This is a genomic window from Nocardia sp. NPDC056564 (assembly GCF_042793755.1).
Taxonomy (GTDB): Bacteria; Actinomycetota; Actinomycetes; order Mycobacteriales; family Mycobacteriaceae; genus Nocardia.
In genome coordinates this window covers 1-56,177 of the sequence record NZ_JBHTUR010000003.1, presented here as the reverse complement: position 1 = coordinate 56,177, position 56,177 = coordinate 1, and the positions used below count along the sequence as shown (strand labels likewise).

Here is a 56,177-nt window from a genome sequence, read left to right as displayed (position 1 = left end):
GAACAGCTGATCCAAGACCGGCGGCTCCGGGAATCCGATGTGTTCGTGGCCTTCAACAGTCAAGTCGACGCGATCAGCCGAAACGATGTCCTGGCAGCGGAACTCGTGGATTTCCCGCGCGTACGTCAGCTCATCGACCGGCACGAGCGAATATTCGTCGCACTGCACCCCGAACTTGTCGGCACTCCGCGCGCGACCAGGATCTAGGGGGCAACCTCGGTCCACGGGCATCTGCTGCAGCGAGCCGGTCGCGCTGCCGTGCCCCGGCGGCGTCAGAGGCTGGCCTGGATGGCGCGGATCAGGGCGGCGCTGGCCGGCGGGTCGGGTGGGTCGCCGTAGGTGACCGCGAAGATCTGGCGCGGGTCCTCGGGGAGTTCGGTGGTGTGGATGCCGGGCATCCGGTGTGCGCGCAGCGCGAGACCCGGGAGAGTGGCCACGCCCATGCGCGCGGCGACCAGCGCCTGGGTGACCACCATGTCGTCGCTGATCAACGAGATGCGCGGGGTGAAACCCGCCCGTCGGCAGACGGTGATCAGTTCTTCCTGGCAGCGCGCGCAGCCGCCGATCCAGGTGGAGTCGCGGTGGTCGGCGATGCTCTGGCCGGGCTCGTCGGTGACCAGGTAGATGGGGTCGTCCAGGAGGTGGATCAGCCGGAGGCCGTCGTCCTCGCGCGGGGTGTCGGCGTAGCGGAAGATCAACGCGACGTCGATGTGCCCCGCGCGCAGCAGGCGCAGCGCCTCGACCGGATGTTCGTCGACCAGTCCGAGTTCGATACCGGGATGGGCGCGGGCCAGTGCGGCGGCCGCCCTGGGCACGATGGTGCTCAGGATCGATTGGAATCCGGCCATGCGCACGCGGCCGGCGCGCAACCCGACCTGTGCGGCGAGTTCGATTGCGGCAGCGTCGACTCGGCCGACGATCTCCGCGGCGCGGACGGCCAGGAGCTCGCCTTCCGGGGTGAGCCGGATGCCGCGGCCGACCCGCTGGATCAGCTTCGCGCCGGTGGCGGCCTCCAGGCGCGCGAGGTGGTGACTCACCGCGGGCTGGGTGTAGTGCAGTTGTTTGGCCGCCTCGGTGACCGAACCATGTTGTGCGACAGCGGCTAACACCGTGAGCTGGGTCAGGTTCAGCACATATCCAGAATACTTATGTGTGCGTGGGGATTTTGGCATTGGACGTCATGTGCGGCGCGAGTGACGATGGGAGACACCGCCGAAGGGAGACCGTCATGACCATCGCGACCGACGACCAGGTGACCCGGTCCAGACCCGGCCTGGTCGAGCTGATCGAACGAATCCGCTTGTGCACCAAACACGAATCGGACCCGCACCGCACCGCCGAGCGGGTGGCGGAGGTGCTCGCCGCGCTGCGTCCGACCGCCGGACTGCTCACCCCGGCGGAACGCGAGGGCTCGGCCGACGGATACACCCGGCACACGCTGCACGCCGAATCCGCCTTCTCGATTTCCGCGGTGGTGTGGCGGCCGGGGCAGATCACCGAGATCCACGACCATCTGGTGTGGTGTTCGTTCCTCGTGCTGCAAGGCGCCGAGACGGAGCACATCTTCGCGGTCGACGGTGACCGGCTGACGCGGATCGGGCAGCGGCAGCGTCCGGCCGGCTCGGTCAGCGGGGTCGCGCCGCCGGAAGACATTCACCAGGTGCACAACACCGGCGACACGGTGGCGATCACCTTGCATGTGTACGGCGCCGACCTCAGCCGGGGGACCAGTGTGCGTCGCACGTATCGGGAGGTCTGAGTGCGCGTCTGAATCTCGCTGAGTGCAACGGTGTCCGGCGGTTGTGCGCCTCGCTAACGTTCTCTGGTTGAACGTTGTTGTGGAGGAGTGTGCGGTGACCGCTGAGTCGACTGTCGACGTCATTACCCCGTTGCATCCGCTCGACGATCCGGTGCGGTCGTCGCTGCGGGGCGCGCACCACCGGTTCGCGAGCTGGGTAGGGCGGATCGGTCGTTACGACCCGGAGGTGGCCCGGTTCGTCGGCCATCCGCCCGTGCTCGACGAGCAGGACTGGATCGATCTGGCCGCGGTGCTCGGGCCGGGCGGTAGCACCGGACTGCGCGGCACGGGCCACGTGCTGCCCGCGGGCTGGACGGCGCTGCAGGAGGTCGGATCGGTGCAGATGGACGGCGCCGGGCTGCGGGTCGCCACCGACCCGGAGTTCGAGGTGCTCACCGTCGCCGACGTACCCGAGATGCTGGAGTTGATCGCGCGGACCGAGCCGGGTCCGTTCGCGCCGCGGACCATCGAAATGGGCACGTATCTGGGGCTGCGGGTGGATGGCAAGCTGGTGGCGATGGCGGGGGAGCGCATGCACCCGCCGGGCTGGACGGAGATCAGCGCGGTGTGCACCGACGTCGAATTCCGTGGGCGCGGTATCGCTTCGCGGCTGATCCGGGCGGTCGGCGCGGGCATCCGCGCGCGGGGAGAGACCCCGTTTCTGCACGCCGTCGCGCACAATGTCACGGCGATCAGCCTGTACGAGACGCTCGGATTCACGCTGCGCAAGCGCTCACGGTTGACGATCGTGCAGGCACCGGCGGCCGTTCTGGTCTAGCCCGCGTTGGAATCACGATGATCTGGTTCGTTGTGGCAAACAACCAGTTTCGCGATTGTGGATATCCAACGGGGTTGAGCAGGAGGCGAAGTGTCAGCGGTGGACAGTGCTGTGCCGTTGACCGCAGACCGGCGGGACGCGCAAACCCTGCGCAACGGGCTCGCCATCATGGTGCGCAGTTGTCGCGACCATCCGCGCGCGGCGCTGATCGCTCTGCTGAGCAGCGCGGTCAACGGCGCCTGCATGGTGCTCGGGGCGAAGGCGGTCGGCTGGAGTACCGAGCACGTGGTCGTCGCGGGGTTTGCCCAGGGCCGGTTCCTGGTCGGTGCGGCCGCGGCCGCCGCGGTCTTCGTGCTCGGGGTGTCGCTGCTGCGCATCGCGACGATCATCGTCCGGCTGGTCGCGAGCGGGAAGATCCAGTTCGGCAGCCAGGCGCGCCTGCGGAAATCCCTTGTCGCGCAATACTTGCGGCTGTCGATCCCGTGGCACCGGCGGCGTGCCGCCGGACAGTTGGTGTCGCACGCGATCTCCGACGTCGACACGGCCCTGGCGCCGATGCAGCACTTCCCGTTCGCGGTCGGGATGACGGTGATGCTGCTGCTCGTCCTGGTCGACATCGCCACCATCGACCCGTGGCTCGCGATCGTCGCCGGCGTGCTGATTCCGGCTGTGCTCGGCACGAATCTGATCTACCAGCGGGTGCTCGCGCCGCGGGCCGGGGTCGCGCAGCGGGAGCGGGCGGTGGTCAGCGCCATGGCACACGAGGCGATCGCGGGCGGGCAGGTGATCCGCACGCTCGGCATCGTGGCGCACGAGGTGGACCGGTTCGCCGCGGCGGCGCATGCCGCGCGGTCGGCCAACCGCCGGATGGGCCGGGTCGGCGCGGTGTTCGACCCGGCGATCGAGTTGATGCCGCCGTTCGCGGCGCTGGTGATCCTCGCCATCGGCGCGGTGCGGATCGGGTCCGGGGAATTGAGCGTCGGGCCGTTGGTGGAGGTGATCTATCTGTTGATCACCACCGCCATGCCGCTCAATGTGCTGGGCCGGTTCCTCGGCGGGGTGCCGCTGGCGGTCGCCGGGCACGCCAGGGTTCGTGCGGTGCTGGCCGCTGATCAGACACCGGCGCAAGGGATCTCGCGGTTCACATCGGAGTCCGCGGTGGGGGTGCGGGTGTGTTCGGCGTCGTTCGGCTACGGTGCGGCGGCCGTGCTGCGCGATATCGGACTGCGCGCGGAACCCGGGTCGATCGTCGCGGTGGTCGGCCGGACCGGGGCGGGGAAGAGCACGCTGCTCGGTTTGCTCGCGGATCTGCTTCAGGCCGAACGGGGTTCGGTCCGGCTGGACGGTGTCGACGTCCGGCAGGCCGCGGCGGGCGAGGTGTCGCGCCGGGCCGCGCTGGTCACCCAGACCGCCTTTCTCTTCGGAGATACGGTGCGCGACAACGTGACCCTGGGCGTCGCGGACAGCGATGCCGCGGTGTGGCGGGCGTTGCGGGTGGCCGGAGCGGCGGAGTTCGTCGAGCGGCTGCCGGGCGGGCTCGACACCGAACTGGACGAGGCCGGTCGGTTGTCCGGTGGGCAACGGCAGCGAATCGCATTGGCCCGCGCCGTCTTCCGGCGGCCGGGGCTGTTGCTGCTGGACGACGCGACCTCCGCGCTGGACCCGGTGGTGGAGCGGGCGGTCGTGGACGGGCTGCGCGCGGAGTACGCGACCGACGATCGACGCACCACGGTCGTCCTGGTCGGGCACCGAGCGGCCACCATCACCCTCGCCGACACCGTCGTCCTGCTCGATCGCGGCCGCGTCGCCGCCACCGGAACGCACGCGGATCTGCTCGCCACCGTGCCCGACTATCGCGACCTGCTGGACGCCTACGGAAGTGACTTGGAATGAGCGGCACGACCACGCGGTACCGCACGGCGGGATTGCTCCGCCGGGTGCGGGCCGAGGCCGGCGTCGGCTACCGCACGCTCGCCGCGACGGTACTGCTGGCCGCGGTCGCCGCGTCCGGCCGCATCGTCATCCCGGTGACGATCCAGCACGCGCTCGACCACGCGCTACTGGTGCGGATCGACACGCGCACAAGGACTTCGGTGATCGGCGTCGCGGTCGCCGTCGGGCTGGTCGCCGTGCTGGCGGCGATGATCGGCTCCGCACTGCTGAACCGCTATCTGGTGCACACCGTCGAGAGCGCGGTCTTCGACCTCCGGGTGCGGACCTTCGAGCGGATCCTGCGAACGACGCCGGCCGGCGCGCCCGCCCAGACGCAGGGATCGTTGGTCGCGCGGGTGACCAACGACCTCGATGTGGTCACCCTGTTCGCGCAGTCCGGCGGAATCACCCTGGTGCAGAACATCGCTCAGATGCTGATCGCGCTGGTCGTGATGCTGGTGTACTCCTGGCCGCTCGCGATGATCGTGCTGGCCGTCGGCATCGGAGTGCCGGTGCTCGGCCGGGCGCTGCAGCGGGTGGTGGCCCGGCGCTTCGATGCGGTGCGCGTCGCGGTGGCCGCCGTGTACTCCGGGTTGCTCGAGGTTCTGGTCGGCATCGACACCGTCCGCGGTTACGGTATCGAGGCGCGGATGCGGGCGCGTGTATGGCGGCGCATCGACGCGATGCGGGCCGCGCAGGAACGGACGCTGTGGCCGATGGGATTCAACGTGTCGATCGGCGAGGCGGCCAGCGGATTGATCACCACCGCGGTGCTCGTGCTCGGATTGGCGCTCGGAACCGGTTCGCTGGGTTGGCGTCTCGGGTTGAGTGCCGGCGATCTGGTCGCGTTCCTGTTCCTGGTGACGTTCTTCGTCCGGCCGTTGCAGTTCGCGGTGAGCAGCCTGGCCGACGCGCGCAACTCCGAGGCCGGTCTGCGCCGGGTGATCGAGATCCTCGACCTGCCCGGCGCGGCGGTGGCGGAGTCGGCCGGTCCGGTGCTGCCGCCCGGGCCGCCGACCGTCCGGTTGGCGGGCGTGAGTTTCGCGTACCTGCCGGGGCGGCCGGTGCTGCGCGCGGTCGACCTGGTGCTCGAGCCCGGCGGACAGGTCAGCGTGGTCGGTGAAACCGGCTCGGGGAAAACGACATTCGCCAAACTCGTGACCCTGCAACTGGTTCCGGGTTCGGGCCGGCTCACGCTGTGGGGCGTCGACATCGTCGAACTGCCGGATGCCGCGCTCGCCCGCCGGGTCGCCGTCGTGCCGCAGGAGGCATTCCTGTTCGACCGCACCGTATTCGAGAACATCGCACTCGGACGGGTCGGCGCAGGCCGGGACGACGTGCTCGACGTGCTCGGTGCACTCGACCTGATCGATTGGGTCGAGGGACTGCCCGAGGGGCTGGACACGGTTGTCGGGCAACGGGGCGAGTCGCTGTCGGCCGGTGAACGGCAACTGGTCGCGCTGGCGCGAACCGCGCTGGTGAACCCCGATCTGCTCGTGTTGGACGAGGCGACCAGCGGCGTGGACTCGGGCACGGACGTGCGGGTGCAGCACGCGCTCAGCCGGCTGGCCGCGGGGCGCACGACCATCACCATCGCGCACCGGATGCACAGCGCGCGGACCGCGGATCGCATCCTCGTCTTCCATGACGGGGTCGTCGTGGAAGACGGCTCGCACGCGCAGTTGCTTGCGCTCGATGGTCGCTACGCGCGGCTGCATCGGGTGTGGTCGCAGGATTCGGCGGATCGCGTCCGAGTTCCGTGAGCCGCCGCGCGGGTCATCCCGCCGAGGCGGTCGCCAGTGGGAGGGGCGACGGCGAGAGCCAGGGCATCAACCAGGCGATATCGCCGTCTTCGATGTCGGTCTCGCAGGTGTCGCAATACCGTCGATCCCGGCTGATCTGACCGCACGGCGTGTGCACGGTCTCGGCCATGGTGGCCGGCTGCTCGGGATTGACGAACTCGCACGCCCACTCCGACAGCGCTTCGAAGACCGGGCGCAGGGCGACGCCGGCCGGGGTGATGACGTAGTGCTGGCGGGTTCGGTTGCCGTCGAGGTAGGGCGCTTTCGTCAGCAGTCCGGCATCGATGAGGCGGCCGAGGCGGGCGGACAGGATGTTGTCGGCGATGCCGAGGTTGGCGCGGAACTGGTCGAAGCGGGTGTGGCCGAGGAGCGCGTTGCGCATGATCAGCAGGGACCAGCGGTCGCCGAGGACATCGGCGGCGCGGCCGATCGGGCAGGGGCCGGACGACATGTCTGTGTGGGGCATCTCGCGCCTCCTCCGCTCTATGACTTGCTACTTGCAAGTGACAAGTAGCGATGTTAGCGTGTCGATGCTGGCTTGCAAAGTGCAAGTCTTGTGGCCTGGTCGAATCAGCTGAAAAGGGAAGTGTGGTCATGACGCACAACGTCGACGGTTCCGTCGTTCTCGTCACCGGTGCCAACGGTGGGCTCGGGCAAGAATTCGTCAGTCAGGTGCTGGCGCGCGGGGCGAGCAAGGTTTATGCCAGTGCGCGGAAACCGCGGGAGTGGAACGATTCTCGCGTGGTGCCCCTGGTTCTCGATGTCACCGATCACGCCTCGGTCGCGGCCGCCGCCGAGATCGCGTCGGACGTCACGGTCGTCATCAACAACGCGGGCGCCAGCCGGCCGGGTGCGCTGTCCGCGGCGGCGCTCGGTGACGTCCGCGAACTGTTCGACACCAACTTCTTCGGTGCCCTCGACGTCGCGACGACCTTCGCGCCGGCCCTGCGCCGCAACGGAGGCGGCGTACTGGTGAATGTGCTGTCCGTGCTCAGCTGGATCGGCATCGGCAACGCGTACAGCGCCTCGAAGGCCGCACTGTGGTCGGCGACCAACTCGCTGCGCCTCGAACTCGCCCCGCACGGCACACAGGTCGTCGGACTACACCTCGGATACACCGACACGCCGATGACCGCCCGCCTCGACGTGCCGAAGAACGACCCCGCCGACATCGTCCGCATCGCGCTCGACGGAGTCGAGGCAGGCGAGCTCGAGATCCTCGCCGACGACATCAGCGCCCAGGTCAAACACAACCTCGCGGCCCCGCTCGAAACCATGTACCCCCAACTGATCTCCCGCTGACCTGATCCACGTTCGACCGCTGTCGATCGTCTGGAGGATCACCTCCGCGCCGTTCATCGCGTCCTTTCCGCAGCGCTCAAAGGTATTGTCCGCCGGTGCTTTCGACCTCCGCCGAGCAGGTGGATTCCGGCATTCACCCGGCTGGAATACCGTCGGCAAAGCACCACGCTCGCGCACCCGCACCGGGAAGACTGAGGGGCCGTGGCACCCGGGCCCTCCGACGAAAGGACGTACTCATGACCAGCGGATCGACAACTGGCGCACACGGATTCGCCGACCGGCTGCGATCCGGGCGGCGGACCGTCGGCTACTGGGTGGTCTGCGACAACCCGGTGGCGACGGAGCGGATCGCCATGGCCGGATACGACTACGTGTGTCTCGACGCTCAGCACGGCCTGATCGAATACCGGGGGTTGCTGGCCGGCATCACCGCGATCGACGCCGCGAACAGCGGCACGGCCGCCCTGGTCCGGGTGCAGGCCAACGACCGATTCTGGATCAGTCAGGCACTGGACGCCGGCGCCCGCGGCGTCATCGTGCCCATGGTCGACACGGCGGCCGAGGCCGCGGCGGCGGTCGCGGCGTGCCGCTTCCCACCGGTCGGCTATCGCAGCAACGGCGCCCTGCGCGCGAGCCTGCGCATCGGACCGACCCCGGCCCAGGCCGACGCCGAGGTCGCGTGCATCGTCATGATCGAGACCACCGCAGGGCTCGGCAACGCCGCCGCGATCGCCGCGGTCCCCGGGGTCGACGCGATCTACATCGGCCCCTCCGACCTGCGCCTCGCCCTCGGCGGCGCGACCCCGACCGACCCGGCACTCGACACCGAATTCGCCGCCGCGCTGCGCACCGTGCGGGAGGCGGCGAAGGCCGCCGGAAAGCCGGTCGGCATCCACTGCCCGGACGGTGCCGCCGCCCGCCGCCGCCTGTCCGACGGCTTCGATTTCGTCAGCGTCGCCAACGATTTGGTTCATCTGGACCACGCCGTCCGGAGCCATCTCGCGGACCTGCGCGGCTGAGTGCCGGGAGCGAACCCGGCCTACTCAAAGCAGCCGGTCAGCGGTGATCGGCAGGTCTCGGACGCGGGTGCCGGTGGCGTGGTAGACGGCGTTCGCCACGGCGGCCGCGGCGCCGACGATGCCGATCTCGCCCGCGCCGCGCGCGCCCATGGGGTTGGCGTGCTCGTCGACCTCGTCGAGCCAGATCGCCTCGATCTCGCCGATGTCGGCGTGCGCGCTGAAGTGGTACCCGGCCAGATCCTGGGTCACGATGTGGCCGAAGCGCGGGTCGCGCACGCTGTCCTCGTGCAACGCCATGGACAGCCCCCAGATCATTCCGCCGATGAGCTGGGAACGCAGCGTGCGCGGATTGATGGCGCGGCCGATGGAGAAGACGCCCAGCATTCTGGGCACCCGGATCTCGCCGGTGTCGCGGTGCACGTGCGCTTCGACGAAATGCGCGCCGAAGGAATGCATGGCGAAAGCGTCGGTATCCGGGTTCTCGTCGGCGTCGGCGGTGGTCGCGGCACCGACGGCGGGAGTGTCGCCGTGTTCGGTGCGGAAGGTCCGCGCGGCGGTGACGATCGCGGTGCCCCACGACGCGGTGCCCGAGGAACCACCCGCGACGGAGGCCGACGGCAGGTCGGTGTCGCCGATGTCCAGGCGGACGGATTCGAGCGGGCACCGCAGGGCGTCGGCGGCGATCTGGGTGAGGGTGGTCCACGTGCCCGTGCCGATGTCCGCGGCGGCGATCTGGACGCGGTAGCGGTGGTCCGCGCCGAATTCGATGCGTGCCGCGTTCCCGGGTGATTCGGTGGCGGGATAGGTGGCCGCGGCGACCCCGGTGCCGATCCGCCAATCGCCGTCGCGGCGGCTGTGCGGGACGGGATTCCTTGCGGCCCAGCCGAACTCGTCGGCGCCGCGGCGCAGGCAGTCGATCATGTGGCGGCCGGACCACGGTGCGCCCGACTCCGGATCGGTCTCGGGTTCGTTGCGGATCCGCAGTTCGATCGGATCGATGGCGCAGGCGACGGCGAGCTCGTCCATGGCCACCTCGCCGGCGAACATGCCGGGCGCTTCCCCCGGCGCCCGCATCCAGAACGGCACGGCCACGTCGAGGCGGGCGAGCCGGTGGGTGGTCCGGCGATTGGGCACCCGGTACATCTTTCGCGACGACACCGCGGTCTGCTCGGCGTATTCCTTGATCCTGGAGGTCTGCTGGACGACGTCGTGGCAGAGCGCGGTCAGCGTCCCGTCGGCGGCCGCGCCGAGGCGCACGCGCTGAATGGTCGGGGTCCGGTAACCGACCAGGGCGAACATCTGCTGCCGGGTGAGCGCCAGCTTCACCGGCCTGCCCCCGCTGCGCCGCGCCGCGAGCAGGGCGAGGACGTTGTGCGCATGCGGCGCGCCCTTCGACCCGAAGCCGCCGCCGACGTGCGGCGCGATCACGCGCAGTTGCTCGGGCTCGAGGCCGAACAGCGGTGCCAGGGTCTTGCGGACGGTGTGCACGCCCTGGGTGGAGTCGTAGAGGGTGACCGCGGGGTGCGCGCCCTCCGGATGCCATATCGCGATGCAGGCGTGCGGTTCCATCGGATTGTTGTGCTCGATGGGGGTGGTGTAGGTCTGGTCGATGGTGACCGCCGCGGTGGCCAGCGCCGCGTCGACGTCGCCGGTGGTGGTGTCGGCGGGGAACTCCGAGCCGACCTGCTCCGGGGCGTACAGCTCGTCGCGGTCGCCGGGGAATTCCGTGTCGGCTTGGTGTCGCGCATAGGTGACTTGCACCAAATCGGCCGCGTGCCTGGCGATTTCGGGTGTCTCGGCGATGACGGCGCCGATCAGCTGACCGCGGAAGTGGACGTTGTCGTCTTGCAGGATGGTGAGTTCGCCGTCGGCGGTATCGGCCAGTTCCGGTGCGTCGAAGACGGTGAGCACGGCGATGATCCCAGCCAGCCGGGTGGCTGCGGTGGTGTCCATCGCGGTGACCCGGCCGCGCGCGATGGTGGCTTGCACGGGATGCAGGTAGGTCGGTCGGTCCACCCGGTGCTCGAAGGCGTACGGCGCGGTGCCGCTGACCTTCGCGGCGCCGTCGAGACGCACGGGGGAGGTGCCCATTTCACTGGCTTCGATGAGTGTCATCGCCGCACCTGCTCGGCCGTGTCGGATTCGGTCAGGGAACGCAGCGTCGCGACCACGGTGCGGCGGGCGAGCTCGACCTTGAAATCGTTGCCCGCCAACGGTTGTGCCTCGGCCAGCTCGGCTTCGGCCGCCGCGGTGAAGGTTTCGTCGGTGGCGGGATAGCCGATCAGCCGGGCCTCGGCCAGACGGGCGCGCCAGGGTTTGTGCGCAACGCCACCGAATGCGACACGGGCAGAGGTGATCTCGCCCGAGTCGGAGCAAACCAGTTCGGCCGCAACCGATACCAGCGCGAAGGCGTACGACGCGCGGTCGCGCACCTTCCGGTACGTCGAGCGAGCGCCGTCGGGTGGCGCGGGCAACTCCACCGCGGTGATCAGCTGGCCGTGTTCGAGCACGGTATCGCGGTCGGGCCGGTCGCCGGGCAGCCGGTGGAAATCCACCAGCGGTATGCGTGTCTCGCCGCCCGCGCCGACCACGACCACCCGCGCGTCCAGTGCGGCCATCGCCACCGCCATGTCCGAAGGGTGCACGGCCACACAGTGATCCGAGGCGCCGAGGATCGCGTGATAACGAACGTAGCCGCCGATCGCGGAGCAGCCCGAGCCCGGCTCGCGTTTGTTGCAGGGTGTGCTGATGTCCTGGAAATAGACGCATCTGGTTCGCTGCAACAGATTTCCACCGGTCGTCGCCAGATTCCGCAGCTGGCCCGATGCCCCGGACAGCAGCGCCCGCGCGAGCGCGGGGTACCGGGAGCGGACCAGGGGATGGACGGCCACGTCGGTGTTGCTGACGCCGGCCTCTATCCGCAGGCCGCCCTCGGGCAGTTCGGTGATCCGGTCGAGCGGCAGGTGCCCGACGTCGACCAGCAGCGTCGGACCGGCCAGGCCGAGCTTCATGTGATCGACGAGGTTCGTCCCGCCCGCGAGGTAGGCCGCATCGGGCCGGCCCGACACCGCCGTGATCGCGTCCTCGATGGTGTCCGCCCGGAGGTACTCGAACGGAATCATGCCGACGCCTGCCGAATCGCCGCGAGAATGTTGGGATACGCGGCACAGCGGCACAGATTCCCGCTCATGCGCTCCCGGATCTCGGCGTCGGTCAGCGTCGGCGTCGCGTCGAGATCCTCGGTGACGAAGCTGGGTTGCCCGGCCGCCACCTCGTCGAGCATGCCGACCGCCGAACACACCTGCCCCGGCGTGCAGTAGCCGCATTGGAAGCCGTCCTGCGCCACGAAGGCTCGCTGCATCGGGTGCGGCTCGTCGCCGGTACCGAGGCCCGCCGCGGTGACAACGGCGGCGCCGTCCTGTGCGACCGCGAAGGTCAGGCAGGTGACGGCGCGCCGCCCGTCCAGCAGAACGGTGCACGACCCGCACTGCCCGTGGTCGCACCCCTTCTTCGGGGCGGTCACGCCGAGCCGTTCGCGCAAGGCGTCCAGCAGCGTGGTGCGATTGTCGACCCGCAGCGTACGGCGCACGCCATCGACCTCGAGGCTGATCTCGGTATGACTCCGGGCAGGTTCCATGAGCGCCGGATACCCCGCAGGGCGCATTCAATCACCGCGACAGTCCGCCCTCGCGGGGCAGAATCGATCGGCGTTGTCGGATCCGGGCCGTGTCGTTCGTAGCCATAGCGAACGGCCGCCCAGGAGGCGCTGCCACGACCACAGGAGATGCCGACCCATGTCGCACACACACGCCGAGATCCACCGCATGTTCGAGCTCGTCGAGCCGATCGCCGCCGTCACCTTCTCCGCGGCGGTGAACGACGCGTTCCTTGCCCTCGGCATGCGCAACTACTGGGACGGATACTTCGCGGGCCGGGCCGCGCCCTTGGGGCTCGCCCCGGCCGCCGTGGTGCACGCGGTCTTCTACAACTTCGCCGACGGTGAGGTGGCGCGCCACATTCCCTGGGTCTGGGGCAAGATCACCCCGCAGGAGGCGATAGCGGTGCGGGAGCGGGCCAGTGTCGCCGCGCTGCGGCAGCGGATCGGGGCGCTCGCCGAGTCTCCCGATCTGGTGCGGGCCGCCGACCTCGCCGCCGAGGCTGCGGTCAGCGCACCGACCGAGGGCCGCGCGCTGTACGCCGGGCTGCGCGCGCTCGATATGCCGGAGGAGCCGGTGGCCAAGCTCTGGCATGCGGCCACCCTGTTGCGGGAGTTCCGCGGCGACGGCCACAACGCCGCGCTGCTCGCGCACGGCATCGGCGGCACCGAGGCCCACGTCCTCATGGCGCTCGCCCTCGGCATGCGCGCGGAGCAGTTCGGCCGGATCCATCACCTGCCCCCCGCTCAGCTCGCCGCCGTCGTCGACGGGCTGCGCGAGCGCGGCCTCGTGGACGCCGACGGCGGTTTCACCGACGCGGGTCGCGAGATCAAGCAGCGGATCGAAACCCGCACCGACGAGTCGGCGGCACCGGCCTACGACGTCCTCACCCCCGACGAACTCGACGAACTGATCACGAAGCTCGAGCCGATCGCCGCCGCCGCGGACAAGGCCGTCGACCACTGAGACGTAGTGCGCCGTGCTGATCGGTTCGAGTGGGTGCTCATTCACCATGCCCGGCTGTGGCCAACACTGTTCGCCGTGCATTCGACCCTCGTTTTCGAGTGCCGGCGAATCCGATCGCCGCTGGTCGCGGAGTTAACGTCGTCACAATCAGCGATCCGGGCGCGGTGGCCGGGTATTGAATAGCGATGCATGAGCGATTGCACGGTGGTGTCCAGCAGTGGATTGGAGATCATGCCCAGCACAATTGATGTGTATGCGGAAATGCGCTGTGCCGGCCGCATGCGGGTCGAGTAGGCGGCGTGGGTCGCCTTCGCATCGGGCGTGCTGCCGAACCGGTCGATCGGTCCGGGCGCGGCGAGCGCGGCCGGGCTCGGGTGAGCGTATCGAAGCGGCGGCCGCGCTCGCCGGTCGCCGCGGCGGGGGATAGCGCCCGGGGTCCCGTTCGGCAGCGCCGGCCACGGGTGATGACGGCCGAGCAGCGGCGCGATATCGCCTTACTGCTGCGCGGCAGCATCTACGCGGGCGTCACGCCGTCGCCGACGGCGACCGGCGAAGAATACTCACCCCGTCAGGTCATCGACTTCTGTCTGGATCTGGGCGAGGTGATGCTGTCGTCCGGAGCCGACGCGCGCAGCGTCGAGGTGGCCATCGTCGCCGTCTCGGCGACCTGGAATCTGGCGGCCGTTGAACTCGACTTTCCCGGCTCGTCGATCCACATGGTGTACGCCGTGCCGGACGAACCGACCGTCGCCGGGTTGCGGGCGGTCCGGGACACGGGCGCCGACCTGCACCGGCTCAACAACGTGTACGGCGTGGTCGACGACATCGTCGGCCACCAGACCGACATGACTCAGGCGAGCAGACGGCTGGTCGAGGAGATGCGGTCGGATCCGCGCTGGCCCTATCGCGTCGTCGCGGGCGCGATGGGGGTGCTCGGCGTGGTCGTCGCGCTGCAGGCGGGCGGGTCCTACCGGTCGGCAGCCGGGGCGTTCGTGCTGATGTTCGTGCTGATGTATCTCGGCAGGGTGCTCGGGAGACGTTATCTTCCCGCGTTTTTCGTCGCCGTCGCGCAGATGGTGCTGGCCACGGCGGTCGGCAGCGTGGCGATCGCCTACCGCCCGATCGATCCGGGGGAGGCGGCCAGCATGGTCGCCGCGTGCGTGGTGCTGCTGCTGCCGCACCCGTCGATCGTCGCGACGGCGCAGGACGCGATATCCGGATTCCGGAGCCTGGCGCTGGTGCGCGGCCTCGGCATCGGCCTGGTGGTGCTCGGGATGGTCACCGGGATTCAGGCCGGCCTGATGGCGACGCGGTGGGTCGATCTCGAGGTCGATCCGTCGGCGATCCAGCTGACCGGTCTGACGACGTTCTGGGCCCTGTTCGCGTCGGCGATCGCGGCCGCGGCCAACGCCTTCGCGCAGGGCGCGACCGCGCGGGTGGTGCCCATCTCCATGGCGGTCGCGGTATTCACCCAGCTGATCGTGCAGCTGTGTGCCCGTGCGCATATCGGCCTGCAATTGTCGCTGATGCTCGGCGCGGCGATACTCGGCGCGCTCAGCACCTGGACGGCCGCCCGTCTGCGCATTTCCCCGGCATCGATCGTTGTGCCCGCATTCTGCGGAGCACTATTGCCCTCACTGACGGTGGCTCACTCGTTACTCCAGTTCATCAGCCACGCGCCGGGATCCGGTGTGGCGTTCGCCTTTTCCGTGCTCACCACGTTGGCCATCGGCGCGGGGCTGGTGCTGGGCAACATCGTGGCCACGGGCGGGGCGCGCCGGATGGTCAGTACCCGGACCCGGATCCGCTCGGCGAGCCTGGACACCGAACCGCGACCGACCGCCGCGGAGACCGACGCGCAACCGGATTCGTAAGGCATCGCCGGTCTGCCGTGTCCGCGTGCCCGTTCGCCGGTGTCGGTACGCTGATCGGTCGAACGGCTGGCGAGCCCTGCACAGTCGGGCATTTGCGGGAGGTACTTGCCAACAATGGGTGACTATTTCGAGCGGATCGTGGACGTGGAGGTGCCCGCCGCCGAGGCGGGAGCGCTGGCCGAGCGCGTGGTGGATTGGCTGGTTTCGCGCCGCCTGCTGTCGCGGGAGATGTCGGCCGAGGGGATGTACAGCCTCGACGTGGCCGAGGGCCACCTGCCGGGAGCCGAGTGGCGGCAGATCACGCGGGAGTGGGGTGACTGGATTCCCGGGCCGGTGGCGGTAATCATCGGGCGCGCCGACCATTTCGGCGGCCAGGGTGCGATCGAGCCGGACTCGGCGGGGTGCCCACGCTGCGGGGCCAGGACGGTGATCATCGACTACCCGCAGCAGTGGGAGGCCGACCCCGAGGTGTGGCGGCCGTTCCGGGACGCGGTGGCCGCATGGAAGCGCACCGGCACCGGAGTGGTGAAATGCGCCAGCTGTGACACCGAAAGCCCGGTGACCGAATGGCAGTGGCCCGCGGAGTTCGCCCTCGGCGCCCTCGCCTTCGACTTCTGGGGCTGGCCCCCGCTCACCGACGAATTCATCGCAGACCTCGCAAAGCAGTTGGGGCACAACATCGATCATCAATCAGGCAAGTTCTGATCGACCGCCGTCGGGTCGAGGGGACGGAGAACCTACTTCACGCAGTGTCCGGCGTCCACCGGCAGCGTGACGCCGGTGATGAAACGCGCCTCGTCCGAGGCGAGGAACAGGCTGGCGTTGGCGACGTCCTCCGGTTCGACGGATTCGACCGGCAACAGGTGCATCGCCTTCCCGAAGCGACGTGGTGTCGGGTGCACCGTGTTCACGCGCACATGGTGCGGCGCCAACTCGTTCGCCAGCGACTTCATCAGCCCGACCACGCCGTGTTCGGCGGTTGTGGCCGGGCCGGTGTCGGTCACGCCGCGTAACCCGGCGACCGAGCCCATCAGCACGATCGAGCCACCCCGCCCGCTGTCCACCAGGTGCGGGATGGCCGCCTTGCAGATTCGCCACACACCGGTGAGGCCGGCATCCAGCGCGAGGCGCCAGTCCGCCGCCGCAACGTCGAGCGCGGGGCCGGCCGAGTCGACATCGACAGTGACACAGAGGATATCGAGCCGACCCAGCGCATCGACACCGGCGCGGACCGCCGCGTCGAGCGCCCCCTGCTCGCCGAGATCGGCGTCGAACGCACGAATCCGGCGATGCGCCGCCCCCACCCGGCCGACCGTGTCGGCGAGATCCCACGACGACGTGTCGATCGCGATGATATCCGCGCCCTCCCGGGCGAAACGCAGTGCCTGCGCGCGCCCCACCGGATGCGCCGCACCGGCGATCAGCGCGACCTTGCCGGCCAACCGTCCCGCCATCACGCCACCTGCTGCGCCAGGCCGGCGTCCACGACCAGCTGTAGTCCGGTGACGTACCGGGATTCGTCGGACGCCAGGAACAGCACCGCGTTGCTGACATCGACCGGATCCACCCAGGGGACGGGCAGCAGCGTCCGGCCCGCCAGAACCTGCGCCACGTCCTCGGCCGACGGATCTTCCAGGTCCGGCCGTAGTCGCGCGAAGGTAGTGGGATTGAGGATCATCGGCGTGGCCACCGAGCCCGGATGCACCGAGTTCACCCGAATGTTCTGCCGCCCCAGCTCATTCGCGAGTGTCATGGCCAGGCCGGTGATGGCGTTCTTGGCCGCCGAGTAGTGCGATGACCCCGCGTGCGACTTGACCGTCGCCGTGGAACTCATGACGATCACCGATCCGCCAACCGGATTCAGTTGCGCGACTGCGGCTTTGACGGTGTTCCAGGTGCCGGTCACGTTCACGTCGATCGACCGGAGCCACACCTGCTCATCGATCTCCCAAGACGGTCCTGGTGCGTCGAAGATCCCGGCATTGGCGACGACGACGTCGAGCGGTCCGAGCTTGTCCACGCCCGCCCGCACCGCCGTCGCGACCGCATCGAGGTCACGGATGTCGGCCGTCGCGACGACCGCCGCCCGCCCGAGCGCACGCACCGAAGTCGCCAGCGCGCTTAGTGCGTCGTCCGATTCCGGCCCCGGCTGATCCAGCGCGACGATGTCCGCGCCCTGCTCCGCGAGTCGTATCGCGCACGAGCGCCCCACGCCCTGGCGCGCGCCGGTGATCAGTACCACCTTGCCTGTCATCCGCGTCATCTCATCTCCTTCCACGGGCACATCCTCACGTGCGCGCCGTCTCGTGCGCCGTCGTCTTGGTGGCGGACAGCGAAGTGAAAACCATTGCGGCCCCCGCGATTCCGATTGCCGTGGCGGTCCAGAACGCGACCGGAATGCCGGTCCGGAAGCCACCGGCGACCAGCGCGGCGCCCAGTTGGCTGCCTACCGCGCCGCCGACCGTGCGCATCACGGTATTGATGCCATTGGCCGTGGCCGCCTGCTCCGGTTCGACGACCCGATGCAACTGAGCGGGCAGCGCCGTCATCACCAGGCCGGTGCCGAGGCCGATCGGAATCGCACAGACGGCCAACTGCCACGGCTGTGCGTGGAACAGCGCCAGCAGCGTGGTACCGGCCGCGGTGACCAGCAGCCCGCCCGCCAGCGGGATGCGCGGCCCGACCAGGGCGATGATCCGCGCGGCGATTCCGCCGGTCGGCAGGATCACCAGCGTGTGCGGCACCATCACCAGCCCGGCCATGGTCACCGACCGGCCGAATCCGCCTGCGTCGACAGACAATACGGTCAGTTTGGGTACCAGCACGTAGTACAGGAACTGCATCAGCCCGAGGACGAACGCCGCGAGGTGCGCGACGCCGACCCGTCGATGCAGCACGAGATCCATGTCCAGCAACGGATATCGCAGTGCGCGCTCGACCCGGACGAACACCACGAGCAACGCCAGCCCGCCCCCGGCCAGGGCGAGCGTCGGGGCCGACGACCACCCGCTGCTCGGACCGATGGTAAGCGCCAGCAGGATTCCGCTCAGCGCGGCCGTCAGCAACAGCGCGCCGACCGGGTCCAGCCGCCCTGCCCTGTGCGAACGCCCTTCCGGGACGAACAGATAGCTCGAAACCAGCGCGGTGCCTGCCAGCCCGGTGCCGACCACGAAAAGCCAACGCCACGAGGCATGGTCGACGATCAGCCCGCCGCCGATCAGCCCGACGCCCGCGGTGCCGCCGATCATGCCGGACAGCAGCGCGAGCCCGGTAGGCACGCGCTCGGGTCGCAGAATGTCCGGTACCGCGCCGAAGGCGAGGGGGAGCACGGACAAACTGATGCCCTGCACCGCACGTGCCGCGATCAGCCAACCGATCCCGGGGGCGACCAGCGCCACCAGCATCGCGGCGAGCGCCAGGCTCAACACGATCAGCAGTACGCGCCGTCGTCCGTAGCGGTCACCGAGCCGGGCGGCCAGCGGTGTGACGATCGCGCCCGCCAGCAATGGGGCGCTGAGCACCGCCCAGGTCGCGCCGGCGGCGCTGGTGTGCAGCGCCCGCTGCAGCACGCCGATGGCCGGGACCATCATGGTCTGGGTCAGGCTGTACGACAGCACGCCGAAGGCCAGTGCCGTCATGGCGCCGATCGGGTGGATCGTGGATGTCCGAGTCTGCACCGCACCTCCTCGCTGGATGACGATCTCGTTTGCCGGCTACTTGCCTCGAACGGGATTCGCTTCCCGAATGGCCCCGGTCGGACAATTACTCGTGGCGATCTCGAGTTCGGACAACGCCGCGGAATCGCGACGAACCCGCGCCTGATTGGGCGCCACCGGCTCGAACGAATTCGGGTAGGCGCCGAAGCACAGTCCGGTGCCCATACACGACTTCCGGTCGACGTAGAAACGACGCTCTTCCATGGGATTACGCCGCTCCATTCGCAATGCCCTTGTTCACCCGAAGCTTTCGGGGACTACGGGTCACCATGCCGATGATCCAGGTGAGCTCGTCGATATCGTCAGCCAGCGTCAGATCGGGGAAAGCGCGCGCGAGCCCACGCAGCGCGAGCCCCAATTCCCAGCGCGCCAGCCAGGCGCCGATGCACAGGTGCGGCCCGGAGCTGAAGGTCAGATGCGGTACCTCGAGATCGGCTTCGGTGTCGATCTTCGAAACCGGGCAATGGAATTCCGGATCATGGTTGGAAGCCACCACATCGATGGCGACCACATCGCCCTTGCGGAACTGCACTCCGCCGACGACGATATCCGCCTTGGTATACCGCAGTGGTCCCGGCCGGTGTTTCCGATCGCCAAGGGGAGTTATGCGCAGCAGATCCTCGACGATCCGCTCCATCTTGTCGTCGTCCGCCGTGCGCAACGCCGCCCAGGCTTCCCGGTCGTACGCGAGCAGATAGACGAGGAAATTCCCGAGCATCGACATCGTCGTCTCGTGACCCGCCATGATCAAGACACAGACCAGTGTGGTCAGTTGCCCCTCTGGAATCGTCCCGTCGTCGCGTTGTACCAGGTAACTGATGAGATCCTCACCGGGTTCGGCCCGCCGGGCCGCCATGAGTTCCCTGGCCCAGTCCTTGAATTCCTCGTTGCTCTTCTGGATGTCGTCGAGCGTGACACCCTCGGTGGTGAGCGAGATCTCGCTCCAGCGCAGCATGTCGGCCTCGCGGGCGACGGGCAGCCCCATCAGTCTGGTGATCACCGAGACCGGCAGCGTGTGGGTGAATTCCGCGATCAGGTCGAAGCCGTCGGGCAATTCGTGCAACGCCGATACGTACTTCGCTACGACCGATTCGATCCACGGCCGCCACAGCGCGATGGCCGACGGCGTGAACGTTCGCTGGAGCAAACCGCGGAGGCGCCGGTGGTCGGCGCCGTCGAGATTGGTCAGGTTGTCCGGATCCTCGATCATGTTCGGCGAGGGAACGAGATCGGGCAGTTCGCCGGAGAACAGATCGGCCCGGCCGAAGCTGGGGTCCGCGAATACCTTCCTGGCGTCCGCATAACTGGTGACCAACCAGCATTCCGGCCCGGCGGGTAGCTTGAATTTCGTCGGCGGTGCGTTCTTCCGCTTGGTAGACAAATGTGTCGGCTGCACGTTTCTCCTCTTCTCTGGATGGATATGTAATCCGCCCGGCGTGCTAGCGCTCGATCGAGCTGCGTGTGATTCGACATCACGACGGGTCTGGCATCTATGGCAAATCAAGACATCGTCGAAACCCCCGCCTGCATCTTCCGTCAGCTGTAACCATGCGATATGCGAAGGGGCACAATAAGATTCGGAGTGATGTTGCTATCTTGTCGCCCCTTCTTCGGACATTACGTCACCTGAATACCCACCGCAACGGATGCGGCGGAGGCTGTGATTCAAGTCACCGAAGATCATCGGCGGCCTGTTTCGGGTGCTTCTGCGCCAGCGAGCAGAAGTGCCAAACTGGTTCCGCCAGAACGTAGTTCGGCCATGAACGACGCGGTCGCAGTTGCCCCAAACAAGCGCTTGGTTGTACTCTGTGCGGGTAACTGCTGACAACGTGGGGAAGGTGGCGGTTTGCGAACCCTCGAATGTGACGTCGATGCGGACTGGATCGATATCAACGACCACATGAACGCCCAGTACTACGGGATCGTGGTCTACCGTGCGCATGCCGCGTTCACCGATGCCCTCGGCCTCGGCGACGATTACGTCCGGACCACCGGCTTCGGGAAGGTCGTCGTGCAGACCGCCATGACCTACGAACGAGAGGTGCTGCAAGGGTCACGGCTGGCCGTCGATTCCTGGTTGCTGGGAGTGGATGCCAAGCGGCTGCACTTCTTTCACGAGGTGCGCAATCTCGGCGACCGGACGCGGGTGGCCGTATCCGAACAGTTGGACCTGCACGTCGATCTCGGCACGAGAAAGACCGCCCCGCTGCCCGCCGACGTCCTGACCCGCCTCACCCGGTTCGCCGCCGAACAGCGCGAAGCCGGTCATCCCGACGGCGTGGGGCGCACGATCAGGTTCCCGCGGAATTGACGATCACCGAGCCCGGCCCACCCCGTGCAATACGATCTCGAAGTACTTGTGCGACAACTCTTGTGCCGACCTTCCGCAGCCCGGTCGGTACCACCGGACCGCCGACCAGACGGCATCGCGCAGATACCTGTAGGTCAGATCCACATCGAGTTCCGCCCGCAGCCGCCCGAGCGCGACACCGGCCCGTAGCAGTTCGGTCCAGTTCCGCTGGAACTCGAGGTGGTAGTCGTCGAGATAGGCGAATCGCGCCGAGCGCGCGCTCAGCCGGGCCGATTCGGCCTGATAGATGACGACGGCGTCGTGATGGATGAAGATCGACTCGAACGAGGCCTCGAGGATCAGCCGGAGGGTTTCCACCGGGTCGAAGCCACCGAGCTTGATGTCGCCGTATCGGCCGAACAGGTCCTCCAGGAACTCGCGCAGAATCTCGTCCACCATCGCGTCTTTCGAGTCGAAGTGGTAGTAGATGCTGTCGGCGAAAGTACCTGCTTCCTCGCCGATGTCGCGCACCGTGGTGGCGGCGAATCCGCGCTGCGCGAACGTCCGCGCTGCGGTACGCAGCAGCTCCGCACGCCGTTCGGGAGCTGAAATGTCGATCGCGACAAGGGGATCGCAATGCAGTGCTTCGAAAACGTCGGACATGATTCCCCTTCACTGGTCCGCGACGGTTGGTGCGCAGACTGAACCCGATGCTCGTAATACGAAGGGCAACAACATATTCGAGCACGCCCACCCCACCTGGAACGGTGGTTGTATCGAACCTCCCATATGTGCGGCGGGTCGATCAAGGCGTGATCGGGACACGATCATGAAGGTGAACTGAACAATGGGGGGTACCGATGATCGAACGGCAGGAAGTCGAGATCTTTCTCACCCTGGCCGAAGAGTTGCATTTCGGGCGCACGGCGAAGCGGTTACATCTGTCGCCGTCCTCGGTGAGCCAGACCGTGGGAAAGCTGGAGCGGCGCATCGGAACTCCGCTGTTCCATCGGACGAGCAGGCAGGTGAAGCTGTCCGAGATCGGTGCGCAGCTGTATCAGGATCTGCTGCCGGCCTGGTCGCAAGCACAGGCCGCGATGGCGCGGGCCATCCGAGCGGGGCAGGGCGGCGAGCACGCGCTGGACATCCTGTTCATCAGCATCGGTGGTGGGCATCTGCTGACCACCGCCGCCGACGAGTTCCGGCGCCGGTCGCCGCACTGTCAGGTGCGTATCCGCGAGGCCCAGTTGGCCGACGTGATGCAGCGGCTGCGCGCCGACACCGCGGACGCGGCGTTCATGCCGTACCCGGTGACGGATCCGGATATCGTCGCGGGACCGGTGCTGATCACCGAACCTCGGTTGCTGGCCGTCTCGGCGACGCACCGCTTGGCCGGGAAGCCGGAGATCTCGCTCGAGGAACTCGCCGACGAGCAACTGCTCCGGATGCCCGAATCGATGCCGGAATCGGTTCGGGTGGACCGCAATCCGGCCTACACCCCGGCGGGCCGACGGATCCCCCAGGGCGCCGTCTCGGAGACCTTCCTGGAGCTGATGATGCTCGCGGCGGCGGGCAAGGGGGTGGTCATCGTCTCCGCGCACACCGCGCTGTTCCACGTCCGCCCCGACCTGGCCTATGTGCCGATCCGCGACGCCGGGCCGCTGCAGTGGGGCCTGGTGTGGCGCGCCGATCGAGACACCGCACTCCTGCAGGCCTTCAACGAGGTGTGTGCCACCGTAGCCGCCGAGGATCCATTGGGGCAGTGATGTTTTCCAGGGCTTCCCGCCACGTCACGCGTACTCAGGGGTGGATGCGGGCCGCGACTGCCAATCGAAGATTGGCGCGTTGCAGGGCGGCTCGGGCGTCGGTGTCCTCGCGGTTGTTCGTCAGCCGCTGTGCCGCGTCGGACTGTGCGGCCCTGGCTCTGGTCACATCGATGCGGTCCGCGAACTCCAGGGCATGGGCTTGCAGGCGGACCTCGTCGTCGCGCACCCGAACGGTGCCACCGTGCAGGGCGGCCAGCCACTGGCGGCCGCGGGCGCGCACGGTGAGCACACCGATGTCCAGGGCGGTCTCGAGTTCCTGATGGCCGGGCTCGATCACGTACTCACCGTCGAGCGCGGGTAGGTGAACGGCCTGCGCGCCGAAGACGAATTCACGATAACCAGGCACCGACAGCGCGACCGCCAAGGTTTTCGCGGAGCGCGACCGCACGCCCGGACCGGCATCTCGCTGCATCGCGGCACCTTCTTCCACTGGTCGACAGCACTGTTGACGGCTGGGCGCGACGGTCGCCGACCGTCCGGCCCCGACGGCGAGTACCCACGCCCGGATCCGTAAAACCAGACCGAAACCCCGACGCCGCCACGCGGTCCTCGCTCTGGTCACGGTGCTGATCCGGCATACTTGCCGGGTGGGGGTGCAGTCGGCGGGCGGCGGCGGGCCGCGGGCGTTCCGGTTGCTGTGGATCGGGATTCTGGTCAATCGGCTGGGTATGCCGACTCCGCCGTTCGTGGTGTTGTACGCGAGCGCCACTCATCTGGGGGACGTGGGGATCGTGGCCGTGGTGGCGGCGAGCGGGGTGGGCCAGACGGTGGCGTCGCTGGCCGGCGGCGTGCTCTCCGACCGGTACGGGCCGCGAAGGACGATCATGTATTCGCAGGCTGTCGGCGTCGTGGCCGGCGCCGCACTGCCGGCTGTGCACGGCGTGGTCTCCGTGGTGGCGCTGGTCCTGCTCGGTACCGCGTGCGCCTCCGCGCCGCGGCCCGCGGCCAACGCGCTGGTGCCCGCCCTGATGGCGCCCGCGGCACGGGTCGCCGGTTACGGGCGGCTCTACTGGTCGCGCAACATCGGCAGCTCCCTTTCCCCATTGGTCGCCGGGCCTCTGGTGCAGTTCTGGCCGCCCGGCATCTTCGTGCTCGGCGCGCTCACGTCGGCGCTGTTCGCCGTGCTCGCCACGGTTCTGCCGGTGGCGCCGGGCCCGGCGGGACCGAATGGCGCGGGGATCGTCCGCGGCCTCCGCGCGCCCTATGCCCAGCCGGTCGTGGCCTGGTTCTTGGTGGCGACCCTGATCCTTTCGTGTCTCTACATGCAGAAGCAGGGTGCGTTACCGCTGGACATGACCGCGCGGGGATTGACGCCGACGGAACTGGGCCTGGTGCTTTCGCTCAGTGGGGTGCTGGTGGTCGTGCTCCAGCCGGTCATCACGCCCGCGGTGGCCAGGATACCGTTCGGAGCGGCGGCTGCGTCGTCCGCCGCATTGATCGGAATCGGCTTGGGGACAACAGTTTTCGCTACCGACGCGGGGTGGTACGCGGCCACGGTGGCGACGTGGACGGTGGGCGAGATCATGCAGGTGCCGCTGGCCGCGGATTTCATGAGCACGCGTGCACCCGATGGCGAAGCCGGTGCCTACCAAGGGGCTTACGGGTTCATGTGGAACCTCGGCCTGGCCGCGGGCGCGCCGGTCGGGCAGCTGATCTTCGTCTCGGCCGGGCCGACGGTGCTATGGACCGGTGTCGCGGCACTGGGCATGGCGGTCGCCCTGGGGCACCTGCTCGTTTTCACACGATGACGATATCCGCGAAATTGCGACCGATGTCGATATGCGGCGCGGAAAAGGCGCCGACGCAGTGCGGGGCGTTACCCCGCGGGAAATGTGCACCGCAGCGGATTCCGGCCGTTGCGGATATTGCAATTCATACTTCCAAGTTTATTGTTCCCCCTCGCGGATCTGTCCCGGACAATCGGTGCGCGGGTAGAGATCATTTCCGGCACCGTGCGGCCCGAGGCGACAACAGATGTTCTACCACGCATGGCCGCGCGACGGTATCCCCAGTTGCCGCCACGGCGGTGATGTCTCGAATTGGACTGGTGCTCAACGGAATATATATTCCGCTTCGCTCGGGCTTCGGCGGTAGATCGGTTCGAAGCGCGGATGTGGTTGCGTACCAACACAATCGACGGTACAACCGCATCGGCAACGCGGTGGCTGTCCTGCCCCATTTCTCGGGGGCCGCCCCGACGTGTTTGTTCGCGTAACCGTCCGTGACGGCAAGCGGGTGTGGCGCATGTTCGGCAATTGTCTTAAGCAGGTTGACATTTGGATGAATTGGAGGATGCTGGTGTGAACGCAAGGTTACGCGGTGGGGATTGATCATCGCCGAGCGATGATCACGTTGTCCCGCGCCTGACCGCCGTATCGGGGGATGCATAAGCTGACCTCACATCTGGGGATATGGATGTGTGATGGAGAAACTTCGTGCTCTGCAGAGCCTGTTCGACAGTGCCGAGCTTGGCTTTCTGATGGGCGCACACGACGCGGTTTCCGCGAAAATCGCCCAGGACGCGGGCTTTCCGGGCGTATGGGTCTCCGGGCTCGGCCTTTCGGCGATCAATGGGTTGCGCGACTCCAACGAGTTGTCGTGGACCCAGGTCATGGAGCGCATCGAAATGCTCTCGGACCGAATTGCCGTGCCTGCGCTGGTGGACATGGACACCGGGTACGGCGACTTCAACAATGTGCGGCTCGCGGTGCGCAGACTGCAGCGGATCGGCGCCGGCGGCGCCTGCATCGAGGACAAGCTGTTCCCGAAGGCCAACTCCTTTCTGGCTGCCGGTCAGGTCCTGGCCGAGCCGGGAGAGTTCTGTGGCCGCTTGAAAGCGGCGAAGGACACGGCCGCCGACGTCTTTCTGGTCGCGCGCTGTGAGGCGCTGGTCGCCGGGCAGTCGCTGTCCGAGGCGATCGACCGTTGCGGGCTGTACGCCGCGTCCGGCGCCGACGCGGTGCTGATCCACTCGAAAAAGACCGTCCCCGACGAGGTCCTCGCCTTCATGGCCGAATGGGACGGGCGGGTGCCGGTCGCCGTCGTGCCGACCAAGTATTCCGACGTCGAACCCGCGGTGCTCGAACAGGCGGGGGTATCGGTCGCCATCTGGGCGAATCAGAGCCTGCGCGCGGCGATCGTCGCCATGCAGCGGTTGTGCGGCGATCTGGCGGAGCGGAAGACCATGCGGGGGCTGGAGGGCGGTATCGCCGATCTGTCCCGGGTGTTCGAGCTGGCGAACAACGCGGAGCTGGATCGGGCCAAGGCGCAGTACGGACGCTACCTGCCGCCGGGCCGAGAACCGCTGGCGGCCAACGGATCCCTGAGCCGGGCCGCGGAGACGGTCGAGGACGTCATCCGTTTGCGCCGCGCGTGGTCGGCCGTGCGACCGCTGGCCGACGACGCCGAGGCGAACCTGCTCGAGCACGCCGGCGCCACGGTGCCCTTCTATCAAGGCGTTGGCGCACAGAAGCTTTCGGAACTGCCGATCGTGCATCGCCGGGCCTATGAGCACGGAATCGCCGACTTCACCTCCCTGGCGCCGACCGGGGAGAACCACCTGAACTCCAGTGGTACCACCGGCAACCCGCTCACGATCGCCATGGACGACGCGTCCTGGTACGCCGTCAACTATCACTTCTTCACCCAGATCAGCGAGCTGGCCGGGTTGCCGCCGGATGGCTTCGCCGCGGGTGAGCTCGCGGTGCTGTTCGTCAGCAACAAGCCCGGCCGCGACAGCTTCGTCCGACCGCTGCCCGCCCTGAATTACGGTCTGTACGCCCGGCTCCAGCTGGACCTCTCGGCCAAGGCCGCGCACACCTTCACCCGGCTGCCCGCGCAGATTCTCTACGGCAAAGCGACCTATCTGCTCGATCTCCGCGCCGCGCTGCTCGCGCAGGGCATCGCGAGTCCGCCCTGGTCGCCGCGGCTGGTGCTGGTCAGCGGTGAACCGCTGCACACCGACGACCGCGCCCGGCTCACCGAGTACTACGGCGCGCCGGTGGTGGACGCGCTGGCGTCCACCGAAGGCGGGCTGATCGCGGCTACCCGGCCGGGCGAGGACGACTATCAGGTGTTCGCCTCGAACGTCCGGCTCGAGGTGCTGACCGACGACGGCGCCGTGCGCGATGCGGGCGTGGGTGAGCTCGTGCTGACCAACCTGATCTACCGCGACACCGTTTTCCTGCGCTACCGCACCGGCGACCGGGCCGAGCTGGAGACCGGCCCCGGCGGCGGCCAGCGGCTGTTGCGCCTGTGGGGCCGGGAGCCACGGACCCTGCGTTTCGGCACGCGCAGGCTCGAGACGCGGGAGCTGACCGAGCGGTTCGGCTCGCTGCCCGGCATGGGCGACTTCCAGATCGTCTCCCGGCGCGACGGAGCGTTGCTGCGCTGGATGCCCGACGCCGGGTGGCCGGAGCCGGAAGCCTTGCGCCGCAGCCTGCGGGCTGCCGTCGACGAGCTGCTTGCGGACCAGGAGGTCGAGTTCGAGCTGTGCTCGCGGATCACTCCGCCGGGTGGCAAGAAGCGGAGGTTCCGGTGACGGTGGATCTCACCTGGACCGGCAGCCAGTTCCTCGACCCGGTCGTGCACACGGCGGAGATCGTGGCGGCGACGAGCACGGTCGATCTGACGACCAAGGACGAGACCTGGTGCACGTCCGTGGCCGCGGCCTGTGCGCGGTATTTCGGGTTGCCCGCCGGTTCGGTTCGGGTGGCGGCCGGCGCCACTCAGCTGATCGATGTGTTGTTGCGCAAGCACTTTCGCGGGCTGGTGGTCGACATCGTGCCCGGGTTCCACCTGACCGCGACCATCTGCGCGCAGGCGGGCCGGCCACGGGTAGCGGTCGCGGTGCGCGAGCCGGAGGAACTGCTGCCCGCACTCGCGCCCTACCTGGACCGGCCGGAGGCGGTGTTTTCGCTGTCGTCGCCACGGAATCCGCTCGGCTACCAGTTCCCGCTCGCCACGATCACGGCGCTGCTCGAACGGGCGCGCGGCGTGGTCCTGCTCGATGAGGTGTATGCGGATTTCGCCGACAGCTCGGCGCTGAGCCTGGTCCCGGAGTATCCGAATCTATATGTGGTGCGGACGTTCTCGAAGGCGTGGGGGCTGGCGAATCTACGGATCGGGTTCGCCGCCTCCGCCGCGTTCGAAGCGGGGGCGACCATCCCGCTGATCCCGAACGCCGTCGCCGGGATCGCGCAGCGCGCGGTCGGCCACCTGCTCGCGCACCCGGAGCGGGTCGTCGAAAGCATCGCCGCCGCAAAGGAATCCCGGGATCGGATGATCGGCGCGTTGCGCGAGATGCCGAGTCTTCGAGCGTGGCCGTCACAGTCGAACTACCTGTGCGTCGAGACGCCGCTGGCCGGCGAGCTGGCGGCTCGCCTCGCCGAGATCGGCTACCCGGTCCGGCTGTTGCACGACCTCTCCGGCTATCCCGCCGAATTCCCGGTGGGCATCCGGCTGACCGTGCCGCGTCCGCCGCATCTCGACGCGGTGCTGCGCATGATCGCCGCGATACATGACCGGGCGGTCACGCGATGAACACGGGGGAGTTGAACGGGCCGCCGACCATGAGCCCGGACGGGCGCCGGATCGCGTGGTTGTCCAGCGGTGACGCCGCGCCGCGGCTGGTGCTGTTCGACGTCGCTCGCCGCCGCGTCGAGTCCGGCGGCACCGGTGCTCCGGACCGCGTGCGCGCGTTCAGCTGGACCCACCTGCCCGGAACCGGGCTGGCTCTGGCCGACGCCACCGGCCGCGAAGAGTGGTCGCTGCACCGCGTGCGGGGCGCGGAATGGACTGTGCTGGCGCAGGATTCGGGCGCGCAACTGCGCATCGCGGGGATCGGCCAGCGGCGCCCCGCCGAGGTACTCATCGCCACGAACGGGAGAGACCCGGAGCACCACGACTACGACGTCCTCGATCTGCGCACCGGCGTGCGCACCCGCGTGCTGCGCAACACCGGTTACGCGGCGTGCTATTTCGATGCCGACTTCCGGCCGCGGCTGCTGGAGACGGTGAATCCGGACGGCTCACGCGACCTCTGGCACGACCTGGCGGCCCGGCGGCTGTTCCTGCACATTTCGCACGAGGCCGCGCTGGTCACCCGGTTCAGCCATTTCTCCGCGACCGGTGAGCTCGTGTATTTCGTGCTGCCCGAAGGCGATACGGGAACCCGCCTGGTCGCGCTGCACTGCCGTCCGGGCGAGCGGGCCACGGAGGCGAACACCCTCTTCTCCGTCCAGCGTGCCGATGTCGTGCGAGTGCTCGCCGAGCCCGCGTCCGGGCGACCGGAGTATCTCGAGGTGGAACGGTTCCGCCGGCGCATGGTCGCGCTCACCCCGTCGCTGGAATCGCCGTTGCGCGTGCTGCGGCGTCGGCTCGGCTCGGCGCCGTTGATCCTGGAACGCCGACTGGGCGACCGGTATTGGCTGATCGCCCAGCATCGGACCGATGCGGACGCGAGCTATTTCGGCTACCAGCCGGCCCTGGACGAACTGTGGCCGCTCGCGCAAGCGCGACCGGACCGGAGTCCCTCCCCGACCTTCTGCCGCGCGGCCGAGGTGCCGATGCGGACGGGGGATAGGGCGGTCACCTATCTGTCCGGACCCCGCGAGCTCGACCGGGAGAGATCCGCCGTGCTGCTCGTCCACGGCGGACCGTGGCGGCGCAGCGGCCTGGAGTTCGATCTGCGCCGGGCGTGGCTGGCCGAACAGGGATATGTCGTGCTGGAGCCGAACTTTCGCGGCTCGGCCGGCTTCGGCGCCCACTGGGTGAACGCGGCGGACCGGCAGTGGGGCGCGGCTATGCAGGACGACCTGGAAGACACCCTGGACTGGGCGATTCGGCGTGGCTATGTCGATCCCGCGCGCATCGCGCTGGTCGGTGGCAGCTACGGCGGTTACGCGGTGTTGCAGCTCGCCGCGACCTCCGCCCGGAGGTTCCGCGCCGTCGTCGCGCTGTCGCCGCTCACCGACCTGGTGGACTTCGTCGGGAACCTGCCCGCGCCGTGGCGCACGGCGGCGCCGATGGTCCACCGCCGCATCGGCGATCCCGCGCGGAGCGACGAGCGACGCCGGCTGGCCCGGCATTCGCCGGTGAACAACGCCGCGACGCTGGACTGTCCGGTGCTGTTGGTGCACGGCGCCGCGGACGCACGGGTGCCGGTGGAAATGTCGAGCCGGATGTTCCTGGCGCTGGCTCGTGCCGGTCTGGACGCGACGCTCGCGCTGTTTCCGGACGAGGGGCACGAATTCGTCGGCACGGCCAACCGGCGGGCCAGGGACGAGTTGATCGCGGGCTTTCTTGCCCGGCAGCTACGTGGCGGGGCCGAACGTCCCGACCTACCGGGATCGTCGAGCATGCGAGTGCTGCGCACGCCGAATGCCTCGGCCGTCCGCGATCCGCAGGAGCTGCCATGCTGAACCCCGCCTGGTTCCTGAACGAACTCGATCAGCACCGGATCGGCTGCATCACGGGCGTGCCCTGCTCCTATATCTCGGGCCTGTACTCGATGCTCGAGGACGGCACCCGGCCCTACTTCCCGGCGACGTCCGAGGGCGAGGCTGTGGCGCTGGCGGCAGGCGCCTGGCTCGCGGGCTCGCGCGGCCTGGTGCTCGCGCAGAACTCGGGTCTCGGCAATATGGTCAATCCGCTGAGCTCGCTCACCCAGCCGTTCGAGATCCCGGTGATCCTGGGCGTCTCGCGTCGCGGCTGGCCGGCGGGCACCGATGAACCGCAGCACGCGCTGATGGGCCGCATCACCCCGGACCTGTTGCGGCTGCTGGGGATCCGCACCGAGAACCTGGCCCTAGACCACGCTGCCGCCGCGCGGCAGCTGGCCCACGCGGCCGACCGATGCGACGACCGGCGGTCGACGGCATTCGTGCTCGAAAAGGGCATACTGGACAACGCGGTGCCGCCCGCCGAAGTGGTCGAGCCCGAACCACTTCCGTCCGCTACGGTGCGCGCACTGCGCGCCGGACCGCGGCCGACCCGGGCGCAGGTGCTCGATAGCTGGCTCGCACTGGGTGTTTCGCGCCCGACCGTCGCCACCACCGGCTACACCTCGCGGGAGTTGTACGGCCTCGACGACCGGGACAACCACTTCTATCTCGTGGGTTCGATGGGCTGTGCCCCTGCGCTCGCGGGCGGGCTCGCCGTCGCGGGGTTGCCGGTGACCGTGCTCGACGGCGACGGCGCGCTACTGATGCGGATGGGCTCGCTGGCCACCCTCGCCCGCCACGTCCGCACCCCGTTCCTGCACGTGGTGCTGGACAACGGCCGCCACGAATCCACCGGCGGGCAGCGCACGAACGGTGGTGTCGTCGACTTCGCCGCCGCGGCGCTGGCCTGTGGCTACCGGGCGGCGTGGCGGTGCGACGGCAGCGAAGCCGTGACCACCGCGTTGCGGGAAGCCGTTGCGCACCAAGACGGTTGCGTGCTCGTGCACTGCCTCGTCCGGCCCGGCGTCGCGTCGAAGCCGCCCAGGCCGAAGGACCGGCTGCCCGATCTCGCCCTCCGTTTCCGTACCCACGTCACCGACAATTTCGCCATAGCCGAAGGAGGCTCAGGTGGCTATTCGATTCGTCCGTAGCAACGCATTACTTCTCCTGGTACCCAAGACCGGGAGCACCTGGATCCGGTCGAAGCTCGGCGAGCTCGGGATCGACGTCGAATACCTCGGCGATCCGGCGATGCGCGACCACGATCTGCTCGCGTCCTTTGACCGCGCGCAGTACTCGTGCGTCGGCGCGTTCGTCCGCAACCCGATCGAGTGGTACCGCTCGTATTGGGCCTACCGGATGGAGAAGGGCTGGCGGCCGCGCTATCCGCTCGATGAGCACTGCGCCAGCGACGACTTCGAAACCTTTGTGCGCAAGGCCGTTTCCGTGCTCCCCGGTGCGCTCGGCAACATCTACCGGTCCTACGTCGGCCCGCCGGATGCCGAGATCGACTTCATCGGGCACCAGGAGCGGCTGGCGGAGGACTTCGCGAAGTTCCTGCGCACCATCGGCGAGGAGTTCGACGAATCCGTGCTGTGGCGCGGTCCCGCCGTCAACGCCACGACGACGCGGCCGGACTATCCGGAGGAACTCGAGGAGCTCATCACGCTCTCCGAATGGGAGACGATGGAGCGATTCGGCTATCTGGCCGACCGGCCGGACCCGATCGGGCTCGCGGAGATGCGCGCTCGGTTCCCCGAGCATGCCGACGACTATCGGTTGCTCGCGCTGTGGACCGAGCAGACCCACTGGCAGCCGGACGATCTCAAACGCAAGGCGGGCAGACCGATTCCGGCGGGCACCCGGCATGCCCGGGCCCACAGCAACTTCGCGCTGTCCGCGCTGCACAAGCAGGACGACGCGGACTACGCCGAGAAGCGCTATCGGCGTGCGCTGGAACTCGACCCGCAGCATCCGCGGACATTGTGCAACTACGCGCAGTTCGTGTGGCGGCAGCGCAACGACCCGCACGAGGCGCGCCGGCTGATGCTTCGCGCGCTGGCCGGGCGGCCGAATCATCCCTACACGCTGGGCAGGCTGGCTCGGCTCACCGATCGCGTGCTCGGCGACACCGCCCTGGCGGAGGTGCTTTACCGGCAGAGTCTGGCCGGCAACGACGCACAGGAGGAGGTAGCCGTCGAATTGGCCGATCTCCTTGTCCGTCAAGGGCATCCGGCCGCAGCCGCGAGCCTGCTGGCCGAACGCGCCGAACGCCCCGACACGGGTGAGCTGACCCGCGTCGCGCTGGCCACCATGATGCTGCACGCACGAAAGGATCGCGAAAATGCTTGAGCAGTCGGCTCCCGAGATTTCGAGCGAGACCATCCTGGGCGCGAGCGTGCCCGCGGCAGGCAGGTCCGTCGCCGACGTCGTGGCCGCCGCCCGCACCGTGCTGGACCGGCGCCGCGTCTGCCTGGTCCGCGGTTTCCCAACCGAGCCGGGCGAGTACCTGGAATTCCTGCGCGGATTCGGCACGCCCCTGGACAACTACGCCTCGCGCAGCGAACTGGCCGACGACGACCCACACCCGCAGATCAATCGGGTCAAGTACAAGCCGCCGGGCCAGTACACGCGCAAGTCCGTGCACTATCAGGAGGGCGAGCTGCGCCCGCACTCGGCGCGTTCCTGGCGCACTCCGCGCCCCGCGTGTTTCGCCATGCTGATGGTCGACCCCGGCTGGCGGGACACGCCAGCGGGGCAGCGCGGGGAGTCGCTGGTCCTGAGCTGGCGGCAGCTGTTCACCCGGCTCGCCGCGCGCGACGGCGAGACGTTCACCCGGCACTTCGATCGGCTCACCACGACGCCGATCCGGTTCGCGGCCAACAATGTTCGCGAGGAGTACACCGACATCCCGCTGTGTTATCCACTGCCCGACGCCACCGGCGCCTACGACGTCGGTGTCCGGCTCAAGCAGGACATCACCGACAAACTTCCCGGCCTCGAGGGGGAGATCAACGAGTTCGACGCCTATGCCGAGGCCGTCGACTACCTCGTGACCAATGCGGCCGATCCCGCCTTCCAGGCGTGTTTCCCGATGGACTCGGGCGATCTGCTGCTGATCGACAACAACCGGATGGCGCACGGCCGCCGCGACATCGTCGGCATGCGGGGCGACGCGATCAATCCCCGCGAGCTGTGGAGCGTCACCGTCGAATGAATGGAGAAGGACAATGACCGATCAGACACCCGCCCCCGAAGATCTCGCCGCCGCGTGCGCGCGACTACAGGGCGAACTCGACGCGATGCTCGGCACCCGCGACGCGGACGAGGCGGTCGGCTCGCTCGACCAGGCGGTGGCCTCGCTCAAAGGCGTTGAGCACCGCAATGTCTCGTCCGTCCAACTGGTCGCGCTGGACTAGTGCCGGCATGAGTTCTTTGCGACCGAAGGTGGCCGGCGAGACCGTCAAGCTGATCTGCTCGTGCGTGCGCAACGCACCGGCACTGCTGGACGGCCGGGAGCAGTTGATCCCGGTGAATCCCGAGCCGCGCGACGGCGATCTCGTCGTAGTGCGCTGTGTGGACGGCAACGGCGCCTACGACCATGTCGAGGACGAAACCGGGGCTGCGGTGCGCATCTATCCCGGCGACGTGTTCGTCGCGGTGCTCGGCACCCGCCGCTCCGGTACGAATCTGGTCGGTGAGATCCAGGATCGGCCGCTGGCCGTCGGCGACCCGCTCGACCTCGTCGCGCAGGGCGGACTGGTCGCCACCTGCGTCGCGGTGCCCGCGTACTACGGTTCGCGGGCAATGCCGGTGCAGGTCGTCGGCTTTCCCGGCATCGGCCGGATCGTGAATATCGCTGACGCACCGGTGATTCCGATCGCCGATCCCGCGCCGGCGCCCGCGGACACGCCGGTCCTTTTCGTGTGCGGTACCGCCGCCGAGGTGGGCAAGACCACCCTCGTCTGCACGCTCGGGATCGCCGCGAAACGGCGTCGCCCGAACCTGCGCCTCGCCGCGGTCAAGGCCTGCGGCACCGGCCGGGCGCGCGACCGCCTGCACTACCGCGACGCGAATTACGACGTGGTCACCGACTTCGTGGACGCGGGCATGGCCTCGACCTATGACGTCGATGTCGAACGGTTTCGTGCGATGCTGCGCACCTTGATCCGGCACGGGGCCGACCGTGCCGACCTCGTCGTCGTCGAGATCGGCGGCGACCTGCTCGAGGCAAGGGCGCCCGAGGCGCTGCAGATCATGGCCGAGTCGGCCGCGTCGTGCGTGTTGTTGACCAATGACGCGATGGGCGCGTGTGACGGGCTGCGGCGACTCGACGCCCTCGGCAGGCCGCCACTGCGAATCGGCAGCCTCAAACAGAACCCGCGATCACTGGCCGACCGGCTCGGCGTACCGCTCGAGACGATCCTCGAACTGGGCGACCCGGCCGCGTGTGAACGCTTGGTGGAGTTGGTGATATGAGCACTGAAGTACTGGCCGTCCGCGTGGACGGGCCGCGGATCGGTGGTAAGCGGCCGGTGTGCGCCGCCTCGATCGACGTGTGCTACCCGCATACCGGGGATGTGATCGGGATCGTCGGTCGGGCGAGCGCCGACGATGTCCGGCAGGCACTGGATTTCGCCGAAGGATTCCGGTGCTCGCTCAGTCGGTATGAGCGGCACCGGATTCTGGTGCGGGCACGCGAACTGATCGAGGCGCGCGCGGACGAGTGGGCCCGGCTGATCACGCTCGAGTCCGGTCTGTGCCTGCGCGATACCCGGCACGAGGTCCGGCGCACCTGTGATGTCCTGCAGTGCGCGGCGCATCAGGTGCTCGTCGAGCACGGCGGCGTCTATCCCGGCGACGTGACCCAAAGCGGCAGCGTGCGAAAGATTTTCACCTTCGCCGAGCCGTTGCTCGGGGTGATCTGCGCGATCACGCCGTTCAACCATCCGCTGAACCAGGTGGCGCACAAGGTAGTTCCGGCCATCGCGAGCGGCAATCGCATGGTGCTCAAACCGTCGGAGAAGACCCCGTTCTCGGCGTTGATGTTCGCCGACACGCTCTACGAGGCCGGGCTGCCGCCGGAAATGCTCCAGGTGGTCACCGGCGATCCGGCCGAACTCGGTGCGGCGCTACTGGACGACCCCCGGGTGAGCATGATCGCGTTCACCGGCAGCAGCACGGTGGGCAAGCGCATCGCGGTCCGGGCCGGATATCGCCGAGTGATCCTCGAACTCGGCGGGATCGATCCGGCCATCGTGTGCGACGACACCGATCTGGCGGCGGCGGCCGAGCTCGTCGCCCGTGGCGCGTACGGCAATTCGGGCCAGCGCTGCACCGCGATCAAGCGGGTGCTGGTGCAGACTTCCGTCGCGGCGGAGTTCACCGCACTGCTCGTGGAACGGACCCGGGCCTGGCGGACTGGCGATCCGCTCGATCCGGAAACCGATATCGGCACGGTGGTCGACGCGGCCGCGGCCAGGCGGATCGAGGACGCCGTGGCCGCGGCGGTCCGGACCGGCGCCGAGATCGCCTGCGGCGGAACACGGCTCGGCGCGCACTACGCACCGACCGTGGTCGAGCGGGTGACGCCGGAAATGGCGCTGGTCACCGAGGAGGTATTCGGACCGGTGGCGCCGATACTGCGGTTCGCGGACGACGCCGAGGCGATCCGGATCGCCAACTCCATCCGGTACGCGCTGTCGGCCAGTGTGCTGACCCGCGACCTGAACCGCGCGTTCGGCTTCGTCGCCGGGCTGCACGCAGGCAACGTCAATATCGCGGAGGTTCCAGGCTATCGACTGGAATCGATGCCGTTCGGCGGGCTCAAGGACTCGGGGCTCGGCGACAAGGAAGGGGTCATCGAAGCCATGCGGAACTACACCACCATCAAAACCTGCTCGCTGCCATGGTGAGCCCGGCATGAGACTGCTCGTTCTGCACGACAGCGCCTTCGCCCGGATGAGGTACGAGCGGGCCTTCGACCACGACGAGCACGACGTGGTCTACGCCGGGCCGGCCGAACGCCTCCGCGAGATTCCGACCGAAATTCGTTGCGGCAAGAAGGAATTGACGCCTGATCGGCCGGTGGCGGATCAGCTCCGGCCGTGGCTGCGCGAGCGGCCGCCGTTCGATCGGATCTTCGCCCGGCGCGAGCTGCTGATCATGCCTGCGGCCGAGTTGCGCGAGGAGTTCGGCATCCCCGGCATGCGGCCGGCGACCGCGCTGCGCTTCCGCGACAAGGTCGTCATGAAGGAGATTCTGGCCGGTGCGGGAATTCGTGTGCCGCGGTGGTTCCCGGTCACGGCCATGCCGGAGCGGGTGCCGTGGTCCGGCAAGGTGGTGGTCAAGCCGCGCGACGCGAATGCCAGCCGGGGGATCGTCGTCTGCGCGGACTACGCCGAGGCCCGCGCGCTGATCGCCGAGCGCGGCGGCGAGCCCGGCTTCACCGAGCGGTACGAGATCGAGGAGTATCTCGACGGCCCGGTCTGCGCCGTCGACGGATTCCTGTTCCGGGGTGAGCCGGTGGCGGTGCAGGCCGCCCGGTATGTCGGAACCTGCCTGGACTACGGGAACGGCAGTCCCTCCGGGACGGTCCAGCACGACGCGGCGGATCTCGCGGCGTGGGCGTGCGAGTGCGTGCGTGCCCTCGGCGGCGAGACCCTGACCTTCCACCTCGAGGCGATCATGACCGCGGACGGACCCGCCTTCCTCGAGGTCGCCGCCCGCGGCGGCGGCGGCCATCTCGGCGAGATGCTGTTGCGGCGCAGCGGTGTCCACCTGCACTCCGTCGACATGGCCACCGATGTCCGCGGCGAGCTGGCGACCGACCTGATCGACGCGCCCGCGTCCGAGCTCTACTACGGCGACTTCCTCTTTCCCGGGCATGTCTACGCGGGGGCGCCGGTCTCCATCACGGTGCCGCCGCGGCTGCTCGCCGATCCCATCCTGGTGAAGCACCGGATTCATCCGCAGGGCGCGCCGACCACGACCGCGCCCGGCTACGTGCCTGAGCACGTCGCCTTTTCCGGCATGATCGCCGGGCCCGATCCCGACGCGCTGGAAGGCTGGCTGCGCCGGCTGTTCGCCACGGTCACCGTGTCCACCGGCGGGGCGCGATGATCCGGCATTTCCTGCTGGTCGGCGGCGCCCGCGATGTCACGCCGATCCTGCGGCGCCGGCAACCGGACCTTCGGATCACCGTCATGGTCGCGGTGCCCCGGCTGCACAAGATTCGCCACCCCCGTGACTGTGCCAGGGTCATCGCGCTCGGCGACTCGGCCCCGATCGGCGAATGGGTCGCGCTCGCTCGCCGCGTGCACGAGCTCGAGCCGGTGCACGCGGTCGGCGCCTTCGGCGAATACGACCAGCACAGCGCGGCGGCGATCGCGGCCGCGCTCGGCCTGCCCTTCCACGCTCCCGAGGTCATCGCCCGGGTATATGACAAAACGCTGATGCGGCAACGGCTTCGGGCGCACGGCATCGACGACACCCCGGCGGCGGCGGTCGACACGCCTCAGGACCTGAAGCATTTCGCCGACGAGTACGGACTGCCGCTGATCGTCAAGCCGCGCAGCGGTTCCGGGAGCGAGCACATCGTCCGGGTGTCGACCGTGGCGGAACTGGACGCGGCACTGGCGCGGATGGACGGCGGCCGGTTGGTCGAGCGCTATCTGGACGGCGAAGAGATCAGCGTCGAGGCGTTCTCCGAAGGTGGCGTGCACCGGATCGTCGGGATCACGCGCAAGTTCAAGGACGCGGGCTTCGTCGAGATCGGGCACGTCGTCCGCGCGGCGACAGCCGCCGACGAGCCGGTGGCCGCCTATGTGCGCTCGGTGCTGGACGCACTCGGCATCGCGTTCGGCCCGACCCACACCGAGCTGATCCGCACGGTCGGCGGTCCACGAGTCGTGGAGACGCACACTCGTGCGGGCGGTGATCAGATCCCGCAGTTGCTGCACGCGGCGGCGGGTATCGATCTGGTCGACCTGGCGGTGCGGCAGTCGCTGGGTGCGCCGATGTTGCCGGTCCTCGACGCGATGCTCGCCGAGCCCGATCGTGCGTCGCGGGCCGGGGCGATCCGGTACCGGGTTCCGCACGCCGCCGGTCGTCTGCTTCGCGTTGACCGTCTCGATGAGGCCACCGCGGTCGCGCAGGTCACCGGCTGCACGGTACTCAAGGAGGCCGGTGACCGGCTGGTCGTGCCGATGCGCGACTCGGACGACCGGATCGCGTACTGCACGGCGGTCGCCGCCGATGCCGAATCCGCCAGCGCCGCAGCGGAACAGGCGGCAGCCCGGCTGGAAGTCGTGATCGAGCCGTGACCCGCTGGCAGGCGCTGCGCACCGTGGTCCTACCCCCGGCCGGGGCAGGCCGGATCGCCGGTTCCGCGCTGGCGGACGCGGTCGGTACGGGGGTGTTCGCCGCAGGCGCCGCGGTGTATTTCAGCCAGCGGCTCGGGCTGGGCATCACCGTCATCGCCGGCGGTCTCGCGCTCGCCGGCGCCGTGGCGCTCGCCGCCGTGACTCCGCTCGGCATGCTGTCCGATCGCTTCGGCTATCGGCGTGTCCTCCGGATCACGCACTTCGGCCGCGCGGCGCTCTATCCGTTGTTTCTCTTCGCCGGCGATATGGTGGCATTCGCCGTGTTGATCACTGTGGTGACCGTGCTGGATCGGCTTGCCGCCCCGGCGTTTCAGGCGATGGTGGGAGCCACCGTCGGCACCGAGCGGCGCAGCGAAACCATGGGCTACCTCCGGGCGATCCGCAATGCGGGCTTCGCGCTGGGCGGGTTGGTGACCAGCACGGCGATCGCGATCGGGACCACTACGGCCTATGACGTGCTGCCGATCGGCAACGCGGTCTCCTTCGCGGTGGCCGGAATCCTGTTGTCCGGCATCCCCAATGTCCGCGCGCCGCGGATCACCGCCGATGACCGGCCGCGCCGCCGGGTCAGGCCGCGCTACCTCGCCCTGGCCGCGCTCAACGTCGTGCTGCTGATGCACGACACCATCCTGCAACTGGCCCTGCCCCTGTATGTGCTCAACCAGACCGATCTCCCGGCGGCGATGCTGCCACCGATGTATGTGCTGAACACCGTGCTGGTGGTCGTGCTGCAACGCAGGCTGAGCCGGTGGTCGGCCACCATGCGGGGCGCGGCCCGCGCCGAGCAGGCCGCCGGGGTGCTGCTGGCCGTGACGTGCGTCTGCTTCGCGGCCGTGGCCGTGCTGGCGCCCGGCTACGGCGCCATCGCCCTGGTCGTCGGCGTGGTCGCGTTGACCGTGGGCGAGTCACTGCAGGTCGCCGGGGCGTGGGAGCTGTCCTACGAGCACGCGCCGAGCGCCGAGCGCGGTGCGCACCTCGCGGTGTTCAGTATCGGCGTGGGCGTACAGCACTCGGTGGGCCCGGCCATCGTCTCGCTGCTCGCCGCCTGGGGAGCCATCGCCTGGTTTCCCTTCGCCGCCGCCTTTGTCGTGGCCGGCACAGTGACGCGGCGGATCGCGAGCGAACCATGGCCTGCGCTCGACGCCGGGCCGGAGGTGTTGTCGCCGAAGACAACCCGGCTCCAAGAGCGCCCTGGATTTCGCCGGTGAGCACACTCGCAGGGGAGACGTATGTCCACGGAAACGTTGGGAGCACTGACTCTGGCGCTGCTGCTGTTGATCGCCGGCGCCAACCTGTTGGGACAGCTCGCCGCGATGCTGCGCCAGCCGAAGGTGGTCGGCGAGATCGCGGCAGGCATCCTGCTCGGTCCGTCGCTGCTCGGGCTGCTGGCACCCGAGGCGATGGCGCGGATATTCGGCGGCGACGCCCAGGATCCGTCCACGGTGGTGCTGGGGTTCCTCTACCATCTTGGGCTGCTGCTGCTCATGTTCGTGTCCGGCTCGAGCGCCAGAAACATTCTGGGCAAGCAGGATTGGCGGCCGACCGCCTGGCTGCTCGGCGTCGGGACGCCGCTGCCGTTCTTCCTCGCGCTGGCGGTGGCCCCGCTGCTGCCCCTGGCGGATTTCCTGGGCGCCGCGGGCAGCGAACCCGCCGTGCTCCTGGTCTTCGCCATCGCGACGGCGGTCACCTCGATCCCGGTGATCACCAAGATCTTCTACGACCTGGGCATCCTGCACACCCGGTTCGCGAGCCTGGTCCTCGGCGTCGCCGTCGTGGAAGACATCGTGCTCTGGAGCGTGCTGGCGCTGGCCACCGCGATCGCCTCGGCTACCGTCGCCGCGAGCGGGGGCGCGCTGGCCGAAGCCGTGGCGGTGCATGTGGCTGCCAACGTCCTCTACGTGCTGGTCGCCATGACCGTCATGCCACCGCTGCTGCGCCGGCTCGGTCGCGCCCGGTGCAACATCGTCGCCAGGAACGCCCCGATCGCCTGGATCATGGTGGTCGTTCTCGGTTACGTCAGCGTCGCCGCGGCACTGGACGTCACGCTGGCCTTCGCCGCGCTCCTCGCCGGCTTCGGCATCGCCGGCGGCGTGAAAGGCACCGAACAACAACGCTTTCGGGTTCCGCTGACGGCTATCGAGCAGGTCTCCGCGGCCGTGTTCATCCCGCTCTACTTCGCGGTCGTCGGGTACCGGCTCGATTTCACCAAGGGCTTCGCGCCGCTCATGCTGGTCGCGTTTCTGCTCGGCTCCTCGGCGGCGGCCCTGCTGTCCACCGGCCTGGCCGCCCGGCTGGCCGGCTTCCGGCGCCTCGACATCGTCAACCTGGCCGTGACCCGCAACGCCCGCGGCGGACCCGGCATCGTCTTGGCCAGCGTCGCGTTCGACGCGGGAATCATCAACGCGCCCTTCTTCACCACCCTCGTCGTCACCGCCGTGCTGACCTCCCAGGCCTGCGGAGCGTGGCTGGATTTCGTGTTGCGCAAGGGTTGGCCATTACTGTCCGGCGCCGGGGTCGAGGAGCCGGACAAGACTGCCATCAGTGCGCGTCGTTCCGGGGGTGAGAATTGGTAGGCCCGAATCGCGTCCTCGTCTCCACCGGCCACCGCGGCGGTACGGCGTCGGTCGTGCACGAGGTGCTCGCGCGTATGTCGTCCGCGCCAGTGGAGGTTGTCCCGATCGCGTCGATTCTGCCGGGCAGTTCACCGCGCGTCGACGGCCTGAGCCCGGGACACGTTCGCCTGCTGGCCGAGACGGATGAGCCACTGCCTCCGGTGATCGTGCACCGGTCGACGATGCGCATCATCGACGGCGCGCACCGGATACAGGCGGCGCTGGCGTCGGGCCGGAAGACGATCGCGATCAAGTACTTCGACGGCAGCCCGGAAGACGCGTTCGTGCTGGCGGTACAGGCAAACGTAGCGCACGGCCTCCCGCTGTCGATCGCCGATCGCAAGCGGGCCGCGGAGCGACTGCTGGCGTCGCATTCCGGATGGTCGGATCGGTTGATCGGGCACGTCGCCGGTTTGTCGCACAAGACGGTCGGCAAGATGCGGCGGTGTTCCGCCGGGGAGAATCCCCACCTGAACAGCCGGTTGGGCCAGGACGGCAAGGTGTATCGGCTGGAGCTGTCCGAAGGCCGGGACCGCGCCGCGGATTTCATCGCGAACCACCCGGGCGCCTCGTTGCGCGAGATTGCCGAGCACGCGGGGATCTCGGTGGCGACCGCCAAGCGGGTTCGCGACACGGCGCGTCATTCGGCCGCGGTGCCGCTGGGCCGCAAAGCATCTCGGCCCAGCGAGGCGGACGACCGGCCGCGCGCGGTTCCGGTTCAGCAGCTGATTTTACGAAGCTTGCGCAACGATCCGGCCTTGAAGTTCACCGATACCGGCAAGGCGTTGCTGCGGCGATTGGCCGCGGGCACCGCGGACATGTGCACGTGGGAACGGCTGGCTGTCCAGGCTCCGCACCACACCAGGGGCGCCTTGGCCCAACTCGCGCGCGCCAACGCCCGGACCTGGCAGGAATTGGCCGACCGGCTGGAGAAGGCTGGTTCGTGAAGGCGGTGGTGCCCCGATCCGCTTCGGCCCGAACATCCAGTGGCGGAGCGGGTTCCGGCCGCCTGCGCACCCTGCGGCGGGCCACCGAAATCATCGGGTGAATCAATTGAGTACGGCATTGCCGGTTGCTAACGTCCAGGTTGCCAGCCCGTCCTCTGCGACGGGGCATCGAACTGCTGGTGGGAGAGCGGTCGGAGGGGCATGCGTAATCGAATCGGCAGGCTCGGCGATGGACTGGAAACGTCCACTCAGCTGGCGGCTTCGTGCCTGCTCGGAGGCACCGCCGGGTGGTCGCTGACGGCTACGGGCGCGGCCGCCTCCCGCCTTGCGGACACCTATCACGTCGGGCTGGCCGGCGTCGGCGCGCTGACTTCGGCATTCGCGGTGACCTATGCGGCATTTCAGCTGCCCGCGGGTGCGCTGATCGACCGCTTCGGTGTGCGGCGCGCCGGCGGCAGTGGCTTGGTCCTCGTAGCCGTGGCCTATTCGATCGGCGCCCTGACTCCGTCGTTCACTCTGGCGCTGGTGTGTCGTGCGGCGGCAGGCGTAGGCGCGTCCATGTGTTACGTGGCCGGCGCGGAGGCCGCTCGGCGAAGCGGTACCGGAACCATGGGGCAGGGGTTGTTCGGCGGGTTCGCGGCCGCGGCGGGCGGTGTGGCACTCGTCGTCGTGCCCGGAACCGTCGGGCTGCTGGGCTGGCGGGCAAGTTGGCTCACCTGCGTGGCCATCGCCTGCGTCGGCCTTGCCGTCCTGCTGTCCCCGGCGACCACCGCGTTCGCGGCAGGGCGGTTCGATCGCCCGGTGCGGCCGGAGATGCCTAGGGGTGGAACGGTTTTGGCGGATGCTCAGCTGTACCGGCTGGCCGCCGTGCACACCGTTACCTTCGGTGGCAGCATCGTGCTCAGCAACTGGACCGCCCTGATTCTGCAACGGACATGGGGGATGACCGGTGCCGCGGCCGAAGGGACCGCCTCGCTGATCTTGCTGACGACGGTGGTGAGCCGCCCGGCCGGTGGGTATCTCGCTCGCCGCCACCCGCTGCGGATGCGCGGCTGGACGTTCGGTTCGTTGCTGATCGGCGGCGCGGCCGTGCTTGCGCTGGCGCACCGTGGCCCGTTCGCCGTCGCCCTGGGTGCGGCGGTGATTCTCGGCGTCGCCTCGGGCCTGCCGTTCGCCGCGACCTTTGCCTCCGCGCAACGCCGTCACGCCGAGCGGCCCGCCGCGGCGATCGGTTTGATGAACGCCAACGCCAACTTTCTCATCGTCATCGGCACGCCACTCGTCGGCGCCGCGCTCGAAGGTGGTCATACCGCGCTCACCCTGGCCGGCTTCGCCGTCCTGTGGGTGGCGCCGCTGCTGGCCCTGCCGAAATACGACCTGGCCGTAAACGACAAGGACGACGTCGAGGAATCGTCGATCGGTACCGCTCGATCGGACTGACTCGATACGGCGTCGATATCGACAAAACTATATGGGGGCTCAATTCATGCGTATCAACCACACACGCCTGCAACAGCGGATGAGCGATTTCCGGCTCGATGCCGTGGTCGGTAGTACCGCGGAGAATCTGTATTACCTCACCGGAATAGACAGTGTGCATCTCGGCATGTTTCCCCATTCCGGGCGGGCGTTCGCCGCGCTGCCCTGGAATACCGGAGACGGGGCGATTTTCGTCTGCGGCGGCTGCGAGATAGACCAGTTTCTCGACGCCGACGAGAAGATCGTGGAAGCCGTTGCCTACGGCGCCTTCTACCGGGAGGTGCCGGAGGAGGAGGTGACGATGACACCCGAAGACGAGTGGCTTCGTCAGGTCACCGTGGGGTCCCGGTTCGACGACGCGCTGTCCGCGCTGGCGTATGCGATTCGCACGGTCTGTCCGGGCGGCGGCCGAATCGGACTGGACGAGGACGGTGTGCCGAGTACGTTCGTCGACGCGCTGGCCGAGCGCCTGCCGCGGTGGGAGATCGTGCCGGCGGCCGAGCATCTGCGGTATGTGCGCCAAGTAAAGACCGAGCGCGAACTGGAGTTGATCGCGGCCGCCGCGGCCGTCGGGGAGAACGCGATTCGCGCGACGATCGCCATCGCCGAGGAGGGGGTGACCGAGCGGGAGTTGGTTCGCGAATTCAATCGTTCGGTCGCCGCGCAGGGTGGTGCGGCGAAGTTCACCCTCATCAGGATCGGAGCCAACGCGGTCGCGGGTCAGCGCCGCGCCACCGGGACGGCGCTGCGCCGGGGGCAGGCGGTCTGGTTCGACGTCGGCGCGGTCGTCGGCGGCTACTGGTTCGACATCGCGCGCGTGTGCACCCTGGGCGAACCCGACGCGCGGCTGGACAAGTTGTATAGCGCGGTGCTCGCGGGGGAACAGGCCGCGTTGGATCAGGCGCGGCCCGGGATGTCCGGCGCGGAACTATTCGAGCTGACCACCGACCGCGTCCGGGAAGCCGGCATCCCGCACTACCGCCGCAATCATGTCGGTCACGGAATCGGTGTCGAGGTCTATGACCCGGTGCTCATCCGGCCGGACAGCACCACCGAACTCGAGCCCGGCACGGTCGTCAACATCGAGACGCCGTACTACGAATTCGGATTCGGGTGTGTCCATGTCGAGGATCCATTCGTTGTCGAGGTCGGCGGAAATCGATTGCTCACGACCTCGACTCGGGACCTGATCGTTTTGCCCTGACCGCTCGTCGAGGTCACCCAAGCCGTATTCCAGGAGAACACATGATTTACGAGAACGTGCTCGAAACGCTCGGCGATACGCCGGTCGTGCGCTTGCGGAAGTTGCTGCCCCGGCGCGCCGACCGCATCTATGTCAAACTCGAGGGCGCCAATCCGTCCGGAAGCATCAAAGACCGGGCCGCGTTGTACATGGTCGAGGCCGCCGAAAAAAGGGGCTATCTCGGCCCGGGGGCCACATTGATCGAATCCACCTCGGGCAATCTGGGTAAATCGCTGGCGCTCATCGGCGCCGTCAAGGGTTACCGGGTCATTTTGGTGGTGGATCCGAAGACTCCGCAATCGGTGCTGTCCTACGCGGCCAGCCTCGGCGCGGAACTGGACATGGTGACCAGGCCCGACGGCAACGGCAGCTATCAGAAGACGCGGATCGAGCGGGTACGTCAGCTGCTGGACGAGATTCCGGGCGCGCGCAACCTCGATCAGTACAACAACCCGGACAACCCGAGGGCGTACACCCGATTCGCCGCGCCGGAGATCGTCAAGGATTTCGACCATCTGGATGCGCTGGTCGTCGCGGTCAGTACCGGCGGGCATATCATCGGATTGAGCAGCGCGTTGAAAGACCATTTTCCCGGGCTGCACGTGCGTGCGGTCGACGCGGTGGGGTCGGCGGCGTTCGGGCATCCTTTCGCGCCGTACAAGATGCGCGGTATCGGGCTGAGCTGGATTCCGGCGAATCTGCGTAGCGAACTGGTCGACTCGCTGCACCGCGTCGCCGACACCGAGGCGTTGTCGATCTGTCGGGCGCTGGCCGCCGAGGAGGGCCTGCTGCTGGGCGAGTCGGGGGGTGCCGCGGTCTTCGCGGCGCTGACCTATGCGGCGGCGAATCCTGGACAGGTGGTGCTTGCGATCGCTCCGGACAGCGGCGTGAACTACCTGTACGAGTCGTATGACGATCAGTGGTTGCGCGGGCAGGGCATCCTGCCCGGCAGCCTGTTCGGCACGTCCGCGGCTTTGCTGCGGCACACGGTCACGCCGATGTATCCGCCTGCGGCGACGGCGAACCCGGTCGACCGGCCGTTCGGGGAGGTGCGGGCATGATTCGCACGGGAGCGGACTACCTGCGCGGCCTGCGCGACGGGCGTGAGGTCTGGCTGACCGGCCGCAGGGTGCCGGATGTTCTGGCGGAGCCGGCCCTGGCCGGCGTCGCACACAGCGTGGCGCGCCTCTACGATCTCCAGCACGATCCGGAACTCCAGGACGTGCTCGTCGATCAGGAAGACGGGCAGCTCTTTCCGGTCTCGCTGACCGCACCGCGCGACGCGCACGCGCTGCGCCGGCGCGGGGCGGCCTTCCGTGCCACCGCGGCGGCCACGTTCGGATTGCTCGGGCGCTCACCGGATTTCGTGAACACCGCGGTCACCGCCTTCGCCTCCGCCGACGCCTTCTTCGCCTCGGTCGACCCTCGGTTCGGCCGCAACATCCGCGCGTTCCACGCGCAGTGCCGGACCAGCGACCTGTTCCTTTCGCACGCCACCATCAATCCGCCCGCCGATCGTGGGCGCAGCTCCAACGACCAGGACGACCCGTACATCCATCTGCGAATCGTCCGCGAAACAAGCGAGGGCGTGGTCGTTCGTGGCGCCAAGCTGATCGGCACGCTCGTGCCGATCGCGGACGAGATCGTCGTGTTCCCGCTGCCGAAATACCATCCCGGCGATGAGGCATACACGGTGGCCTTTTCGATACCGGTGGCGACGCCGGGCGTGCGGATCGTCTGCCGGGAACCCTTCGTCAGCGACCCGGGGCGATCGGTGAGCAACCCGCTGGCCGCGTACGACGAAATGGATGCCACCTGCATTTTCGACGATGTCACCGTGCCCTGGGACCGGGTGTTCTTCTACGGTGACGTCGACGCCGCCAACCGCATGTACGACGTCACCACCGCCCGCCATCACACCGGACAGCACGGCATCGTCCGTGGCGCCGCGAAGGCCGAGCTGCTGGTCGGCATCGCCATCGCGCTCGCCGAGATGTCGGGAACCAACGCATTCCTGCACGTGCAGGAGATGCTCGGAGAAGTCCTGGGTGCGCTCGAGCTCGCGAAGGCGGGGGTGTTGGCTGCCGAGGCGAACGCCGGGCCCTCCGTGTGGGGGACCCACACGCCGGCCATCGAGCCGATCATGGCGCTGCGCTACCACTTTCCCAAGCTGACCGCCCGCATGCTCGAGGTCATCCAGATACTCGGCGGCGGAAGCCTTCTCGGCACTCCGGCCGAAGAAGATCTGCGCAGCGAGCTGTGGCCCGTGGTCGAACCGTTCTTCCGCGGCCGCGGCGTATCGGGGGAAGAGCGGGTTCGTCTGCTCAAACTCGCCTGGGACGCGTCCGGAAGTGCGTTTGGGCAGCGGCAGATGCAGTACGAGCGGTACCACTCGGGAGACCCGGTGCGCCTGGCCGCCGCCCAGTATTTCGGTTACGACACCACCTCCCTGCTCGACGGCGTCGGCCGCGCGCTGAATCCTCGGCCGGTCATTGCGATGGCGCCGGAGAAGCGAGTGGAGATGGCCGAGTGACCCGGATGTTCGTGCCCAGACGGCTGCTCGTGCTCGCCGGCGCGGCGGCGCCCGCGTCCCGCACCCGTGCCGTGTCCGAGCTGATCTGCCGCACCATCGCGGACGGCGGAAGCCGGCCGGTCCTGCGCGACCTGGTCGACCACCCCGTTCCGCTGGTGCACCACAATTCGGGTCGCTCGGCGCTGGCCGACCTCAGATCCCAGGCGGCGCAGACCGAAGGCATGGTCTGGGTGACACCGTGCTATCACGGCAGCTACTCCGGGATACTCAAGAACTGCCTGGACCAGATGCGCCGGGAAGATCTGCAGGGCAAGCCGGTCGGCGTGGTGGCGGTCGGCCATTCGCTGAGTGCCGTTCAGGCCTGTGATCACCTCCGTGCCGTCGCGCGGGCACTCGGTTGCGTCAGCGCGCCGACGCAGGTGGTGGTCACCGAGGCGGAAGCCATGCACGACGACGCCGACGGGTCCGACCTGGAGAACTGCTCGATCACCCGGGTACGCCGGATGATCCGGGAGATCCACACGCTCGCCGAAGTCACGTGGGGTTTGCGCAACGATTCGAACGGCGAGGTCGTCTACTCATCGAGGAAGGGATCATGATCGATCTACGCTCGTCCACGCCGCCCGTCCGGGAGGACGCCGAGGTAATCGCCTGCACGACCGTGCCGCACTACACGCTGGTGGAGCTGGCCGCACCGCGGATAGCGGGCCGGCTCGAACCCGGGCAGTTCGTCTCGGTGCCCGCGCCGCCGGAACAGGGGCCACCGGGCCGGTGGATGCTGTCACCGTCGGCGGTCCGGTCGCGCGCGAGGTCCGGCGTCCTTCGCTTCATCATGAACCGCGGCAACGCTTTTCGGACCGCGTTCGACACCCTGCGGCCCGGTGACCACGTCTCGCTGATCGGCGCGCTCGGCTGCCCGGTGCGTCTGTCCGAGGTACCGGGGCCGGTATTGATCGTGGCCGTGGGGCACGGGGTCGCGTTCGCCTGTCATCTCGCGGAGGAGCTGTCCCGGCGGGACCGGCCCTGTGCGGTGCACGTGTTCTTCCCCGAACCGGTGACCGAGACCGCGACGCCCTGGCTCGCGGATGTCCCGGACCGGGCAGCCATAACCGTTGCGGCGACGCCGGATTCGCGGCACTGGGCGCCCCGGCTGCGCGCCCTGCTCGCCGCGGTCGAACCAGGACAGGTCGTGGTCGCGGCCGCCACGCCGATAGCGCGGTCGATCGCCGGCGAATGCCACGCCCGGACGGTGCCGTGCCAGGTCCTGACCGAGCCGTTCATGGCCTGCGGCCTCGGACTGTGCCTGACCTGTGCCGTGCCGGTGCGCGACGGCGAACTGCGCAGGCGGTATGCGCGCGGCTGCGTCGAGGGTCCGGCCTTCGCGGCGGACACCATCGAGTGGGAACTGCTCGGGGCCACGGGGAGCCCGGAATGAGCGCGGCAGCCGACACCGTCGATCTCACCGCCGACCTGGCCGGCCTGCCACTGACCACACCGATCGTGCTCGCGTCGGGCACCGCGATGTACGGCCGGGAGATCGGTGCGTTCCTCGATCTCGGCCGGATCGGCGCCGTAGTGACGAAGTCGGTCCTGCCGCGTCCATGGGACGGCCTACCTCCGGTGCGGGCAGCCAGGACACCCGCGGGCATGCTCAATGCCATCGGCCTCCAGGGAGAAGGGATAGACGCGCTACTCGACGAGCAGTTGGCCTGGCTGACCGAACACGGTGCCACCGTGATCGTTTCCCTGGCCGGGCACTCCATCGACGACTACGCCGCGGCCGCGGCGCGGATCGCCGCGCACGAACTGCCGGTCGACACCGTGGAACTCAACATCTCCTGTCCCAATGTGGCGGACCAGAACAAGGTCTTCGCCCGGGATTCGACCGCCGCGGCCGAAGTCGTCGCCGGGGTCCGGGCGGTGTTGCCGCGTACTCGGTTGTCGGCCAAGCTCAGTGCGGACGTCCCCGACATCGTCGAGGTGGCCAGGGCCTGCGTCGAGGCAGGCGCGGACGCGTTGAGCTTGATCAACACCCTGCTCGGCGCGGCCATTCATCCACGGACACTGCGTCCCTCGCTGTCCGCCGTCTTCGGCGGGCTTTCCGGGCCCGCTATCCGGCCGGTCGCGGTGCGGTGCATCTGGCAAGTCCATCAAGCCATGCCCGACATCCCGATTCTCGGCGGCGGCGGGGTTCGCAGCGGGCAGGATGTCATCGAATTGACGGCGGCCGGGGCCTCCGCGGTCGCCATCGGCACGATCAACTTCGAGGAACCCGACGCCGCGGTACGCATCACCGCGGAGCTGCGCGCAGCGCTCGCCCGGCACGGTTATCGGCGATATCGAGATCTGATCGGCGTAGCCCATCGGGGGCGGGTGGCGAGCGGAGCGGGCGCGTGAGCGAGCTGGCCGAACTCATCCGCGCGAACGCGGTGGTACGTGGCCGGTTCACGCTGGCCTCCGGCGCGACGTCCGATCACTACTTCGATCTTCGCCGAATCAGCCTGCATCCCAGGGGTTCCCAGCTCATCGGCGACGCGATCATCGATCACACCCGGGACTGGGGCTACGACGCGGTCGCCGGACTGGCGCTCGGCGCCGTACCCGTGGCCATCGCCGCGATGACCGCTGCCCGAGATCGCGGCAGGCAGTTGCCCGCGCTCATCATCCGAAAGGAGCCGAAGCGGCATGGTCTGCGGCGGCGGATCGAGGGCGGCGACATTCGGGACACCCGGGTCCTCATCGTGGAGGATACGTCGACCACCGGCGACTCCACGTTGATCGCGGTCGATGCCGTCCGGGAGGAGGGCGGCACCGTCGTGGGTGTACTGCTGCTCGTCGATCGCGGGGGCGCCGAGGCGATCGGCGCCGCGGGTATCGTCGTTCGTTCCGTGTTCACCGCCGCCGACCTGCTGTAGTCGATCTCGACGCGCCGTGGGACTGCGCGAACCCGTTGTGGCACAGGTCGGTACGATGGCGCGGTATTGCCCGGCCCGGTCGATCGAGAGGGAGGGAAAATGCAAGAGACCCAGCTGGACGGTGCGGTCGTGCCATCCACATCGTCGGTTCGGAGCATCGCTGTCTTCACCGGCTCCTCGATCGGTAAGCCTCCGGTCGCCGATCGCGTTCGGGTGTTCGGACGCGCTCTCGCCCAACGCGATATCGCGGTTGTCTACGGGGGCGGACATGTCGGCCTGATGGGTGTGCTGGCCGACACCGTCCTGGCGGCTAAGGGCACTGTCGTCGGCGTGATGCCGATCCATCTGATCAACCAGGAACTGGCCCATCGGGGGCTGACCGAACTGCACACCGTCGAGTCGATGCATGAGCGGAAGGCGGCCATGGCTGCGCGCGCGGACGCGTTCGTGGCGCTGCCCGGTGGCACCGGCACGTTGGAAGAGTTCTTCGAAGCGTGGACGTGGGGGCAACTTGGGCTGCACAAGAAGCCGGTCTGTCTGTTGGACGTCGAGGGCTTCTGGCACCATCTGCTCGCGATGCTGCGGAGAATGGTCGATGACGGCTTTCTCGCACCGCACCTGCTCGACGCCCTGATCGTGGCCGAGGACGTCGAGTCGATGCTCGATCAGATAGACGCCTGGCGCGCACCGGCCGACAAGTGGGCGTGACCGGCCGGTCGCTCAGTCATCGATGCCGGACCACGGCCGAGTAGGCCTGTCCGGCAGCCGCTTTCGCCATTCGGCGATGCGCGCCCCGGCCTCCGGGAGCGCCTGCTCCCACTCGTCGATGAAGTCGCCGACGAACGCCCGCATGACCAGGGTCCGCTGCTGGGCGAGGGCTTTTCCGGTCGCCGTCAGCATGTCCGACTCCAGGCGAAAGAGCTTTTCGTAGAAGTGCGCGAGCACCGAGCTGGTCTTGCCGGGCGAGTAGTGGTCGGACGGTAGGGCCTGCGGCTGCCACAGTGGCTCGCCGAGTCCGCCGCCGTAGGCGAAGGCTCGGGCGATGCCGACCGCCCCGATCGCGTCGAGATTGTCGGCGTCGTGGACGATCGCCGCCTCGATGCTCCAGTCCGGCGGCAACCCCTGCCCGAACGAGTAGGCGGAGGTCTGATCGATGATCCGCCGGACGCGATCCCAGTCCCGCGCCGGGACGTTCAACTCCGACAGCAACTGAACCGTCATTTCCCACGCTTCCGCGATGGACACGTGCTCCTTGTGCTCAAGTCGCTCGATGATCCGATGGCAGTCGTGCAGGTATACCGACAACAGCGCCAGCTCGAGGTCGCCGCCCTCGGCGCCGACCAGCGTCCGGGTCAGGCCCGCCACCCGATCCAGGTGTGACATATCGTGCGCGGAGTCGGCGGCGGCGAACAGCTCGAGCACGCGGTCACGAACGTCGAGTGCCGGGAACATTCTTTCCTCCATAGAGATGGCACCAGCGGGCCGCGAAATTGCGCTGGTGCTCGGTCGGCAGCCGGTTGATCCCGTCCGGTCCACCGTTCTCGACACCGTGCGCGGCCGCGATGGTGAGCGCGAACAGCTCGGTGTACACCAGGTCCAGGGTATTGCCGAGAATACTGTTGTGCACGAAGTTCACCGGCCTGCCCTCGTTGAGCAGCCAGGTATTCTTCCCGTCCAGCGCAATGCGCGCGAGATATTTGGATATGCGCTCGACGCGGCCCTCGGCATCGAGATCTTCGACCGGAAATTCCACCTGTTTCGAACTGCCCGAGGCCAATACCGTGTCGTGATCGAGCAGTTCGAAGTCCGCCACCGTGAGTGAGCGGTGACCGCTCACGCCGACGATGACATTGCAGGTGCGCAGCAATCGGGTCCGGCCGTGCACTTCGAAGCCATCGGTCGCCGCGCCGGCCGAGGCGATCGGATCGATGTCGTACACGTGCACGCGCGCGCCCATCCGCTTGAGCCCCTGTGCGGTGTATCGGCCGATTCCGCCGTAGCCGAGCACCCCGACGGTCTGGTTCCCGACCAGCCGGTTGAGTTCGGAACGGAACAGCGCGTCGACCGAGTGCGCGACGCCGTCGCCGACTCGCCGATCTTCGAGTCGCTTGAGCGGACTGTCGGCGATGGTGTAGATCGGAACTCGCCGATCCCGGACCGCCCGATAGCGCCACAGCCCCTGGTTCGTATCCTCGACGATTGCCGAAACGCCAGCCGCGGCAAGGTCTTCGGTGATCTCCGCGCAGTATCCACCGACCTCCTGGACGATCACGTCGCCGCCGTGGGACCGCGCGGCCGCCAGCACCGCCGGGGCGATCTCCGCGATCGACTCGACTGTCCGCAGCGGGATGCCGCGTCGGCGCAGCTCCAGAGCTGCCGCGGCGCTCAACGAGTACGGCACCGGTATCACGGTGATCAGTGCGAAGGATTCGGCCAGCCGCAGCACGTACTCGACGGATGTTTCGAGCAGATGGGTGACGAGCACCAGGCCCGCCCCCGGAGCGGCCGACTGCTGCTGCACCTCCGCCATCAGGCGCAGGGGTGCGACTCGCGATTCGATCCCGGCGGGCACGGGTGCGTAGTCCGCGACCGCGCCCCGGCTGTCCACTGATGTCATCATGCTTTTTCCTTCGAATCACGGACACCGGGCGACATTATTCGGGCGACAGCGCGATGGTCGTCGATCCGTGTTCTCCCGGCATATCCCTCGATATCAGGAAGGCGCGATAGGTTCATCTTCGAAGCTTTCGGTTCGAGTTACGACTGGTAGCTTGAATTGTTTGGCGAGCCAGGTGGTAACCGTGGCGATCACGAGTGGCACGACGATGAGGGCGCCGCCGGCACCCCAGCCGCCGCCCGCGATCAAGATTCCGGAGATCGCGGCGCCTGCGGCAGTGCCGAGCAGCACCATAGAGACCAGCCAGGCGAAGACTTCGGTTTCGGTGCCGGGCAGGGTCTGGGTCGAAATCGCGACGAAGGCGGCGGCGATGGTCGGCGCCAGCGGAATTCCGGCCACGAATACGGTGGCACAGAGCATCGGCAGCGACGACGACCCCAGCAGCCCGACGCAGGCCGTCGGGACGTATCCGAGCATGAGCGCCCCGCACAGGAGGGGCAGATGGTCGACCGCCGCGGAGCGTGGCGCCCGCCGGCCGTACGCGATTCCGCCGATCAGCGCGCCGAATGAGTTGGCGCCGAGGATAATTCCCGACTGGCCGGGGCTGTGGTTGTCGTTGGCGAATGCCACCGCGGTCAGGTTCAGTATCCCGAGCGCGGCGCCGATGAACAGGAAGGACACCAGAATGGAATCGACGCTTATTCGCCCCAGCGGTCCCCACCAGCGGATCGGCGGTTCGGCGGTCCGGCGCCGCGCCGTCCAGCGGGCGACCGGGTCGATGAGACAGTAGGCGACGGTTCCGGCGACGGACAGCACCGTCACGAAGACGAGGCCGAACGACGGATTGACCATGGCGGCGCATCCGGCGGCCAGCAAAGGGCCCACGATGAAGATGAGTTCTTGCAGCCCGCTGTCCAATGCGAACGCCGAATGAACCAGTTTGTCGTCCCGGAGCACAGCGGACCAGATGGTCCGCAGGCAGGCCTCCAGCGGCGGGGTGAACAACCCGGCCATGATGACGCAGCCGAATACCAGGATCGCTGTCCGCGTCGGATCGACAACGGCGAGCAGAATATATCCGCAGCCGGAAGCGATCGAACTGGCCAGCAGGACGGGTACCTGTCTGGTCCGATCGATCGCCCGGCCCAGAATCGGACTGCCGATGGCCGTCGCGATCCCGTAGGCCGCCGCTGCGAGTCCGGCCCGCCCGTAACTGAACCCGGACTGGGTCAAATAGATGAGGATCGCGACGGTGCCGCTGCCGTTCGGAATACGGCCGATGAAGTTGGTGGTCAGAAGCGCGCGAACGTAACGTGTCCGCAGCAATTGGTTGTAGGACATCATGCCGAAAGCTCGGTTCCAAGAAGATGTGCACGCACAATTCACCGCCGTCAGGTCGGTGCAGGTAACCCGGATAATCGGTAAACCGGTGCGAGAGCGGGCTATAGCCCGTGCCGCGTAGACCGGCCGGATTCGAACACTGCTCCAGCGCAGCGCAATGATCACCCCCCGTTCACGCTTGCGAGCCGCATTAATACTGAATGGAAGGACGCTATCAGGGCAGCATGGAACGGGCAATCACAGCACGCTGCGCATCCAGGTGCGATGTTGCCGGTCACCAGCCGCGGCCACCGCGGCTGGATTCGGGTGGCCTGGTTAGTTGTTCAGTTGCCACACACTGAAATTGAGGGCGGTGGCGAAGATCGTCCAGCAGAGGTAGGGGACCAGCAGGGCGGCGGCCAGTCGGCTGTGCCGGGAGAACAGGCGGACCGTTGCCGACAGGGTGACGAGTAGTACCAGGATTTCGATCAGGGCGAGACCGCGACGTTCGGCGGCGAAGAACAGCGGTGTCCACAGGGCGTTCAGTGCCAGCTGGATGACGTACGCGGCGAGGGCGATTCGCACGGCCGGCCAGCGTTCGCCGCGCCACACCCACCAGGCGGCGAATGCCATCATGCAGTAGAGCAGGGTCCAGACCGGTCCGAACAGCCAGGCGGGCGGTGCCCAGGCAGGCTGGTTCAGCCGGTCATATTGCGATGCCGACGACGTGGCGGACAAGCTGCCGGTGGTGGCCGCGGCGGCCACGAGCAACAGCGACACCGCCAGACCTGCCGCCTGCACGCCGGGACGATACGGCGAAGGGGCTGTCTCCGAATCCGATCGGGAGTTCGACATCGATCCGACCTGATGTTCCATCACTGTCGACCTTTATCGTTGTCGTGCCGAAGCATTGGCTATCGGTGCGCCGAACCGACGGCGTAACGATGCCCGTCGCGCGGAGCCGGCGTGGTGGTGCTCGCGTGCGGTCTGCTCGGCCACCAGATCCGGTCACCGAGAATGCTGAACAATGCCGGAATGATGACGGTGCGGACGACGAAGGTGTCCAGCAGAATCCCGAGCGCTACCACGATGCCGAGTTGCGTGAGCGTGATCAACGGCAACACGCCGAGCACGCAGAACACCGCGGCCAGCACGATGCCGGCGCTGGTGATCACCGCGCCGGTGGTGGCCACCGCACGGACGATGCCGTCGGTGGTGCCGTGTGCGCGGGTCTCCTCTTTGGCCCGAGTGGTGAGAAAGATGGTGTAGTCCACGCCCAGGGCGACCAGGAACAGGAACGCGAACAACGGAACGCTGGTATCCATGGCGGGAAAGCCGAGAAGGTGGGTGCTCAGCCAGCTTCCGAGTCCGAGCGCCGCCAGCGCGCTGAGCGCGGTGACGCCGACGAGCAGCAGCGCGGCCGGTAGCGCGCCGAGCAGCGCGAGCAGGATCGCGAGCACCACGCCGAGGATGATCGGGATGACCAGCAGCCGATCATGTTCCGCGGCGGAGCGGGTGTCCAGCGCTTGCGCGTCGCTGCCGCCGACCAGTGCGTCCGGGATCGCGGCGAGCCGGTCGCGGAGCTCGGTGATCGTGGCGAAGGCCTGGTCGGATGCGGGCGGCGCGTCGAGCACGACCGCCCATCGGCGCAGTCCGGTGGGCGCGGTCCCGGTTTCGGTCGCGCGCAGCACGCCGGGAGTTCGGGACAGCGCCGCTTCGACGTCGG

The 56,177-nt window shown here is 68.5% G+C and carries 53 protein-coding genes (1 of these 53 running past the window's edge); 36 read left to right on the top strand and 17 right to left on the bottom strand.

Annotated features, from left to right (window positions below):
- A protein-coding gene (locus ACFQ9K_RS08295) for a hypothetical protein (RefSeq protein ID WP_378723505.1) crosses the window boundary here: on the top strand, positions 1-207 show its 3' portion. Its footprint begins 528 nt before the window's first position; only the last 207 of its 735 coding nucleotides appear in the window; the start codon falls outside the window, past its left edge; the stop codon is at positions 205-207.
- A gap of 65 nt (positions 208-272) precedes the next feature.
- Here ACFQ9K_RS08295 and ACFQ9K_RS08290 read toward each other — a convergent pair whose 3' ends face one another.
- Positions 273-1,133 (bottom strand): LysR family transcriptional regulator, encoded by an 861-nt coding sequence (locus ACFQ9K_RS08290; protein WP_378723504.1) that lies wholly within the window; start codon positions 1,131-1,133, stop codon positions 273-275.
- Positions 1,134-1,228: 95 nt separating this feature from the next.
- On the opposite strand from ACFQ9K_RS08290, the gene ACFQ9K_RS08285 reads away from it, so the two are divergent.
- The 4 genes from ACFQ9K_RS08285 to ACFQ9K_RS08270 all read left to right on the top strand — a co-directional run bounded on the left by ACFQ9K_RS08285 (position 1,229) and on the right by ACFQ9K_RS08270 (position 6,271).
- Positions 1,229-1,759: a cysteine dioxygenase gene (locus tag ACFQ9K_RS08285; protein WP_378723502.1), complete on the top strand. Its 531-nt coding sequence runs from the start codon at positions 1,229-1,231 to the stop codon at positions 1,757-1,759.
- A 94-nt stretch (positions 1,760-1,853) separates the two neighbouring features.
- Positions 1,854-2,576, top strand: a complete 723-nt coding sequence (locus ACFQ9K_RS08280; protein ID WP_378723501.1) for a GNAT family N-acetyltransferase — start codon at positions 1,854-1,856, stop codon at positions 2,574-2,576.
- A gap of 90 nt (positions 2,577-2,666) precedes the next feature.
- Entirely contained in the window at positions 2,667-4,469 is a 1,803-nt protein-coding gene (locus tag ACFQ9K_RS08275; protein ID WP_378723499.1) for an ABC transporter ATP-binding protein, read from the top strand.
- Complete coding sequence (locus tag ACFQ9K_RS08270; protein ID WP_378723497.1) at positions 4,466-6,271, top strand: ABC transporter ATP-binding protein; 1,806 nt, start codon at positions 4,466-4,468, stop codon at positions 6,269-6,271. The genes ACFQ9K_RS08275 and ACFQ9K_RS08270 overlap by 4 nt, the downstream gene beginning before the upstream one ends.
- 13 nt (positions 6,272-6,284) lie before the next feature.
- Here the strand turns inward: ACFQ9K_RS08270 and ACFQ9K_RS08265 are convergent, their stop codons facing one another.
- Positions 6,285-6,776 carry a winged helix-turn-helix transcriptional regulator gene (locus tag ACFQ9K_RS08265; RefSeq protein ID WP_378723496.1) on the bottom strand — a complete coding sequence of 164 codons (492 nt, stop codon included), beginning with the start codon at positions 6,774-6,776 and terminating at the stop codon, positions 6,285-6,287.
- A 128-nt stretch (positions 6,777-6,904) separates the two neighbouring features.
- On the opposite strand from ACFQ9K_RS08265, the gene ACFQ9K_RS08260 reads away from it, so the two are divergent.
- Together ACFQ9K_RS08260 and ACFQ9K_RS08255 are read left to right on the top strand one after the other, a co-directional pair.
- Positions 6,905-7,612, top strand: a complete 708-nt coding sequence (locus ACFQ9K_RS08260) for an SDR family oxidoreductase (protein ID WP_378723495.1) — start codon at positions 6,905-6,907, stop codon at positions 7,610-7,612.
- 236 nt (positions 7,613-7,848) lie between these two features.
- Complete coding sequence (locus tag ACFQ9K_RS08255; protein ID WP_378723493.1) at positions 7,849-8,631, top strand: HpcH/HpaI aldolase/citrate lyase family protein; 783 nt, start codon at positions 7,849-7,851, stop codon at positions 8,629-8,631.
- A gap of 24 nt (positions 8,632-8,655) precedes the next feature.
- Here ACFQ9K_RS08255 and ACFQ9K_RS08250 read toward each other — a convergent pair whose 3' ends face one another.
- The 3 genes from ACFQ9K_RS08250 to ACFQ9K_RS08240 are packed head-to-tail and all read right to left on the bottom strand — an operon-like array spanning position 8,656 to position 12,268.
- The gene (locus ACFQ9K_RS08250; RefSeq protein WP_378723492.1) at positions 8,656-10,746 is read right to left on the bottom strand and encodes a xanthine dehydrogenase family protein molybdopterin-binding subunit; all 2,091 of its coding nucleotides are present in this window, start codon (positions 10,744-10,746) and stop codon (positions 8,656-8,658) included.
- Positions 10,743-11,753, bottom strand: coding sequence for an FAD binding domain-containing protein (locus tag ACFQ9K_RS08245; RefSeq protein WP_378723491.1), 1,011 nt, complete (start codon positions 11,751-11,753; stop codon positions 10,743-10,745). The genes ACFQ9K_RS08250 and ACFQ9K_RS08245 overlap by 4 nt, the downstream gene beginning before the upstream one ends.
- The gene (locus ACFQ9K_RS08240) at positions 11,750-12,268 is read right to left on the bottom strand and encodes a 2Fe-2S iron-sulfur cluster-binding protein (RefSeq protein ID WP_378723490.1); all 519 of its coding nucleotides are present in this window, start codon (positions 12,266-12,268) and stop codon (positions 11,750-11,752) included. The genes ACFQ9K_RS08245 and ACFQ9K_RS08240 overlap by 4 nt, the downstream gene beginning before the upstream one ends.
- Before the next feature lie 157 nt (positions 12,269-12,425).
- Between ACFQ9K_RS08240 and ACFQ9K_RS08235 the strand changes: the two genes are divergently transcribed.
- The 3 genes from ACFQ9K_RS08235 (at position 12,426) to ACFQ9K_RS08225 (ending at position 15,832) form a co-directional block, all read left to right on the top strand.
- Complete coding sequence (locus ACFQ9K_RS08235; RefSeq protein ID WP_378723489.1) at positions 12,426-13,253, top strand: MarR family winged helix-turn-helix transcriptional regulator; 828 nt, start codon at positions 12,426-12,428, stop codon at positions 13,251-13,253.
- 464 nt (positions 13,254-13,717) lie between these two features.
- The gene (locus tag ACFQ9K_RS08230; RefSeq protein WP_378982971.1) at positions 13,718-15,127 is read left to right on the top strand and encodes a threonine/serine exporter ThrE family protein; all 1,410 of its coding nucleotides are present in this window, start codon (positions 13,718-13,720) and stop codon (positions 15,125-15,127) included.
- Positions 15,128-15,241: 114 nt separating this feature from the next.
- Positions 15,242-15,832, top strand: a complete 591-nt coding sequence (locus ACFQ9K_RS08225) for a hypothetical protein (protein WP_378722820.1) — start codon at positions 15,242-15,244, stop codon at positions 15,830-15,832.
- Positions 15,833-15,864: 32 nt separating this feature from the next.
- On the opposite strand, the gene ACFQ9K_RS08220 is transcribed toward ACFQ9K_RS08225, so the two are convergent.
- The 5 genes from ACFQ9K_RS08220 to ACFQ9K_RS08200 are packed head-to-tail and all read right to left on the bottom strand — an operon-like array spanning position 15,865 to position 20,239.
- On the bottom strand, positions 15,865-16,581 hold the full coding sequence (locus ACFQ9K_RS08220; protein WP_378722819.1) for an SDR family oxidoreductase: 717 nt from the start codon (positions 16,579-16,581) through the stop codon (positions 15,865-15,867).
- The gene (locus ACFQ9K_RS08215; protein WP_378722817.1) at positions 16,581-17,390 is read right to left on the bottom strand and encodes a mycofactocin-coupled SDR family oxidoreductase; all 810 of its coding nucleotides are present in this window, start codon (positions 17,388-17,390) and stop codon (positions 16,581-16,583) included. The genes ACFQ9K_RS08220 and ACFQ9K_RS08215 overlap by 1 nt, the downstream gene beginning before the upstream one ends.
- Positions 17,391-17,415: 25 nt before the next feature.
- On the bottom strand, positions 17,416-18,804 hold the full coding sequence (locus tag ACFQ9K_RS08210; protein WP_378722815.1) for an MFS transporter: 1,389 nt from the start codon (positions 18,802-18,804) through the stop codon (positions 17,416-17,418).
- A 36-nt stretch (positions 18,805-18,840) separates the two neighbouring features.
- Positions 18,841-19,047, bottom strand: coding sequence for a ferredoxin (locus ACFQ9K_RS08205; RefSeq protein WP_378722813.1), 207 nt, complete (start codon positions 19,045-19,047; stop codon positions 18,841-18,843).
- A gap of 4 nt (positions 19,048-19,051) precedes the next feature.
- Positions 19,052-20,239: a cytochrome P450 gene (locus ACFQ9K_RS08200; RefSeq protein ID WP_378722812.1), complete on the bottom strand. Its 1,188-nt coding sequence runs from the start codon at positions 20,237-20,239 to the stop codon at positions 19,052-19,054.
- A gap of 450 nt (positions 20,240-20,689) precedes the next feature.
- Between ACFQ9K_RS08200 and ACFQ9K_RS08195 the strand changes: the two genes are divergently transcribed.
- Positions 20,690-21,154 carry a thioesterase family protein gene (locus ACFQ9K_RS08195; protein ID WP_378722811.1) on the top strand — a complete coding sequence of 155 codons (465 nt, stop codon included), beginning with the start codon at positions 20,690-20,692 and terminating at the stop codon, positions 21,152-21,154.
- A 3-nt stretch (positions 21,155-21,157) separates the two neighbouring features.
- Here the strand turns inward: ACFQ9K_RS08195 and ACFQ9K_RS08190 are convergent, their stop codons facing one another.
- Positions 21,158-21,796 (bottom strand): TetR/AcrR family transcriptional regulator, encoded by a 639-nt coding sequence (locus ACFQ9K_RS08190; RefSeq protein WP_378722810.1) that lies wholly within the window; start codon positions 21,794-21,796, stop codon positions 21,158-21,160.
- A 197-nt stretch (positions 21,797-21,993) separates the two neighbouring features.
- Between ACFQ9K_RS08190 and ACFQ9K_RS08185 the strand changes: the two genes are divergently transcribed.
- On the top strand, positions 21,994-22,899 hold the full coding sequence (locus ACFQ9K_RS08185; protein ID WP_378722809.1) for a LysR family transcriptional regulator: 906 nt from the start codon (positions 21,994-21,996) through the stop codon (positions 22,897-22,899).
- A 34-nt stretch (positions 22,900-22,933) separates the two neighbouring features.
- On the opposite strand, the gene ACFQ9K_RS08180 is transcribed toward ACFQ9K_RS08185, so the two are convergent.
- Complete coding sequence (locus ACFQ9K_RS08180; RefSeq protein WP_378722808.1) at positions 22,934-23,371, bottom strand: hypothetical protein; 438 nt, start codon at positions 23,369-23,371, stop codon at positions 22,934-22,936.
- 175 nt (positions 23,372-23,546) lie between these two features.
- On the opposite strand from ACFQ9K_RS08180, the gene ACFQ9K_RS08175 reads away from it, so the two are divergent.
- From ACFQ9K_RS08175 to ACFQ9K_RS08060, 24 genes are all read left to right on the top strand, one after another.
- A complete protein-coding gene (locus ACFQ9K_RS08175) occupies positions 23,547-24,707 on the top strand; it encodes an MFS transporter (protein ID WP_378722807.1) in 1,161 nt (386 codons plus the stop codon).
- A 674-nt stretch (positions 24,708-25,381) separates the two neighbouring features.
- Positions 25,382-27,499 (top strand): isocitrate lyase/phosphoenolpyruvate mutase family protein, encoded by a 2,118-nt coding sequence (locus ACFQ9K_RS08170; RefSeq protein WP_378722806.1) that lies wholly within the window; start codon positions 25,382-25,384, stop codon positions 27,497-27,499.
- A complete protein-coding gene (locus ACFQ9K_RS08165; protein WP_378722805.1) occupies positions 27,496-28,500 on the top strand; it encodes an aminotransferase class I/II-fold pyridoxal phosphate-dependent enzyme in 1,005 nt (334 codons plus the stop codon). Before ACFQ9K_RS08170 ends, ACFQ9K_RS08165 begins: the two co-directional genes overlap by 4 nt.
- On the top strand, positions 28,497-30,380 hold the full coding sequence (locus tag ACFQ9K_RS08160) for an alpha/beta fold hydrolase (RefSeq protein ID WP_378722804.1): 1,884 nt from the start codon (positions 28,497-28,499) through the stop codon (positions 30,378-30,380). Before ACFQ9K_RS08165 ends, ACFQ9K_RS08160 begins: the two co-directional genes overlap by 4 nt.
- Positions 30,374-31,552 carry a phosphonopyruvate decarboxylase gene (aepY, locus tag ACFQ9K_RS08155; protein WP_378722803.1) on the top strand — a complete coding sequence of 393 codons (1,179 nt, stop codon included), beginning with the start codon at positions 30,374-30,376 and terminating at the stop codon, positions 31,550-31,552. The genes ACFQ9K_RS08160 and aepY overlap by 7 nt, the downstream gene beginning before the upstream one ends.
- Entirely contained in the window at positions 31,530-32,753 is a 1,224-nt protein-coding gene (locus ACFQ9K_RS08150) for a hypothetical protein (protein WP_378722802.1), read from the top strand. The genes aepY and ACFQ9K_RS08150 overlap by 23 nt, the downstream gene beginning before the upstream one ends.
- Entirely contained in the window at positions 32,746-33,618 is an 873-nt protein-coding gene (locus ACFQ9K_RS08145; RefSeq protein WP_378722800.1) for a TauD/TfdA family dioxygenase, read from the top strand. Before ACFQ9K_RS08150 ends, ACFQ9K_RS08145 begins: the two co-directional genes overlap by 8 nt.
- Before the next feature lie 13 nt (positions 33,619-33,631).
- Complete coding sequence (locus tag ACFQ9K_RS08140) at positions 33,632-33,820, top strand: hypothetical protein (RefSeq protein ID WP_378722798.1); 189 nt, start codon at positions 33,632-33,634, stop codon at positions 33,818-33,820.
- A 7-nt stretch (positions 33,821-33,827) separates the two neighbouring features.
- On the top strand, positions 33,828-34,880 hold the full coding sequence (locus ACFQ9K_RS08135; protein WP_378722796.1) for a hypothetical protein: 1,053 nt from the start codon (positions 33,828-33,830) through the stop codon (positions 34,878-34,880).
- Positions 34,877-36,316, top strand: coding sequence for a phosphonoacetaldehyde dehydrogenase (phnY, locus tag ACFQ9K_RS08130; RefSeq protein WP_378982967.1), 1,440 nt, complete (start codon positions 34,877-34,879; stop codon positions 36,314-36,316). The genes ACFQ9K_RS08135 and phnY overlap by 4 nt, the downstream gene beginning before the upstream one ends.
- A 7-nt stretch (positions 36,317-36,323) precedes the next feature.
- On the top strand, positions 36,324-37,523 hold the full coding sequence (locus ACFQ9K_RS08125) for an acetyl-CoA carboxylase biotin carboxylase subunit family protein (RefSeq protein WP_378727219.1): 1,200 nt from the start codon (positions 36,324-36,326) through the stop codon (positions 37,521-37,523).
- Positions 37,520-38,725, top strand: a complete 1,206-nt coding sequence (locus tag ACFQ9K_RS08120; protein ID WP_378982964.1) for an acetyl-CoA carboxylase biotin carboxylase subunit family protein — start codon at positions 37,520-37,522, stop codon at positions 38,723-38,725. Before ACFQ9K_RS08125 ends, ACFQ9K_RS08120 begins: the two co-directional genes overlap by 4 nt.
- A complete protein-coding gene (locus ACFQ9K_RS08115; RefSeq protein WP_378720912.1) occupies positions 38,722-39,993 on the top strand; it encodes an MFS transporter in 1,272 nt (423 codons plus the stop codon). The genes ACFQ9K_RS08120 and ACFQ9K_RS08115 overlap by 4 nt, the downstream gene beginning before the upstream one ends.
- A 21-nt stretch (positions 39,994-40,014) precedes the next feature.
- Positions 40,015-41,358, top strand: a complete 1,344-nt coding sequence (locus tag ACFQ9K_RS08110) for a cation:proton antiporter (RefSeq protein ID WP_378720913.1) — start codon at positions 40,015-40,017, stop codon at positions 41,356-41,358.
- 74 nt (positions 41,359-41,432) lie between these two features.
- Positions 41,433-42,344: a ParB/RepB/Spo0J family partition protein gene (locus ACFQ9K_RS08105; RefSeq protein ID WP_378720914.1), complete on the top strand. Its 912-nt coding sequence runs from the start codon at positions 41,433-41,435 to the stop codon at positions 42,342-42,344.
- Positions 42,345-42,545: 201 nt separating this feature from the next.
- Positions 42,546-43,784, top strand: coding sequence for a nitrate/nitrite transporter (locus ACFQ9K_RS08100; RefSeq protein ID WP_378720915.1), 1,239 nt, complete (start codon positions 42,546-42,548; stop codon positions 43,782-43,784).
- Between the two features lie 46 nt (positions 43,785-43,830).
- Positions 43,831-45,027, top strand: coding sequence for a M24 family metallopeptidase (locus ACFQ9K_RS08095; RefSeq protein ID WP_378720916.1), 1,197 nt, complete (start codon positions 43,831-43,833; stop codon positions 45,025-45,027).
- Between the two features lie 41 nt (positions 45,028-45,068).
- On the top strand, positions 45,069-46,127 hold the full coding sequence (locus tag ACFQ9K_RS08090; RefSeq protein ID WP_378720918.1) for a PLP-dependent cysteine synthase family protein: 1,059 nt from the start codon (positions 45,069-45,071) through the stop codon (positions 46,125-46,127).
- The gene (locus tag ACFQ9K_RS08085) at positions 46,124-47,599 is read left to right on the top strand and encodes a 4-hydroxyphenylacetate 3-hydroxylase family protein (RefSeq protein WP_378720920.1); all 1,476 of its coding nucleotides are present in this window, start codon (positions 46,124-46,126) and stop codon (positions 47,597-47,599) included. Before ACFQ9K_RS08090 ends, ACFQ9K_RS08085 begins: the two co-directional genes overlap by 4 nt.
- A gap of 5 nt (positions 47,600-47,604) precedes the next feature.
- Positions 47,605-48,198, top strand: a complete 594-nt coding sequence (locus ACFQ9K_RS08080) for an NADPH-dependent FMN reductase (RefSeq protein ID WP_378720922.1) — start codon at positions 47,605-47,607, stop codon at positions 48,196-48,198.
- On the top strand, positions 48,195-49,034 hold the full coding sequence (locus ACFQ9K_RS08075) for a hypothetical protein (protein ID WP_378720923.1): 840 nt from the start codon (positions 48,195-48,197) through the stop codon (positions 49,032-49,034). The genes ACFQ9K_RS08080 and ACFQ9K_RS08075 overlap by 4 nt, the downstream gene beginning before the upstream one ends.
- A complete protein-coding gene (locus ACFQ9K_RS08070; protein ID WP_378720925.1) occupies positions 49,031-49,996 on the top strand; it encodes a dihydroorotate dehydrogenase in 966 nt (321 codons plus the stop codon). Before ACFQ9K_RS08075 ends, ACFQ9K_RS08070 begins: the two co-directional genes overlap by 4 nt.
- Complete coding sequence (gene pyrE, locus ACFQ9K_RS08065; RefSeq protein ID WP_378720926.1) at positions 49,993-50,514, top strand: orotate phosphoribosyltransferase; 522 nt, start codon at positions 49,993-49,995, stop codon at positions 50,512-50,514. The genes ACFQ9K_RS08070 and pyrE overlap by 4 nt, the downstream gene beginning before the upstream one ends.
- A gap of 66 nt (positions 50,515-50,580) precedes the next feature.
- Complete coding sequence (locus ACFQ9K_RS08060) at positions 50,581-51,222, top strand: TIGR00730 family Rossman fold protein (RefSeq protein ID WP_378720927.1); 642 nt, start codon at positions 50,581-50,583, stop codon at positions 51,220-51,222.
- Between the two features lie 12 nt (positions 51,223-51,234).
- On the opposite strand, the gene ACFQ9K_RS08055 is transcribed toward ACFQ9K_RS08060, so the two are convergent.
- The 5 genes from ACFQ9K_RS08055 to ACFQ9K_RS08035 all read right to left on the bottom strand — a co-directional run.
- Positions 51,235-51,966 (bottom strand): HD domain-containing protein, encoded by a 732-nt coding sequence (locus tag ACFQ9K_RS08055; protein ID WP_378720928.1) that lies wholly within the window; start codon positions 51,964-51,966, stop codon positions 51,235-51,237.
- Complete coding sequence (locus ACFQ9K_RS08050; RefSeq protein ID WP_378720929.1) at positions 51,941-53,134, bottom strand: NAD(P)-dependent oxidoreductase; 1,194 nt, start codon at positions 53,132-53,134, stop codon at positions 51,941-51,943. The genes ACFQ9K_RS08055 and ACFQ9K_RS08050 overlap by 26 nt, the downstream gene beginning before the upstream one ends.
- Before the next feature lie 93 nt (positions 53,135-53,227).
- Complete coding sequence (locus tag ACFQ9K_RS08045) at positions 53,228-54,475, bottom strand: MFS transporter (protein WP_378720930.1); 1,248 nt, start codon at positions 54,473-54,475, stop codon at positions 53,228-53,230.
- Positions 54,476-54,787: 312 nt separating this feature from the next.
- Complete coding sequence (locus ACFQ9K_RS08040) at positions 54,788-55,252, bottom strand: TspO/MBR family protein (protein ID WP_378720931.1); 465 nt, start codon at positions 55,250-55,252, stop codon at positions 54,788-54,790.
- Positions 55,253-55,365: 113 nt separating this feature from the next.
- Positions 55,366-56,177, bottom strand: an 812-nt coding sequence (locus ACFQ9K_RS08035) for an MMPL family transporter (protein ID WP_378982959.1), incomplete at its 5' end; no start/stop codon positions are given.

What these genes read in the sequence shown, in the direction of transcription:
- ACFQ9K_RS08285 (WP_378723502.1), top strand. Translation starts at nt 1,229, where the DNA reads ATGACCATCGCGACCGACGACCAGGTGACCCGGTCCAGACCCGGCCTG.
- ACFQ9K_RS08270 (WP_378723497.1), top strand. Translation starts at nt 4,466, where the DNA reads ATGAGCGGCACGACCACGCGGTACCGCACGGCGGGATTGCTCCGCCGG.
- ACFQ9K_RS08265 (WP_378723496.1), bottom strand. Translation starts at nt 6,776, where the DNA reads ATGCCCCACACAGACATGTCGTCCGGCCCCTGCCCGATCGGCCGCGCC.
- ACFQ9K_RS08260 (WP_378723495.1), top strand. Translation starts at nt 6,905, where the DNA reads ATGACGCACAACGTCGACGGTTCCGTCGTTCTCGTCACCGGTGCCAAC.
- ACFQ9K_RS08255 (WP_378723493.1), top strand. Translation starts at nt 7,849, where the DNA reads ATGACCAGCGGATCGACAACTGGCGCACACGGATTCGCCGACCGGCTG.
- ACFQ9K_RS08250 (WP_378723492.1), bottom strand. Translation starts at nt 10,746, where the DNA reads ATGACACTCATCGAAGCCAGTGAAATGGGCACCTCCCCCGTGCGTCTC.
- ACFQ9K_RS08245 (WP_378723491.1), bottom strand. Translation starts at nt 11,753, where the DNA reads ATGATTCCGTTCGAGTACCTCCGGGCGGACACCATCGAGGACGCGATC.
- ACFQ9K_RS08240 (WP_378723490.1), bottom strand. Translation starts at nt 12,268, where the DNA reads ATGGAACCTGCCCGGAGTCATACCGAGATCAGCCTCGAGGTCGATGGC.
- ACFQ9K_RS08235 (WP_378723489.1), top strand. Translation starts at nt 12,426, where the DNA reads ATGTCGCACACACACGCCGAGATCCACCGCATGTTCGAGCTCGTCGAG.
- ACFQ9K_RS08230 (WP_378982971.1), top strand. Translation starts at nt 13,718, where the DNA reads ATGACGGCCGAGCAGCGGCGCGATATCGCCTTACTGCTGCGCGGCAGC.
- ACFQ9K_RS08225 (WP_378722820.1), top strand. Translation starts at nt 15,242, where the DNA reads ATGGGTGACTATTTCGAGCGGATCGTGGACGTGGAGGTGCCCGCCGCC.
- ACFQ9K_RS08220 (WP_378722819.1), bottom strand. Translation starts at nt 16,581, where the DNA reads ATGGCGGGACGGTTGGCCGGCAAGGTCGCGCTGATCGCCGGTGCGGCG.
- ACFQ9K_RS08215 (WP_378722817.1), bottom strand. Translation starts at nt 17,390, where the DNA reads ATGACGCGGATGACAGGCAAGGTGGTACTGATCACCGGCGCGCGCCAG.
- ACFQ9K_RS08205 (WP_378722813.1), bottom strand. Translation starts at nt 19,047, where the DNA reads ATGGAAGAGCGTCGTTTCTACGTCGACCGGAAGTCGTGTATGGGCACC.
- ACFQ9K_RS08190 (WP_378722810.1), bottom strand. Translation starts at nt 21,796, where the DNA reads ATGTCCGACGTTTTCGAAGCACTGCATTGCGATCCCCTTGTCGCGATC.
- ACFQ9K_RS08185 (WP_378722809.1), top strand. Translation starts at nt 21,994, where the DNA reads ATGATCGAACGGCAGGAAGTCGAGATCTTTCTCACCCTGGCCGAAGAG.
- ACFQ9K_RS08180 (WP_378722808.1), bottom strand. Translation starts at nt 23,371, where the DNA reads ATGCAGCGAGATGCCGGTCCGGGCGTGCGGTCGCGCTCCGCGAAAACC.
- ACFQ9K_RS08170 (WP_378722806.1), top strand. Translation starts at nt 25,382, where the DNA reads ATGGAGAAACTTCGTGCTCTGCAGAGCCTGTTCGACAGTGCCGAGCTT.
- ACFQ9K_RS08160 (WP_378722804.1), top strand. Translation starts at nt 28,497, where the DNA reads ATGAACACGGGGGAGTTGAACGGGCCGCCGACCATGAGCCCGGACGGG.
- aepY (WP_378722803.1), top strand. Translation starts at nt 30,374, where the DNA reads ATGCTGAACCCCGCCTGGTTCCTGAACGAACTCGATCAGCACCGGATC.
- ACFQ9K_RS08145 (WP_378722800.1), top strand. Translation starts at nt 32,746, where the DNA reads ATGCTTGAGCAGTCGGCTCCCGAGATTTCGAGCGAGACCATCCTGGGC.
- ACFQ9K_RS08140 (WP_378722798.1), top strand. Translation starts at nt 33,632, where the DNA reads ATGACCGATCAGACACCCGCCCCCGAAGATCTCGCCGCCGCGTGCGCG.
- ACFQ9K_RS08135 (WP_378722796.1), top strand. Translation starts at nt 33,828, where the DNA reads ATGAGTTCTTTGCGACCGAAGGTGGCCGGCGAGACCGTCAAGCTGATC.
- phnY (WP_378982967.1), top strand. Translation starts at nt 34,877, where the DNA reads ATGAGCACTGAAGTACTGGCCGTCCGCGTGGACGGGCCGCGGATCGGT.
- ACFQ9K_RS08125 (WP_378727219.1), top strand. Translation starts at nt 36,324, where the DNA reads ATGAGACTGCTCGTTCTGCACGACAGCGCCTTCGCCCGGATGAGGTAC.
- ACFQ9K_RS08120 (WP_378982964.1), top strand. Translation starts at nt 37,520, where the DNA reads ATGATCCGGCATTTCCTGCTGGTCGGCGGCGCCCGCGATGTCACGCCG.
- ACFQ9K_RS08110 (WP_378720913.1), top strand. Translation starts at nt 40,015, where the DNA reads ATGTCCACGGAAACGTTGGGAGCACTGACTCTGGCGCTGCTGCTGTTG.
- ACFQ9K_RS08105 (WP_378720914.1), top strand. Translation starts at nt 41,433, where the DNA reads ATGTCGTCCGCGCCAGTGGAGGTTGTCCCGATCGCGTCGATTCTGCCG.
- ACFQ9K_RS08100 (WP_378720915.1), top strand. Translation starts at nt 42,546, where the DNA reads ATGCGTAATCGAATCGGCAGGCTCGGCGATGGACTGGAAACGTCCACT.
- ACFQ9K_RS08095 (WP_378720916.1), top strand. Translation starts at nt 43,831, where the DNA reads ATGCGTATCAACCACACACGCCTGCAACAGCGGATGAGCGATTTCCGG.
- ACFQ9K_RS08090 (WP_378720918.1), top strand. Translation starts at nt 45,069, where the DNA reads ATGATTTACGAGAACGTGCTCGAAACGCTCGGCGATACGCCGGTCGTG.
- ACFQ9K_RS08085 (WP_378720920.1), top strand. Translation starts at nt 46,124, where the DNA reads ATGATTCGCACGGGAGCGGACTACCTGCGCGGCCTGCGCGACGGGCGT.
- ACFQ9K_RS08080 (WP_378720922.1), top strand. Translation starts at nt 47,605, where the DNA reads ATGTTCGTGCCCAGACGGCTGCTCGTGCTCGCCGGCGCGGCGGCGCCC.
- ACFQ9K_RS08075 (WP_378720923.1), top strand. Translation starts at nt 48,195, where the DNA reads ATGATCGATCTACGCTCGTCCACGCCGCCCGTCCGGGAGGACGCCGAG.
- ACFQ9K_RS08070 (WP_378720925.1), top strand. Translation starts at nt 49,031, where the DNA reads ATGAGCGCGGCAGCCGACACCGTCGATCTCACCGCCGACCTGGCCGGC.
- ACFQ9K_RS08055 (WP_378720928.1), bottom strand. Translation starts at nt 51,966, where the DNA reads ATGTTCCCGGCACTCGACGTTCGTGACCGCGTGCTCGAGCTGTTCGCC.
- ACFQ9K_RS08050 (WP_378720929.1), bottom strand. Translation starts at nt 53,134, where the DNA reads ATGATGACATCAGTGGACAGCCGGGGCGCGGTCGCGGACTACGCACCC.
- ACFQ9K_RS08045 (WP_378720930.1), bottom strand. Translation starts at nt 54,475, where the DNA reads ATGATGTCCTACAACCAATTGCTGCGGACACGTTACGTTCGCGCGCTT.